At 67.2% G+C, this 57,421-nt stretch carries 54 protein-coding genes and 2 pseudogenes (1 of these 56 cut by a window edge); 31 read left to right on the forward strand and 25 right to left on the reverse strand.

Annotated features, from left to right (window positions below; genetic code table 11):
- Positions 1-126: 126 nt before the first annotated feature.
- Complete coding sequence (locus tag ACWDPV_RS20510; RefSeq protein WP_348806241.1) at positions 127-555, reverse strand: hypothetical protein; 429 nt, start codon at positions 553-555, stop codon at positions 127-129.
- A gap of 47 nt (positions 556-602) precedes the next feature.
- Positions 603-1,823 carry an NAD(P)/FAD-dependent oxidoreductase gene (locus ACWDPV_RS20515; protein ID WP_348806240.1) on the reverse strand — a complete coding sequence of 407 codons (1,221 nt, stop codon included), beginning with the start codon at positions 1,821-1,823 and terminating at the stop codon, positions 603-605.
- A 172-nt stretch (positions 1,824-1,995) separates the two neighbouring features.
- On the opposite strand from ACWDPV_RS20515, the gene ACWDPV_RS20520 reads away from it, so the two are divergent.
- Genes ACWDPV_RS20520 through ACWDPV_RS20540 form a run of 5 tightly spaced genes read left to right on the forward strand, consistent with a single transcriptional unit; the run spans position 1,996 to position 7,206 of the window.
- On the forward strand, positions 1,996-3,096 hold the full coding sequence (locus tag ACWDPV_RS20520) for a polyprenyl synthetase family protein (protein ID WP_449744443.1): 1,101 nt from the start codon (positions 1,996-1,998) through the stop codon (positions 3,094-3,096).
- Positions 3,093-3,788: a monooxygenase gene (locus ACWDPV_RS20525; RefSeq protein WP_449744444.1), complete on the forward strand. Its 696-nt coding sequence runs from the start codon at positions 3,093-3,095 to the stop codon at positions 3,786-3,788. The genes ACWDPV_RS20520 and ACWDPV_RS20525 overlap by 4 nt, the downstream gene beginning before the upstream one ends.
- Complete coding sequence (locus tag ACWDPV_RS20530; RefSeq protein ID WP_449744445.1) at positions 3,785-4,612, forward strand: carotenoid biosynthesis protein; 828 nt, start codon at positions 3,785-3,787, stop codon at positions 4,610-4,612. Before ACWDPV_RS20525 ends, ACWDPV_RS20530 begins: the two co-directional genes overlap by 4 nt.
- Positions 4,599-5,729, forward strand: coding sequence for a glycosyltransferase (locus ACWDPV_RS20535; protein ID WP_449744446.1), 1,131 nt, complete (start codon positions 4,599-4,601; stop codon positions 5,727-5,729). The genes ACWDPV_RS20530 and ACWDPV_RS20535 overlap by 14 nt, the downstream gene beginning before the upstream one ends.
- On the forward strand, positions 5,722-7,206 hold the full coding sequence (locus ACWDPV_RS20540) for a phytoene desaturase family protein (RefSeq protein ID WP_449744447.1): 1,485 nt from the start codon (positions 5,722-5,724) through the stop codon (positions 7,204-7,206). Before ACWDPV_RS20535 ends, ACWDPV_RS20540 begins: the two co-directional genes overlap by 8 nt.
- A gap of 59 nt (positions 7,207-7,265) precedes the next feature.
- Here the strand turns inward: ACWDPV_RS20540 and crtI are convergent, their stop codons facing one another.
- From crtI to ACWDPV_RS20560, 4 genes are all read right to left on the reverse strand, one after another.
- Positions 7,266-8,864, reverse strand: coding sequence for a phytoene desaturase family protein (gene crtI / locus ACWDPV_RS20545; RefSeq protein WP_449744448.1), 1,599 nt, complete (start codon positions 8,862-8,864; stop codon positions 7,266-7,268).
- A gap of 22 nt (positions 8,865-8,886) precedes the next feature.
- Entirely contained in the window at positions 8,887-9,786 is a 900-nt protein-coding gene (locus ACWDPV_RS20550; protein ID WP_449744449.1) for a phytoene/squalene synthase family protein, read from the reverse strand.
- Entirely contained in the window at positions 9,783-10,334 is a 552-nt protein-coding gene (gene idi, locus ACWDPV_RS20555) for an isopentenyl-diphosphate Delta-isomerase (RefSeq protein ID WP_449744450.1), read from the reverse strand. The genes ACWDPV_RS20550 and idi overlap by 4 nt, the downstream gene beginning before the upstream one ends.
- A 122-nt stretch (positions 10,335-10,456) precedes the next feature.
- On the reverse strand, positions 10,457-12,247 hold the full coding sequence (locus ACWDPV_RS20560) for an alpha/beta hydrolase (protein ID WP_449744451.1): 1,791 nt from the start codon (positions 12,245-12,247) through the stop codon (positions 10,457-10,459).
- A 116-nt stretch (positions 12,248-12,363) separates the two neighbouring features.
- On the opposite strand from ACWDPV_RS20560, the gene ACWDPV_RS20565 reads away from it, so the two are divergent.
- The gene (locus tag ACWDPV_RS20565; RefSeq protein ID WP_449744452.1) at positions 12,364-13,059 is read left to right on the forward strand and encodes a CPBP family intramembrane glutamic endopeptidase; all 696 of its coding nucleotides are present in this window, start codon (positions 12,364-12,366) and stop codon (positions 13,057-13,059) included.
- Between the two features lie 16 nt (positions 13,060-13,075).
- Here the strand turns inward: ACWDPV_RS20565 and ACWDPV_RS20570 are convergent, their stop codons facing one another.
- Positions 13,076-13,753, reverse strand: a complete 678-nt coding sequence (locus ACWDPV_RS20570) for a TetR/AcrR family transcriptional regulator (RefSeq protein ID WP_449744453.1) — start codon at positions 13,751-13,753, stop codon at positions 13,076-13,078.
- Between the two features lie 181 nt (positions 13,754-13,934).
- Here ACWDPV_RS20570 and ACWDPV_RS20575 point away from each other — a divergent pair, with 181 nt between their 5' ends.
- Positions 13,935-15,206, forward strand: coding sequence for a competence/damage-inducible protein A (locus tag ACWDPV_RS20575; RefSeq protein ID WP_449744454.1), 1,272 nt, complete (start codon positions 13,935-13,937; stop codon positions 15,204-15,206).
- A 27-nt stretch (positions 15,207-15,233) separates the two neighbouring features.
- Here the strand turns inward: ACWDPV_RS20575 and ACWDPV_RS20580 are convergent, their stop codons facing one another.
- From ACWDPV_RS20580 to ACWDPV_RS20590, 3 genes are read right to left on the reverse strand one after another with little or no spacing between them, the layout of a single operon-like run.
- Entirely contained in the window at positions 15,234-16,472 is a 1,239-nt protein-coding gene (locus ACWDPV_RS20580) for an MFS transporter (protein ID WP_449744455.1), read from the reverse strand.
- A complete protein-coding gene (locus ACWDPV_RS20585; protein WP_449744456.1) occupies positions 16,469-17,110 on the reverse strand; it encodes a GntR family transcriptional regulator in 642 nt (213 codons plus the stop codon). The genes ACWDPV_RS20580 and ACWDPV_RS20585 overlap by 4 nt, the downstream gene beginning before the upstream one ends.
- Before the next feature lie 53 nt (positions 17,111-17,163).
- On the reverse strand, positions 17,164-18,213 hold the full coding sequence (locus ACWDPV_RS20590) for an NAD(P)H-dependent flavin oxidoreductase (protein WP_449744457.1): 1,050 nt from the start codon (positions 18,211-18,213) through the stop codon (positions 17,164-17,166).
- 92 nt (positions 18,214-18,305) lie between these two features.
- Here ACWDPV_RS20590 and ACWDPV_RS20595 point away from each other — a divergent pair, with 92 nt between their 5' ends.
- Positions 18,306-19,178 carry a LysR family transcriptional regulator gene (locus ACWDPV_RS20595; protein WP_449744458.1) on the forward strand — a complete coding sequence of 291 codons (873 nt, stop codon included), beginning with the start codon at positions 18,306-18,308 and terminating at the stop codon, positions 19,176-19,178.
- On the opposite strand, the gene ACWDPV_RS20600 is transcribed toward ACWDPV_RS20595, so the two are convergent.
- Positions 19,139-20,101, reverse strand: a complete 963-nt coding sequence (locus ACWDPV_RS20600; RefSeq protein WP_449744459.1) for a GlxA family transcriptional regulator — start codon at positions 20,099-20,101, stop codon at positions 19,139-19,141. The two genes, ACWDPV_RS20595 and ACWDPV_RS20600, sit on opposite strands and share 40 nt — an antisense overlap.
- Before the next feature lie 82 nt (positions 20,102-20,183).
- Here ACWDPV_RS20600 and ACWDPV_RS20605 point away from each other — a divergent pair, with 82 nt between their 5' ends.
- The 8 genes and pseudogenes from ACWDPV_RS20605 (at position 20,184) to ACWDPV_RS20640 (ending at position 28,079) form a co-directional block, all read left to right on the forward strand.
- Positions 20,184-20,402: a hypothetical protein gene (locus ACWDPV_RS20605; protein WP_449744460.1), complete on the forward strand. Its 219-nt coding sequence runs from the start codon at positions 20,184-20,186 to the stop codon at positions 20,400-20,402.
- Between the two features lie 43 nt (positions 20,403-20,445).
- On the forward strand, positions 20,446-21,120 hold the full coding sequence (locus ACWDPV_RS20610; protein WP_449744461.1) for a FadR/GntR family transcriptional regulator: 675 nt from the start codon (positions 20,446-20,448) through the stop codon (positions 21,118-21,120).
- Positions 21,117-22,355, forward strand: a complete 1,239-nt coding sequence (locus tag ACWDPV_RS20615; RefSeq protein ID WP_449744462.1) for a CynX/NimT family MFS transporter — start codon at positions 21,117-21,119, stop codon at positions 22,353-22,355. Before ACWDPV_RS20610 ends, ACWDPV_RS20615 begins: the two co-directional genes overlap by 4 nt.
- A gap of 96 nt (positions 22,356-22,451) precedes the next feature.
- Positions 22,452-24,623, forward strand: a complete 2,172-nt coding sequence (gene helR, locus ACWDPV_RS20620; protein WP_449744463.1) for an RNA polymerase recycling motor ATPase HelR — start codon at positions 22,452-22,454, stop codon at positions 24,621-24,623.
- A gap of 100 nt (positions 24,624-24,723) precedes the next feature.
- A complete protein-coding gene (locus tag ACWDPV_RS20625) occupies positions 24,724-25,884 on the forward strand; it encodes an acyl-CoA dehydrogenase family protein (protein ID WP_449744464.1) in 1,161 nt (386 codons plus the stop codon).
- 72 nt (positions 25,885-25,956) lie between these two features.
- Positions 25,957-26,129 (forward strand): annotated as a pseudogene (locus ACWDPV_RS20630) (CoA transferase); the annotation flags it as partial.
- Positions 26,130-26,280: 151 nt separating this feature from the next.
- Entirely contained in the window at positions 26,281-27,141 is an 861-nt protein-coding gene (locus ACWDPV_RS20635) for an LLM class flavin-dependent oxidoreductase (protein WP_449744465.1), read from the forward strand.
- Positions 27,142-27,191: 50 nt separating this feature from the next.
- Positions 27,192-28,079, forward strand: coding sequence for an SDR family oxidoreductase (locus ACWDPV_RS20640; RefSeq protein ID WP_449744466.1), 888 nt, complete (start codon positions 27,192-27,194; stop codon positions 28,077-28,079).
- Between the two features lie 150 nt (positions 28,080-28,229).
- On the opposite strand, the gene ACWDPV_RS20645 is transcribed toward ACWDPV_RS20640, so the two are convergent.
- The 9 genes from ACWDPV_RS20645 to ACWDPV_RS20685 all read right to left on the reverse strand — a co-directional run bounded on the left by ACWDPV_RS20645 (position 28,230) and on the right by ACWDPV_RS20685 (position 38,978).
- Complete coding sequence (locus ACWDPV_RS20645) at positions 28,230-28,838, reverse strand: TetR/AcrR family transcriptional regulator (protein WP_449744467.1); 609 nt, start codon at positions 28,836-28,838, stop codon at positions 28,230-28,232.
- A 14-nt stretch (positions 28,839-28,852) separates the two neighbouring features.
- Entirely contained in the window at positions 28,853-31,021 is a 2,169-nt protein-coding gene (locus tag ACWDPV_RS20650) for a 3-hydroxyacyl-CoA dehydrogenase NAD-binding domain-containing protein (RefSeq protein WP_449744468.1), read from the reverse strand.
- Positions 31,022-31,037: 16 nt separating this feature from the next.
- On the reverse strand, positions 31,038-32,177 hold the full coding sequence (locus ACWDPV_RS20655; protein WP_348805981.1) for an acyl-CoA dehydrogenase family protein: 1,140 nt from the start codon (positions 32,175-32,177) through the stop codon (positions 31,038-31,040).
- Between the two features lie 105 nt (positions 32,178-32,282).
- Complete coding sequence (locus tag ACWDPV_RS20660) at positions 32,283-34,067, reverse strand: AMP-dependent synthetase/ligase (RefSeq protein ID WP_449744469.1); 1,785 nt, start codon at positions 34,065-34,067, stop codon at positions 32,283-32,285.
- A gap of 88 nt (positions 34,068-34,155) precedes the next feature.
- On the reverse strand, positions 34,156-34,635 hold the full coding sequence (locus tag ACWDPV_RS20665) for an SRPBCC family protein (protein ID WP_449744470.1): 480 nt from the start codon (positions 34,633-34,635) through the stop codon (positions 34,156-34,158).
- Positions 34,632-35,483, reverse strand: coding sequence for a short-chain dehydrogenase/reductase (locus ACWDPV_RS20670; protein WP_449744471.1), 852 nt, complete (start codon positions 35,481-35,483; stop codon positions 34,632-34,634). Before ACWDPV_RS20670 ends, ACWDPV_RS20665 begins: the two co-directional genes overlap by 4 nt.
- Entirely contained in the window at positions 35,480-37,003 is a 1,524-nt protein-coding gene (locus ACWDPV_RS20675; protein WP_449744472.1) for a flavin-containing monooxygenase, read from the reverse strand. The genes ACWDPV_RS20670 and ACWDPV_RS20675 overlap by 4 nt, the downstream gene beginning before the upstream one ends.
- An 8-nt stretch (positions 37,004-37,011) precedes the next feature.
- Complete coding sequence (locus ACWDPV_RS20680; RefSeq protein ID WP_449744473.1) at positions 37,012-38,064, reverse strand: PDR/VanB family oxidoreductase; 1,053 nt, start codon at positions 38,062-38,064, stop codon at positions 37,012-37,014.
- 17 nt (positions 38,065-38,081) lie between these two features.
- On the reverse strand, positions 38,082-38,978 hold the full coding sequence (locus ACWDPV_RS20685) for a metal-dependent hydrolase (protein WP_449744474.1): 897 nt from the start codon (positions 38,976-38,978) through the stop codon (positions 38,082-38,084).
- 120 nt (positions 38,979-39,098) lie between these two features.
- Between ACWDPV_RS20685 and ACWDPV_RS20690 the strand changes: the two genes are divergently transcribed.
- Positions 39,099-39,698, forward strand: a complete 600-nt coding sequence (locus ACWDPV_RS20690; RefSeq protein WP_348805988.1) for a TetR/AcrR family transcriptional regulator — start codon at positions 39,099-39,101, stop codon at positions 39,696-39,698.
- Between the two features lie 49 nt (positions 39,699-39,747).
- Positions 39,748-40,221, forward strand: a complete 474-nt coding sequence (locus ACWDPV_RS20695) for a DUF2231 domain-containing protein (protein WP_449744475.1) — start codon at positions 39,748-39,750, stop codon at positions 40,219-40,221.
- Between the two features lie 17 nt (positions 40,222-40,238).
- Here ACWDPV_RS20695 and ACWDPV_RS20700 read toward each other — a convergent pair whose 3' ends face one another.
- Positions 40,239-41,702 carry a cytochrome P450 gene (locus tag ACWDPV_RS20700; protein ID WP_449744476.1) on the reverse strand — a complete coding sequence of 488 codons (1,464 nt, stop codon included), beginning with the start codon at positions 41,700-41,702 and terminating at the stop codon, positions 40,239-40,241.
- Here ACWDPV_RS20700 and ACWDPV_RS20705 point away from each other — a divergent pair.
- On the forward strand, positions 41,641-42,312 hold the full coding sequence (locus tag ACWDPV_RS20705; protein WP_348806087.1) for a response regulator transcription factor: 672 nt from the start codon (positions 41,641-41,643) through the stop codon (positions 42,310-42,312). The two genes, ACWDPV_RS20700 and ACWDPV_RS20705, sit on opposite strands and share 62 nt — an antisense overlap.
- Here ACWDPV_RS20705 and ACWDPV_RS20710 read toward each other — a convergent pair.
- On the reverse strand, positions 42,229-43,794 hold the full coding sequence (locus ACWDPV_RS20710) for a sensor histidine kinase (protein ID WP_449744477.1): 1,566 nt from the start codon (positions 43,792-43,794) through the stop codon (positions 42,229-42,231). The genes ACWDPV_RS20705 and ACWDPV_RS20710 overlap by 84 nt on opposite strands.
- A gap of 147 nt (positions 43,795-43,941) precedes the next feature.
- On the opposite strand from ACWDPV_RS20710, the gene ACWDPV_RS20715 reads away from it, so the two are divergent.
- Genes ACWDPV_RS20715 through ACWDPV_RS20730 form a run of 4 tightly spaced genes read left to right on the forward strand, consistent with a single transcriptional unit; the run spans position 43,942 to position 48,387 of the window.
- Positions 43,942-45,648, forward strand: a complete 1,707-nt coding sequence (locus ACWDPV_RS20715) for a thiamine pyrophosphate-binding protein (RefSeq protein WP_449744478.1) — start codon at positions 43,942-43,944, stop codon at positions 45,646-45,648.
- Positions 45,648-46,313 carry an SRPBCC family protein gene (locus ACWDPV_RS20720; protein WP_348805993.1) on the forward strand — a complete coding sequence of 222 codons (666 nt, stop codon included), beginning with the start codon at positions 45,648-45,650 and terminating at the stop codon, positions 46,311-46,313. Before ACWDPV_RS20715 ends, ACWDPV_RS20720 begins: the two co-directional genes overlap by 1 nt.
- On the forward strand, positions 46,310-47,344 hold the full coding sequence (locus ACWDPV_RS20725) for a 3-oxoacyl-ACP synthase III family protein (protein ID WP_449744479.1): 1,035 nt from the start codon (positions 46,310-46,312) through the stop codon (positions 47,342-47,344). Before ACWDPV_RS20720 ends, ACWDPV_RS20725 begins: the two co-directional genes overlap by 4 nt.
- Complete coding sequence (locus ACWDPV_RS20730; protein WP_449744480.1) at positions 47,341-48,387, forward strand: pyridoxal phosphate-dependent aminotransferase; 1,047 nt, start codon at positions 47,341-47,343, stop codon at positions 48,385-48,387. The genes ACWDPV_RS20725 and ACWDPV_RS20730 overlap by 4 nt, the downstream gene beginning before the upstream one ends.
- Positions 48,388-48,541: 154 nt before the next feature.
- Here the strand turns inward: ACWDPV_RS20730 and ACWDPV_RS20735 are convergent, their stop codons facing one another.
- Both ACWDPV_RS20735 and ACWDPV_RS20740 read right to left on the reverse strand, forming a co-directional pair.
- A complete protein-coding gene (locus ACWDPV_RS20735) occupies positions 48,542-49,795 on the reverse strand; it encodes an APC family permease (RefSeq protein ID WP_449744481.1) in 1,254 nt (417 codons plus the stop codon).
- A gap of 37 nt (positions 49,796-49,832) precedes the next feature.
- Positions 49,833-50,138 carry an ArsR/SmtB family transcription factor gene (locus ACWDPV_RS20740; RefSeq protein ID WP_348805997.1) on the reverse strand — a complete coding sequence of 102 codons (306 nt, stop codon included), beginning with the start codon at positions 50,136-50,138 and terminating at the stop codon, positions 49,833-49,835.
- Between the two features lie 129 nt (positions 50,139-50,267).
- Between ACWDPV_RS20740 and ACWDPV_RS20745 the strand changes: the two genes are divergently transcribed.
- The 7 genes and pseudogenes from ACWDPV_RS20745 to ACWDPV_RS20775 all read left to right on the forward strand — a co-directional run bounded on the left by ACWDPV_RS20745 (position 50,268) and on the right by ACWDPV_RS20775 (position 56,750).
- Complete coding sequence (locus ACWDPV_RS20745) at positions 50,268-51,110, forward strand: NAD-dependent epimerase/dehydratase family protein (RefSeq protein WP_348805998.1); 843 nt, start codon at positions 50,268-50,270, stop codon at positions 51,108-51,110.
- A 75-nt stretch (positions 51,111-51,185) separates the two neighbouring features.
- The gene (locus tag ACWDPV_RS20750) at positions 51,186-51,938 is read left to right on the forward strand and encodes a hypothetical protein (RefSeq protein WP_348805999.1); all 753 of its coding nucleotides are present in this window, start codon (positions 51,186-51,188) and stop codon (positions 51,936-51,938) included.
- A gap of 119 nt (positions 51,939-52,057) precedes the next feature.
- A pseudogene (locus ACWDPV_RS20755) lies at positions 52,058-53,204 on the forward strand (acyl-CoA dehydrogenase family protein).
- A complete protein-coding gene (locus tag ACWDPV_RS20760; RefSeq protein ID WP_449744482.1) occupies positions 53,201-54,226 on the forward strand; it encodes an acyl-CoA dehydrogenase family protein in 1,026 nt (341 codons plus the stop codon). The pseudogene ACWDPV_RS20755 and the gene ACWDPV_RS20760 overlap by 4 nt, the downstream one beginning before the upstream one ends.
- A gap of 74 nt (positions 54,227-54,300) precedes the next feature.
- Entirely contained in the window at positions 54,301-55,077 is a 777-nt protein-coding gene (locus ACWDPV_RS20765; RefSeq protein ID WP_449744483.1) for a crotonase/enoyl-CoA hydratase family protein, read from the forward strand.
- A 147-nt stretch (positions 55,078-55,224) separates the two neighbouring features.
- Positions 55,225-56,202 (forward strand): AMP-binding protein, encoded by a 978-nt coding sequence (locus tag ACWDPV_RS20770; RefSeq protein WP_449744484.1) that lies wholly within the window; start codon positions 55,225-55,227, stop codon positions 56,200-56,202.
- A 98-nt stretch (positions 56,203-56,300) separates the two neighbouring features.
- Positions 56,301-56,750 (forward strand): AMP-binding enzyme, encoded by a 450-nt coding sequence (locus tag ACWDPV_RS20775; protein WP_449744485.1) that lies wholly within the window; start codon positions 56,301-56,303, stop codon positions 56,748-56,750.
- Between the two features lie 5 nt (positions 56,751-56,755).
- Here ACWDPV_RS20775 and ACWDPV_RS20780 read toward each other — a convergent pair whose 3' ends face one another.
- The gene (locus ACWDPV_RS20780; protein ID WP_449744486.1) at positions 56,756-57,202 is read right to left on the reverse strand and encodes a MarR family winged helix-turn-helix transcriptional regulator; all 447 of its coding nucleotides are present in this window, start codon (positions 57,200-57,202) and stop codon (positions 56,756-56,758) included.
- 105 nt (positions 57,203-57,307) lie between these two features.
- On the opposite strand from ACWDPV_RS20780, the gene ACWDPV_RS20785 reads away from it, so the two are divergent.
- Positions 57,308-57,421, forward strand: partial view of an SDR family oxidoreductase gene (locus ACWDPV_RS20785; RefSeq protein ID WP_449744487.1) — the beginning only. The gene runs 804 nt beyond the window's last position; only the first 114 of its 918 coding nucleotides appear in the window; it begins with the start codon at positions 57,308-57,310; its stop codon lies beyond the right edge, outside the window.

The following is a 57,421-nucleotide window of genomic DNA, read 5'->3' on the forward strand; positions in this document are numbered from 1 at the left end:
AGGCGGGCGAGCCGGGCATCTCCGAGCGGTTCTACGGCTTGTCCTACCCCCACACCCCCGGCCCGGCTCAGAACCAACCGTTCTGAGCCGCGCCGTTCAGAATCGCGCCGTTCAGAATCGCGCCGTTCAGAATTGGCCGACCGCGAAGCCGATCAGCAGCACCACCACACCACCGATCTCACCGACGATCAATGCGGTGGTGGATGCACGCAAACTCGTTGAGGCATGCGCGAATTGGTTGTCGGTGTCGCGGCGCCAGCCGTGCAGCATGTAGGTGATGATCGCCCCGACGAAGAACACGATCGGCACGCCGGCCGCGACGAGATTCACCCAGGTCGGCCAGGCACTGAACTCGACAAGCGCGGCGAGCAGCAACGTCGCGAACGCGTAGAGCAGCGCCGCCCGATGGGCGATGTCGACGTACGGGTGGGCGAGATGGGTGGGCGACGACAGCATCTCCCGGTACTTCCACACACCCAGGATCAGCGCCAGCACCAGGATCAGACCGGCCGCGAACACCACGATCGCGGTGTCGATGCCGATGTCGGGTGCCATGGCCGTCAGTCTGTCACGATGATTCCGTCAGGTCACCGGGGCAGTCCTCAGATCAGCTGACCCAGCGGGACCTCCGAATCGGCGAGCTTGTTCAGATCGAGCGTTGCTCCCGAGGCCACGAGCGCCTTGATGTCGTCGAGTTGATCCCAGATATTGCACTGCATCCCGGCGAGCAGGTGCGCATCGTCGTCGACCCACAGCGCGACGAACTCCCGCGCCCCGAGGTCGCCACGGATGATCACGCGATCGTCGGCGCCGGCGAGCCCGCTGTACTCCATGCCGAGGTCGTACTGGTCGGTGAAGAAGTACGGCAGGTTTTCGTACTCGGCGTCGCCGCCGAGGATGTTCGTCGCCGCCACCGCCGGCTGATTGAGTGCGTTGGCCCAGTGTTCCGTGCGGACCCGGCGCCCCAGGACCGGATGCATCTGGTTGGCGATGTCACCGACGACGAAGATGTCCGGATCACTGCTGCGCAGGCCGGCGTCGACGAGGACACCCCCACCATCGATCTCCACCCCGGCGCTCTGTGCCGGTCCCAGGTTCGGAACCGCACCCGCCGCGACCAGCACGGCGTCGGCATCGATGGTCGATCCGTCCTTCAGACGCAGCCCGGCAGCGGCACCGCCGTCGGTGAGGATCTCGGCCACCTGCACCTCGGTCCGCAGATCCACCCCGTGGCCGCGGTGCAGGTCGGCAAAGACGCGGGCCACCTCGTCGCCCAGGACTCGTTGCAGTGGTAAGGCCGCGGCCTCGGCGACCGCCACCTCGACACCGCGTCCGCGGGCCGTCGCCGCCACCTCGAGCCCGATCCACCCGCCACCGACGATCGCGAGTCTGCTGATGGAGTCCAGCGCCGAACTCACCGCCTGAGCGTCGTCGAGCGACCGCAGGTGATACACCCCGCTCGCATCCGCTCCGGGCAGGTCCAGGTGCCTCGACGACGACCCTGTCGCCAGCACCAACGAGTCATACGACAGTGTCGATCCGTCGGGCAGGGAGACCGTCTTCGCCGCCGCATCGACGGCGTCGACGGTGGTGCCGGGCCGGAAGTCGACCTTGTGGTCGAGGTACCAGTTGGTGTCGTGGACGGTGAACTCGTCGGGCTTCTGTTTCCCGGCGAGGAACTCCTTGGACAGCGGTGGCCGCTCGTATGGCAGGCGTTCCTCGGCACCCAGCAGCACGATGTCACCGCCGTAATCCTGATCTCGCAACGCCTCGGCGGTCTTTGCTCCCGCGAGGCCTCCTCCGACGATGATGATTCTCGACATGGCGATTCCTCTTCTCGGTGGACTCTCCGATCCACCGTACGCGGGCACGGCACACCGTCCGGGCGACTTGAGTCGACACCCATCCTTCCGCTGCGCAGCTCCGAATCCATCGCAGCACCGAATCCATCACAGTCCAGATCCGCAGCCAACCCGCGTCCCCGAGGAGCCGCACATGCGCACGAGGCCGCTGCCCACGGTCACGTCCGACGCCCCCGGCGATCCACCCGACGACGCCGCCCTCGTCGAGGGCATCGTGCGGGGGACCCTCGACACCCACGCCTCGGTCCTCGGTACCGTCGACCCCGACACCGCAGCGCTCACCGACGCGATCCGGCGTTCCGCGACCGGCGGCAAGCGATTACGCGCGGCGTTCTGCCTGTGGGGATCTCGCGGTGCGGGTGCCGATCTCGCGCCGGGCACCGCCGCTGCCGCAGCCGCCATCGAGTTGTTCCACCTCGCCGCGCTCGTCCACGACGACATCATGGACGACAGCGCCACCCGTCGCGGCCTTCCGACCGTGCACCGCGACTTCGCCGATCGGCATCGTCGAGACCGGTTGCGCGGCAACCCCGCCACCCACGGCACCTCGATGGCGATCCTCGCCGGCGACCTCTGCCTGACCTGGTCCGACGATCTGCTCGCCACCGCCCTCGACGACGCCCACCGCGACATCCGCCGTGCGGCGCGCGCGGTGTGGTCACAGATGCGCGACGAAGCGTTCGCCGGCCAGACCCTGGACATGCTGGCGCAGACCACATCCGGTATCACCCGTGCGCGAGCGCACACGATCCTGCGCTTCAAGAGCGCCAAATACACCATCTCCCAGCCACTTCGGCTCGGCGGAACCCTGGCACGAGCCGATGCCCGCCTGCTCGCCGATTATGACGACATCGGCATCCATGCCGGTGAGGCCTTTCAGCTGCGCGACGACGTCTTGGGAGTCTTCGGTGATCCGGCGGCGACCGGCAAATCCAACGTCGACGACATCCGGGAGGGCAAACGCACCCTGCTCGTGGCGATCACCGAGGAGCGCGCGAACCGGGTCGGCCGCCAACTGCTGTCCCGGGCACTGGGCAATCCGGCTGTGCGCGAACGGGATGTGGCCGCGCTGCGCGAGTTGATGGAGTCCACCGGCGCCCGACGCGGTGTGGAACGACGCATCGACGAGCTGACCGACGCGGCCCTGCGCACCGTCGACGGTCTCGACTCCGATGACCGCACCCGGGTGGCGCTGACCGATCTGATCCACCGGTGCGTGCGGCGGGAGTCATGAGCGACGCAGCATCTGTGCCGCCGGTGGTCGACCTGCACCTGTTCGGGGTCGATTCGGTGTTCGCCGCGCTGCAGCGCGTTGCACGTGCTCGACGATCGCGCAAAGATGTTCCCGGACTGCGCTTTGTCAAGGTCCTCGGTACCGGCTCCGGTGACACGTTCACCATGCGCGATGCCGATCTGTCCCACTGGGCCGTTCTGCTCGTCTGGGACGGGAGCGCCCCGGTGGAACTGTCCTACCTCGATCGGTGGGAGGCGATCAGCCGGGAGCACCTGCGGATCCGGATGCGGCCGCTCTCCGCTCGCGGCCGGTGGTCGCGGCGGGAACCGTTCGGTGTCAATGCCTCTCGCACACCGAGCCGAGAACCGGGTCCGGTCGCGGCGATCACCCGAGCGCGGCTGCGTCCGACCCGGATGGCGTCCTTCTGGCGTTCGGTACCACCGGTCGCAGCGGCCCTCAACGCGTCGTCGGGGGTGCGTCTGGCGGTGGGGATCGGTGAGGCTCCCATCGGCGTGCAGGGTACCTTCTCGCTGTGGGACGACGCGCGCGATCTGTCGGCCTTCGCCTATCGAAACCCCGAACACGTCTCCGCCATTCGGCGTACCACGCCCGAACGGTGGTATGCCGAAGAGCTTTTCGCCCGATTCAGCGTCGAGACCGTCGATGGGACATACCGGGGTGACACCCCGTGAGCGGCGTGTCAGGACGCACGGTCGAGCATGCCGGCGCGCACCTCGTCCCACGTCGCTTCCTGCCGATCGCCGCCTGGACGCTGTTGTGCGCCAACATCCTTCTCCAGATCGCCTTCCCGCTGACCGGCGGCGGCACTGCCGTGATGACCACGGGCAGCGCCCTGCTGTTGTCGGTGGCGATGCTCTGCGCCGCGGGTGCCACTCACGGTCTGCGTGGTGTCCTGACGCTGCTGATCGTCGCCGGTGGTGGCGGACTGCTGGCCGAAACCCTGGGCGTGCACACCGGAGTCCCGTTCGGCGAGTACTCCTACACCGGCGCGCTGCAACCGGAGCTGTTCGGAGTGCCCGTCGCGGTGCCCGCGGCGTGGATCATGATGAGCTGGCCGGCGTTCGTCGTCGCCACCCGACTCGCCGCTGACCGGATGTGGTTGATCATTCCGGTCGGTGCGTACGCACTGGCCGCGTGGGATGTCTTCCTCGATCCGCAGATGGTCGACAACGGCTATTGGCAGTGGGAGTCGACGACACCATCGCTGCCCGGAGTCGACGGCATCCCGCTGTCGAATTTCGCCGGCTGGCTGATGGTCTCGCTGATCATCATGACGGGTCTGAGCGTCGCAGTTGGCACCGGACGAGGCTCCGACGCCCCGGAGGGAGCGGTCCCGCTCGTCGCATACCTCTGGACGTACTTCTCGTCGATGATCGGCCACCTGGTCTTCTTCGGCCGGCCGATGGTCGCGGTGGTCGGCGGGGTGCTGATGGGGGTGATCGCGATTCCCCTCGCGATCTCGCTGGTCCGCGAGGTGCGTCGTGCGCGGCGGTGAGATCTGGCGTGCGCTGGTGGCGTGCGGAACAGCGATGGCCACCGGCTCGGCCGTGCTGACGATGGTGAACGCCGCCACCATCCGGGTGCCGAATGCACTCGCACCCAGTGGTGATGAACCATTGTCGGTGCTGTTGCCCATGCGCGACGAGGCCCGCCATGCCGGCGACTGCCTCCGCGCCGTCGCCGCTGCCGCCGATCGGTGGCGCGGCCCGGTTCGCATCGTCGTGCTCGACGACGACTCCTCCGACGGCACCGCCGACATCCTCGCCGACCTGGCCGAGCAGATCCCCGCACTCGAGATCGTCAGCGGCGCCGGCCCCATCGCCGGGTGGCTCGGCAAGGCGTGGGCGTGTGAACAGTTGTCGTGTCGCGCCGTCGAGCGGGGCGTTCTCGTCTTCGTCGACGCCGACGTGCGGGTGGCGCCAAACGGGTTCACCGCGAGCGTGGCCACGATGCGCACGGCCGGATTGGACATGTTCTGTCCCTACCCGCGTCAGGTCGCCGGCACCCCCGCCGAACGGCTGATACAACCGCTCCTGCAATGGAGTTGGATGTCGACGCTCCCGCTGCGACTTGCCGAACGGTCGGCGCGTCCGAGCCTGTCGGCGGCCAATGGTCAGTTCCTGATCGTCGACGCCACCACCTACCGCCGTGCCGGTGGTCACGGCGCGGTGCGCGACGAGGTGCTGGAGGACATCGCGCTGCTGCGTGCGGTGAAGGCGGTCGGTGGGCGCGGGGTCGTCGGTGACGGCAGCAGGGTGGCGTCGTGCCGAATGTATGTGGGGTGCAGAGAGATACGTGACGGATACCGCAAGTCGCTGTGGTCGGCCTTCGGCTCCCCGGCGGGCGCGGCGGCGGTGTCCGCCCTCCTGATGCTCACCCACGTCGTGCCCGCCGTCGCCGCACTCACCGGCTCACGGGTCGGCCTGTTCGGTTATCTGGCCGGGGTCGCCTCGCGGGTCGTCAGTGCCCGCCGAACCGGTGGACGTGCACTGCCCGACTCGCTGGCACATCCGATCTCGGTCGTCGCCTTCACCGGTATGACAGTCGATTCCGTGATCGCCCATCGTCGGGGACTGCTGCGCTGGAAGGGACGGGAGATCAACGGTGTCTGACATCGTGGTGATCGGCGCCGGTGTCGGCGGGCTCGCCGCCGCGATCCGGTTGCAGGCGGCGGGCCATCGGGTGACCGTTCTCGAGCAATCGGCGGACGTCGGCGGCAAACTCGGCGTCCTGCGCCATGACGGATTCGTCTTCGACACCGGGCCGTCGCTCCTCACCATGCCGCACGTGCTGGCCGAGCTGTTCGCCGACACCGGCGCGCCACTGGGGAATGTGCTGGACTTGCAACGACTTCCGGTCGCCGCGCGGTACCGCTTTCCCGACGGGACACTCCTCGACCTGCCCGGGGAGATGACCGACATCCCCGCCGCACTCGACGCCGCCCTGGGTTCGGGATGCGGCGCCCAGTGGCAGGGTCTGCTGCGGCGCTCCCAGCAGATCTGGGACGTCACGCGTGGACCCTTCCTCGAATCCCCGATCTCGCTGCGGCGCATGGCCTCTCTGGCTCGTTCGGTCTCCGACGTCCGTACCGTCGCCCCGTGGCACAGTCTGCGCGGTCTGGGCCTCCGGTACCTCGACGACGTCCGACTCCGAATGATGCTGGACCGCTACGCCACCTACACGGGTTCCGATCCGCGCCGCGCGCCGGGTGCGCTGTTATCGGTTCCGTGGGCCGAGCAGAGCGGCGGCTCGTGGTATGTGCGTGGCGGTCTCGGCCGCATCGCGATCGCCCTGCGCGAGCGGCTCCTCGAACTCGGTGGGATCTTGTGCACCGACACCGAGGTCGAGGCCATCACCACCTCGGGTGGGCGGGTCACCGGTGTGCGCACCGTCGACGGCCGCGTCGCCGACGCCGATCTCGTGGTGGCCAATGCCGATGCCGAGCAGGTGTATTCGCATCTCATCACCACACCGCCCGCTCGTCGGGCGCGTCGCCGGCTGCATCGATCCACCCCCTCGTTGTCGGGTTTCGTGATGCTGCTCGCCGTCGACAATCCACCGCCGATGACCCATCACACGGTGCTGTTCCCCTCCGACTACGACGCCGAGTTCGACGCGGTCTTCGGACGCCACGGCCGACCCCACCCGGTCGCCGACCCGACCATCTACATCACGGCGCCCGACGACCCGGCGGTGCGACCCGACGCCTCGACCGCGGCGTGGTTCGTCCTCGTGAACGCCCCACGGCACGACCCGGACCGCGGAATGGATTGGGATGCACCCGGTGTGGCGAGCCGGTACGCCGATCTCCTCGTCGACCTGATGTCGATGCGCGGCATCGACATCGCCGGACGCATTCGCCATCGATTCGTCATCTCACCGGCTGACCTGCAGCGGCGGACCCTCACTCCCGGCGGATCGATCTACGGGACGTCGTCGAATGGACCTCGGGCCGCGTTCCTGCGTCCCGCCAACTCTTCCCCGGTCCCTGGCCTGTACCTGGTCGGTGGATCGGCCCACCCCGGCGGCGGCGTGCCCCTGGTCCTGCTGTCCGCGAAAATCGTGGCGGGACTGATCGGCCCGGCCTGACCCCGTCGAGTGGGCGCCCTTTCCCGTCGAGTGGGCGCCGTTTCCCGTCGAGACGGAGACTACGACGCCGACGGTCCTGTCGTCGTGTCGCCACGCAATCTCTTGCGGATGAGTTCGGCGCTGATCAGGCACATCGGCAGACCGATGCCCGGTCGCGTGCTCCCGCCGGCGTAGTACAGTCCCGACACCTTGCGGGACCGGTTGGTCGCCCGCAGAAAGGCACTCTGCCGCAACGTGTGTGCCGGTCCGAGCGCGCCTCCGGACCAGGAGTTCAGGTCGTCGACGAAGTCCGCCGGACCGGTGGTGCGCCGCAGCACGATCCGATCGGCGAGGTCGGGGATGTCGGCCCACTTCGACACCAATTCGACGGCGCGGTCGGCGATCTGCTCGATCAGCGGGTCGCCGAGACCGTCGACGCCCCCGTGCCCCAGACCGGGATCGGCAGGCACCGGGACGAGGAAGAAGAGATTCTCGTCGCCCTCGGGTGCGACCGAATCGTCCGAGGCCGATGGGCGGCACACATACAGTGACGCGGGATCGGGTACGCGAGTGGGTTTTTCGAAGATCGCATCGAAGTTCGAGCCCCAGTCCTCGGTGAAGAACAGCGAGTGATGGGCCAGTTCGGGCAGCCGCCCACGTACCCCCAGGAACACCAGCACCGCACCGGGGCCCGATGTCCGACGATCCCACCACTTCTGGTCGAAGGTCCGCAGTCGGGCCGGCAACAGCTCGGTTTCCAGGTGATGCAGGTCGGTGGCACCGATCACCACGTCCGCGGCCAGCGATCGCTCGGTACCGTCGGCGTCCCGCACGCGAACGCCACTGACCTCCGCCGACCGCCGATCACGCAGGGAGCGTCCAGGATTCGGGCGAGTCGTGATCTCCACCACCGGGCTCGACGCGTGCAAGCGCGCACCCGCACCCTGCGCCACCTGGACCAGCGCATCGATGAATGTGGTGAATCCGCCGTCGGGATACCGCACGCCGTCGTCGAGGTCGAGCCAGCTCATCAGGTGATACATCGCCGGTGCCCGTTCCGGCGACGCACCGAGAAAGACCGCCGGGTACCCGAGGATCTGGCGGAGTCGCCGATCGGTGAAGTACCGCTTGGTGTATCCGTCCAGGTTTTCGCCGAGCAACCGCAGCAACCGCGGCAACCGCCGCATCAACTCGGTACCGGTGAAGGCGTGTACCGTGTCGAAGCTGGTGTACAGGAACCGCCTCACCGCGATGTCGTAGGTGTCGCGTGCCGACGCGAGGTACCGATCCAGCGCGGCACCGGCCCCCGGCTCGATCGACTCGAACATCGCCCGGTTGCGCGCCACGTCACCGGACACATCGAGGGCGTCGGCCTGCCCCTCGAAGAACACCCGATACCCGGGTTCCAGCGACGTCAGACTCACCTGTTCGGCCGTCGAGGTCCCCAGCAGGGCGAAGAAGTGGTCGAAGACCTCCGGCATCAGCCACCACGACGGTCCGGTGTCGAAGCGGAACCCGTCGCGCTCCCAGCTTCCGGCGCGACCACCGAACTCGGTGCCCTGCTCCACCACATCGACATCGTGGCCGTCGGCGGCCAACAGTGCGGAGGTTGCCAGACCGGCCACCCCACCGCCGATGATCACCACCCTCTTCGGTTGCGGCGCCGGCTTATTGATCATGCGACCACCTTCGACTCACCGATCATGCGGCCACCCGGGGCCGCCCACGACGCGCCATCGCGGTGGTCGCGATCCGGATCTTGCCGGGTGTCGACACCCGGATTCGTCGACGCGCCGCCTCGGCCGCGGGCACCCCGCGCAGACCGACGGCCAACTCCGCGAACAGATCATGGGCCGTACACACCGCGATGCGGCTGCCGATCGGGAGGTCGGGGATGATCGTCGCCGCGGCCGCGAGATCGGCGTCGACGTCGTCGAGCCACCGGTGCCAGGCGTCGTCGCTCGGGATGGCCGGGTCGAGCCCGGTGAGGTACGTCCGTCCCAGATCCCCGCTGTCGACACCGAAATCCCGGAGAAAGTTCACCTTCTGAAAGGCCGCACCGAGCCGACGCGCCCCCGGGGCCATCGCCTCGTACCGCGCGTACCGATCCCGCTCATCGGCCAAGAACGCTCGCAGGCACATCAATCCGACGACCTCGGCCGATCCGTAGATATAGGAGTCCAGCGACGACTCGTCGTGACTCGTGCAGTCCAGATCGGTACGCATCGACGCGAAAAATGGTGCGGTGAGCGATGATTCGATGCCGACCCGGCGGGCTGTGCGGGCGAAGGCGTGGACGACGAGGTTGGCGCTCGTCCCGGCGCTCATCGCCTCCTCGGTGTCGCTCTCGAGCTGGTCGAGGGCCACGCGGCGTTCGTCGATGCCCTGTCCCGGGCGTGGGGCGTCGACGATCTCGTCGGCCACCCGCACCAGCGCGTAGATGTTGTGGACGTCGCGACGCACCGGCCCCCGCAGCAATCGGGATGCCAGACCGAACGACGTCGAATACGACCGGATCACCAGCGACGCGCTCGCCTCGGCCACGGCGTCGTATCGAGCGTACGGTTGCGCCCGGTCGATGTTGGGCCGGCGCAGGCTCATGTTCCGGCCCCGACGATGCGGTACGGATCCGGACCGGTCCCCAGAGCGTGGACCTGGTCGACGAACCATGGGCTGAGCAACCACGGCGTCCGGGTGGCCGACGCCCAGACGTCGTCGACCTCGGCCCAGGCGACTTCCATCACCTCGTCGGGATTGGCGACGACCGGCCCCCGGGCGTGGGCGAGGAACACCGGGCACACCTCGTTCTCGACCACCCCGCTGGCGTCGACAGCGCGGTAACGGAAATCCGGGATGATCGCCCGCAGGTCATCGACATCGAAACCCAGCTCACGCTGCGCATAGCGGCGAATGGCATCGGTGACGTCCTCCCCGGGCCGGGGATGCCCACAGAACGAGTTCGTCCACACGCCCGGCCACGTCTTCTTGCTCAACGCGCGCCGCGTCATCAACAGTCGGCCGGCATCATCGACGACGTGGCAGGAAAACGCCAGGTGCAGCGGCGTGTGCGCGTCGTGCACCGACCCTCGATCCGCCGTGCCGCGCGGCGTGCCGTCGTCATCGACGAGTACCACCAGGTCCTCGGTCATCGGCGCTTCTCCTCGCTCCACTCGTCGCTGCAGTCGGTTGTGTCACCCCTAACCCACCAGCACTTCGACGCCGAAGCAAATCCGGATGGGCGGGTCCCGCCCATCCGGAGTAGCGGCTCCGATCAGTCGCGATGCAGCAGCGGCAGCAGCGCCTCGGTCTTCTCCGTGGTCCATCCGGGCGGTGAGAGGATGCGCGCCCACGAGTACGGAATCGCGCTCAGATAGTGGTGCCCGTGCCCGTCGGGTACGCCGGTCGACACCGCCATATCGGCGGAGACCTGCAGGAATGTGACCAGCGGGATCCAGCGCATCGCGTTGAGGACGTCACGTCCCCGGTCCTCGCTCAGCCAGTCCGGCTTGGACAGCACCAGCGCCGGCGACCACCACGCGATCGGGTCGGAGGCGTGCTGCAGATACACCACACGCGGCCCGGGCCAGGGCGCATCGGGGCGGTCGAGGTCCGGCGGGTCGGCGATGAATCTCACCTGTTCACCGTTGCCGTAGATCGGCTGCCACTGCGGCGAGCCGGCGTCACGCGCCGTCGTCGCATCGCTCCAGATGGTGTTGTTGAAGGTGGGACCGCTGAACAACGCACCGTCGGTGCGGGCGGCCACGGTCGGGACGGTGCCGAAGGCGGCCTCCGCGCCGAAGCTGCCCAGACTCTCCCCGAAGACCACGAGCTTGGGTCGCTGATCCTCCGGCAGTGCCCGGACCCGGGCGTCCACCGCCTCGAACAGGGCACTGCCCGCCTGCCGCGCGCGTTCCTTGTCCACCAGGAACGAGATCCAACTCGGGAGGTAGGAGTACTGCATCGATACCGTCGCGACGTCGCCGTTGTACATGTACTCCAGCGAGTCGATGGTGGCCTTGTTGAGCCAGCCGGAGCCGGTCGCCGATCCAATGGCGATCACCGCGCGGTCGAGACCACCGGCCCGCACGAGTTCGTCGGCGGCCAGCCGGGCGTTGGCGCGCAGGTCGTCGCCGGACCCGAGCCCGACGAACGCACGGATCGCTTCCATCGCCGGTGCGGCGTTGAACGCCGACAGTTCCTCGACGGACGGACCGCCGTCGACGATGCGGCGACCTTCGCGTCCCAGTGATGCCCAGCTGACCAGCGACCCCGGCCCACCGGACCGGAATCCGCTCGTCGGCGGCGCCGAATCCGGGTCGGTCTCGTTGTTGGCGGCGGCGAAACTCGCATTGAGCCACTGCATCGAATACTTGGCGACGACGCCGTTGAGGATGAACACGGTCAGCAAGACCACGATCACCGCACCTGCGACGGCCGAAACGCGGGGTGGCGCAATCCGGTTGAGCTGCCGAACCAGCCAGACGAGCAGTGACGCCCAGGCCTGACCGATGACCATCAGGATCACGAACACGATCACCGCGATCACGACCACCGTCGGGTACGCCGTCCAGGACAGCCTATCGACGCCCATCAGGTCACGGATATCGTTCTGCCACTTCGCAAACCAGTAGAACATCGACGCGGTACCGATCACGAAGGCCACCGCCAGCGCGATCCAGAACACTCGGCGCGGCGATGACCACCGCCGATCCCGGGACAGCATGAACCGCCCCAACCACGCCAGGAACGCCCCGAAGCAGTACCCGAGTGCGGCGCCCGCGCCACTGACGACCCCCTGGAAGAACGCACCACGCGGCAACAGCGACGGCGTGGCCGACAGCCACAGGAAGACGGTGCCCATCACCAGTCCGGTGAAACTGATGCGATGGGAGTACGCGACGACGCGCCGACGCAGCGCACTCACGCGGGACGCATCGTCGTTCGGTTGGTCACCACCGGCACCCGACGACGCGGTGGCCGATTCCTCTTCGACGACGTCCGCCGGGGTCGGCGGTGCACCGTCGGACGGTGTGGCCGCATGATCGTCGACGGGCTTCGCCATGATTGCTCCTGTCACCGCAACGGATCAATTATCGGGCACAATCACCCGGATACCGCCGAAACCCTATCCGCACATCATCCGCGGCAACCAGCCGTGCCCGGCAGCGAGGAACCACCATGTCACGGTTGCGCTGGTATCCGCCGCTGGTGGTGGCGTTGCTGATCGGTGTGCAGATCGTGGTGTTCACCTCCCCGCTGACCTACGCCGGATGGTTCATCCCGGCGGCTGCCGTCGTCATCACGATCCTCGGCCGTGTCGCCGGGCTGAGCTGGGGTGATCTGGGATTGTCTCCCGGCACGATGCCCACCGGGCTGCGGTATGCCGTCGTGATCGTCGCGATCGTCGCCGTTGTCGCCGCGGGGGCCGTCGCGCTGCCGTGGACGCGCGAGTTATTCCACAACGACAGCTACCCCGATGTCCCGGCGGCGGTCTACGCCGCGCTGGTCCTGATTCCGTTGCGGACGGTCCTGGCCGAGGAGGTGATCTTCCGGGGTGCATTGCTCGGGTCGCTGGCGCGGCTCACCTCAGCGCGCGCCGCCGTGGCCGGTCAGGCCGCACTGTTCGGCTGCTGGCATGTCGCATCGTCGTTGGGGCTTGCCGCGCACAACGACGGCATCGGCGACGTCGTCGGCACCGGACCCCTCGGCGTGGTGGCCGGGGTACTGCTCGCCGTGGTCGTCACGGGCATCGCCGGGCTCATCCTGGGGTGGCTGCGGATGCGCAGCGGCAGCCTCCTCGCTTCGATCGCACTGCACTGGTCGGTCAACGGGATCGGCGCGATCGCCGCGGCGATCGCCTGGCAGCTGAACTGACCGACCGGACGCCGCGCTACCCGGTCGTCGGCGGCGGGGCGTCGAGCATCGGGACCAGGTAGCGCCGGGCGACGTCGACGAGTTGATCGTCGTCGGAGAGGTCGATGATGTGGCTGGGGATGACGACGAACGACACGGATATCCGCGCCAGCATCTCGGCGGTCAGGTCGACGTCGAGGTCACCACGCAGGTTCCCGGCCTGCTGTTCCTCACGCAGTTGCGCGGCAACGAAGATCCGCACCGCGGTGAGCAGCCGACCGTCGTCACCGCCGATCAGGCCGGCCAGCACCGACGGTTCCACCTCGAGTAGCCCGATGATCAGCGGGTTCGTCGTCACCGCGCGATACGCGCTCAGGAACCCGGCCACCAGGCGATCGGCGGCGGTGCGGGCGGGCGCGACGTCGGCGAGGAACTGCACCAGGTACCGGCGGAACTCACGCAGCATCACCTCCTCGACGAGGATGTCCTTGTTGGTGAACTTGCGGTAGAGCGTCACCCGCGATGTTCCCGCGCGGCGCGCCACCTCCTCGAGCGAGGTGCGCTGGATACCCATCCGGCGGAACTGGTCGTAGGCCGCGTCGAGGAGACGAACCCGGATCGGGTCCTCCTCGACATCAGCCCCACCCCCGACCGCGGTGACATCGTCGAAGGCCCGTTGCAGCAACGATTTTCGCGGCGGCGTTGCTGAGTCCATACTTCTCCCACGGATCTGTTTCAGACGGCATCACCCGACCACGAACGACCCGACCCCCACCATGCTAAACCGAGCATGCCCGATCTCCGGGATTCACCATTCCCCGTTCACGGCGCCCCCCACCTCACTGACAGCGCCATCCATCGACCTCCGATCCGCGTCGCGCACTATGCTCGACGACGTGAATGCGCGCGCAGGAATCGTGGTCACCGGCACCGAGGTCCTGACGGGCCGCATCGCGGATCAGAACGGTCCGTGGGTGGCGCGGCAACTACTCGACATGGGTGTCGATGTCGCACACATCACCGTGTGCGGAGATCGCCCCGACGATCTGATCGCCCAACTACAGTTCCTCGCCGCGCAGGATGTATCGCTGATCGTCACCACCGGTGGACTCGGCCCCACCGCCGACGATCTGACCGTCGACACCGTGGCCCGCTTCACCGGCCGGCCACTGCACCTCGACACCGACCTCGAGGCACACATCGGTGGCATCATCCGACGATGGCAACAGCAACGCGGTGTCACCGACGACTCTGCCGCAACCCACGCGGGCACCCGCAAACAGGCCATGATTCCCGCAGGGGCACAACCTATCTCACCGGTCGGGACCGCTCCCGGAATCGCCATCCCGGGCGACGACGGCCCGGCGATCCTCATCCTGCCCGGACCGCCGCGTGAGCTCCAGGGCATGTGGCCCGCCGCCATCGCCACGGGCCCGGTCGAGCAGGCGATCGCCGGCCGAGGCGACTTCCGCGAACAGACGATCCGCGCGATGGGCCTGTCCGAATCCGATCTCGCCGCAACGCTGCGTGAGATCGGCCCGGGCATAGCAGGATTCGACGATCTCGAGGTCACCACATGTCTTCGTCGCGGCGAGGTGGAGATCGTCACCCGCTATCCGTCGACCGCCACCGCCTCCTACGACGCCCTCGCCGACGCATTGCTCGCACACCATGGTTCGCAAATCTTCTCCGTCGACGGCGCCACCATCGACGACCTGATCGCGGCAGCCCTGCACGGACGCACCATCGCGACCGCCGAATCATGCACCGGAGGACTTATCGCCGCGCGCCTCACCGACCGGCCGGGATCATCGGATTACGTTGCCGGAGGCGTGGTCTCGTACTCCAACGAGGCCAAGGCGGTACTCCTCGGGGTGCCGGCGCAGCTGATCGCCGAGCACGGTGCGGTGAGCGAACCGGTGGCCGCCGCCATGGCCGAGGGCGCCCTCGACCGATTCGGCGCCGACACCGCACTGTCGACCAGCGGAATCGCCGGACCCGGTGGTGGAACCACCGAAAAACCGGTGGGCACAGTCTGTTTCGGCGTCGCACTGGCCGGACGCCCCACCATCACACGCACCCTGCACCTGCCCGGCGATCGCGCCGCGGTCCGAGACCGCTCGACGACGATCTCGTTGCATCTGTTGCGGCGCGCACTCGCCGGATAGTCGGCATCACCACTCCTGCATGGAAAGTCAGGGCAGATGACGCCGATAGCCGCGCAGCACCAGCAGAATTGATGCCACGAGCAGGCCGATGAGAATCGACAGCAGGCCGACGGTGCTCAGCGGCGGCGTCAGCAACGCCAGGATCGTGGGCACCGCGAAACCCAGATAGGCTACGGCGTAGAAGATTCCGGTGAGTGTCGCCAGATCCTCGGCGGGGGCGATCCGCTGCACCTCGAGAAGTCCGGAAACCAGCCCGATCCCGAAACCCGCTCCGAAGACGAGACTTGCGACGATGCCGACCACCCAGCTCTGCGATACGACGGCGCCGATCATCGTGATCAGCCCGACAACGAGGGCGATGAGTGCGACCATGATCCCGCGGGCCCCCGACGGGGTGTCGATCCGTCGCGCAACAGGCTGGATGGCCGCACCGGAGACCAGCGCGATCACACTCAATGCCGTCGCATACGCGAGTCCGAGCCCACCCGTCGACCCGGAGAGCAACACCGGCTGGTAGCCGTAGGACAGTCCGCAGGCCGCGAAAAGCCAAGGGCCACAGACCAGGATCACACCCAGGAACCGTCGGTGTCGCACCGACGGCACCACCAGTCGATGACGCAAGGGCCGCGCGGCGGCGGGAAACACGGTCTCGGGTGCGCGACGCACGAGCAGGAGCATCGGCACCGTGACCGCGATGTGCAAAACGTAGGGCAGCACCTGGGGTATCGGCCCCCACTGGGCGATGCTGCCGGCCACCGCGGCACCGGCGGCCGAACCGAGCGTGAAGGCCAGTGACGCCCGGCGCGCGCCGGCACCGGCGTCGGCCCGGACGTCGTGCGGCGGCTGGGACAGTTCCTTGAGCCAACTGGTACCGACCGCCATCGCCGTACCCACCGACATGCCGGCGAAAAGCCGCCCGAGATAGATGGGAGCAGAACCGAATTCGCCGAGCGCGAGAAGTGCGCTGCCGATGAGACCGAAGGCCACCGCGTAGTACATCGGTGTGCGGCGGCCGATGTGGTCCGACACCGCGCCGGCGATCACCAACGCGGGGGCCAGGCCCGCGACGTAGATACCGAGGAACATCGTCACCGTGCCGGCCGAGTAGTGGCCCACACGCTCGTAGAGCAAGAGCATCGGACTGAACTGATTGCCCGACCATGCACAGGCGAAGACCGCGCCGAACACCGGAATCCAGCCACGGCGGGCGGCCGATCGCGGGTCGAGCGTCACCGCCGATCCGGCGATCGCGGTGCCCGAACTCATATCGCCCCGCGGTACCGGCCGAAATGGTCGGCGAGCATCTGATCGAAACCCGCCCGGTCGCCGGCGATCAGCCGCTCGGCGAGCACCCGATGATCGGCATAGGAGGCCGCGAGGTTGGCCACGTCGATGCGTAACAACAGGTTTCGCAGGCGCTGTTGCCGACTGCGCAGTCGGTCGTAGAAATCCGCAGCGATCGGGTTCCCCGACGCACTCACCATCGTGGCGTGGAACTCGTCGTCGGCCTCGACGAACCCGTCGACGTCGCCGTCGTCGACGAATCCCTGCTGACGACGCAGATTGTCGGCGAGGCGATCGGCGAGTTCCGGCGCGGGGCCGCCGGCGGTGAATACCTGACCGGCCGCCGCCGTCTCGACGCCGTGACGCATCGCGAGGACGTCGGCCGCCTCGGTCGGTGTCATCGGGCGCACGATGGCCCCCTTCCGGGACACCAGGGTGAGCAACTGTTCGGAGTCCAACCGCAAGAAGGCCTCGTGTACCGGGGTCCGGCTGATGCCCAGTTCGCCACCGATGACGCCCTCGCTGACGAGGTCACCGCCGGCGAGCGTGCCGGCGAGGATTCGTTCCTTGGTATAGGCGTAGGCGCGTTCGGCCGCCACCGGCCCGGTCGTGGACGTCATGAACGACGACCCTAGCTTGCATACAAGCTTGCGTGCAAGGACGGGTCCGGCCGTCAGCGCACCGATCGCCGGGACGCCGCCGCCGCGGTGTCGGCCCACAACCCCGCGATGATCTCGAGAGCCGATCCACCGCGCACGTCGCGATGGGCCGCCCCGGCCCACAGGTTCACCGCCGAGGAATCCCCGGCCGCGACGGCCGCCTTGCGGATCGGGCTGGTGAGGTGATGGACGGCCGGGTACTCCGCCGGCGCCTCCGCGTCGAGGTCGTCGATGAACCGGTTGCGTAGCGCCCGCGCCGGACGGCCGGAGAATGCCCTGGTCACCACGGTCGCGTCGAACGCCGGGTCCCGCAGCGCCGCGCGATGGACCGGATTGGTCCCGGCCTCATCGGCGTCGAGGAGTGCGGTGCCCACCTGCACCGCCACCGCACCGGCGGCGAGGCAGTCGTCGATCATCGGCCCATCACCGATCCCACCGGCGGCGATCAGCGGGACATCGGTCAATCCACCGATCTGTCCGAGCAGATCCAGGGTCGACGTGGTGTTCGGGACGGCGTCGATGTCGAGGGTGGCTCGATGCCCTCCCGCCTCGGCACCCTGGACGCACAGGGCGTCGACGCCGATGGACAGTGCCCGCGTCGCATCGGCCGGATCGGCCACCGACGCGATCACGAGAATGCCTGCCTCGTGCAATCGGTCGACCACCTCGCGCGAGGGAAAACCAAAGGTGAATGACACCAACGGAACCCGCCGCTCGATCATCAGATCGACCTTGGCGTCGAACCGGTCGTCATCGGCGTCGACGATGCCGGGAAGATCGACACCGAAGCGTGTGGCGAACGGGCCGAGGGCCTCGCGATAGCGTTCGACGGCGCGTCGGTCACCCAGGGGTCGTCCCGGGGCAAAGATGTTGACGCCGTATATGATTTGGGCGTCGACGACGGCATCGATCTCCGCACCGACGGCGTCGGTCGTCTTGTAGCCGGCCGCCAGGAAACCCAGCCCGCCCGCGCGCGCCGCGGCGACCACCAACTCCGGCGTACTCGGTCCACCCGCCATCGGCGCGGCGATGACAGGCACGGCCGGACTCGTCAGATCGAACATCTCGCACTCCTCTCAGTGGCGGTCAGGGCCAGCGTAATCACCACCGCGGTCGCCCGGAAATGCGTCGTGAGCATGCCCTATGCTCGAGAGTCATGGATCTGGAGCTGCGGCACCTACGGGCCGTGGTCGCCGTGGCCGATCGTGGGTCGTTCACCGAGGCCGCGCGTGACCTCGGCATCACCCAGCCGGCACTGTCGCGCACCATTGCCCAGGCCGAAAAAATCACCGCAGCAACACTTTTCGACCGAACCAGCCGATCGGCGCGACCCTCCGAGGCCGCGTATGCGTTCATCGAGTCGGCCCGCCGCATCCTCGACGACGTGACCGAGGCGGTGGCGGGGTTGTCCGCCGGGCAGACGGTGCGGTTGGGGTTCAGTTGGCTACTTCCCGATCCGTGGGCCGCCGCCGCGATCACCGCGTTCGAGGCCGCCACCGGCGCATCGGTGGAGGTCATCCGAGTCGACGATCCACTCGCCGGAATGCGTGAGGGCCGCATCGATGTCGCCGTCACACGTCGCCGCCCGTCGGGTCACGGCGTCCGCGCGCGCCTGATGTTTCGGGAACGACGTGTCGCCGCCGTCTCCACCCACTCACCGCTGGCCGTCCGTACCGATCTCACGTGGCCCGAACTGGGCGAACACCCCTTGGTCGTCAACACCCTGACCGGCACCACCACGGCGGCGTCCTGGCGCGATCCCGTCTCCCGCGCGGTCATCAAATGCGCGAACTTCGACGAATGGCTGGAGCTGATCGCCGCCGATCGTGGCGTGGGCGCCGTCCCAGAGCTCGCCGCGCGCCGGGTCACCCACTCGCGCGTCCGGTTTCTGCCACTCACCGACGCACCCTCGACCTCGGTGTACCTGGCGCGGGCCGCGTCGTCGCACCCGCTGTCGGATCAACTGATCGCGTGCGGGCTGACGGCCGCTCACTCCGATCCCGACGCACCGGCAAACCGTCGACGATAGACCAGCGGCGCCACCCCGACGGCCGAGGTGAAGTGGTGGCGCAGCAACGTCGCCGAGGCGAATCCCGAGCGCCGGGCCACCTCCTCGACGGCGAGATCGGTGGATTCGAGCAGGTTCTTCGAGTGCAGCACTCGTTGTTCGGTGAGCCAGCGTCGCGGCGACATTCCCACCTCGTCGACGAATCGGCGCGCAAATGTGCGCCCGGACATGTGCATTCGCATCGCGAGGTCGTCGACGGAGACGTCCTCGTCGAGATGGACGATCATCCAGTCGAGGAGTTCACCGAAGCCCCGGTCGGCGCAGGTGGGTACCGGTGCGTCGACGAACTGGCGTTGCCCGCCGTCGCGGTGCGGCGGGACCACCATGCGTCGCGCGATCGTGTTGGCCACCCGCGGACCCCATGACTCGCGGACCAGATGCAGCGACGCATCGATCCCGGCCGCGGTGCCGGCGCTGGTGGTGATCGGCCCGTCGTCGACGAAGAGGACATCGGTGTCGACGCGGGCCTCGGGGAACATTCGGGCCAGCTCGTCCCCGTACCGCCAGTGCGTGGTGCAGCGTCGTCCGTCGAGCAGACCCGCGGCACCCGCGGCAAAAGCGCCGGAGCAGACCGTGAGTACCCGACCGCCGTTGTCGACGACGGCGCGCAGCGTCTCGAGAACCTCCGCGGGATAGTCACCGGAGATGCTGCCACCGGGAACGGCGACGAGGTCGACGTCACGGCATTCGTCGAGCGAGTGCGGCGCGACCACCGACACCCCGTGGTCGACGCTCAGTGGGGCGCCGGGTGTCGGCGAGGCGACCCGGAAGTCGAAGGCGGGGACGCCGTCGTCGGTGCGGTCGAGGCCGAAGACCTCGTTGACGACGCCGAATTCGAAGAGCGCCACGCGCCCGTAGAGGAGTACACCGACGGATTTCAGCACCACCCCAGTGTGGCAGATTCTTTGTTTACGTTGTCAGTACTGCCACTGTTGGCAGGAAGCTTACGGGCGCATGCTTTCTGACATGACCGCCATCATCATCGCCTCCGCCCTCCTCGTGACCATCCCGATCGGCATCCTCACCTACCGCACGCACCGCAAAGTCGCTGGTTCGCAACGCTTTCCGCTGAGCCATCTCGTCGACGTCATCACCCGCGACCCGCTGCGTCCCTACGGCCCGGACTCCGACCGGATCGTCGACGAACTGAGCGTCCTGACTCGCTATCACCACGACGGGGCCTGAGCACTACGTGCGAATGTCAAACATGGGATGTTAGCCTGTTTGGGTGTCCCCGCTGATCACACCACCGCCCCGCACCAGCTCGTTGGTCGTCGACCGCATGCACGAACTGATCCGCAACGGACAGTGGCCCGTGGGTGCCCGCATCCCCGCCGAACCCGAACTCGTCGAGCAATTCGGCGTGGGCCGCAACACCATTCGCGAGGCGGTCCGGGCCCTCGAGCACTCCGGGCTGCTGATGCCCCGACGCGGCGACGGCACCTACGTGCGCAGCCGCAACGTCCTCGTCGGGGCCCTGGCCCGGTGCGTACCCGGTTCAGAGGCGGCCGACCTCCTCTCCACGCGGCGGGCCCTGGAAACCGAGGCGGCCGCACTCGCCGCCGATCACGCCACCGACGACCAGATCGCGCTCCTGCGTGACCAGCTGACCCGCGCCGTCGACGCCCTGGAATCCGGGCACCTCGACGACTACGCCCGCATCGACATCGACTTCCACGCGACTCTCGTCGCCGCGTCGGGCAACCGGCTGCTCATCGACCTCTACGACGGCATCGGCGAGGTGATGGCACGTAACCACGCCACCATCGCCGGGGCGTCCGGCCTCGACGCGCACCCCGCGGGCCACCACGACGTGGTCGACGCGATCGTCGCCCACGATCCGGTCGCGGCCCGGGCGGCCGTGCTCAACTACCTCGACGTCGCGTTCCGGGGTATCGCATGACGGCCGGCGGGGTGACCCGCGTCGAGACCTCGTCGACGACGTCGAGCGGTGGCCGGCCACTACTCACCATCGTGACCGCGGTCGGCATCATGCTGGTGGCCGCGAACCTGCGCCCGGTGGTGGTCGCCGTCGCACCGCTGATCGACGAGATCTCCGCCGACCAGGGATTCACCAGTGCCACAGCCGGTTTGCTCACCACCCTGCCGGTGCTGTTCTTCGGTCTCAGCGCACCCGTCGCCCCACGTCTCGCGGCTCGATTCGGCATCGAACGCACCATCTTCGTCGCACTGCTTGTGCTCATCGTCGGGACGTTGCTGCGCCTCATCCCGGGCGCGCCCGCCCTGTTCACGGGTTCGGCGGTGATCGGCGCCGCGATCGGCGCCTGCAACGTGGTGCTCCCCGCACTGATCAAACGCGACTTCGCTCATCGCTCGGGGTTGATGACCGGCCTCTACTCGATGACCCTCTCCGGTGGCGCCGCGGTGGCCGCCGCCATCACCGTGCCGGTGGACACCGCACTCGACGGGAACTGGCGGCTGACACTGGGGTCCTGGGCGGTGCTGACGCTGATCACCGTCGTGGTCTGGACACCTCAGGTCACCCGCCATCGTCCGGAGACCGCGGTGACGGTGGGATCGTTGCGCCGCAACCCAATTGCATGGGCGATCACCGCGTTCATGGGTGCGCAGTCGCTGGTGTTCTACACCTTCACCGCGTGGTTGCCCGCATTCCTGATGAGCGAGGGGTATTCCCGTGCCACCGCCGGAAACGTCCTGGCGGTTGGTCAGGTGGTCGCGTTGCTCGCCTCACTCATCATCCCGATCATCGCGGGCCGGTTCGCCGACCAGCGCGGCATCACCTTTCTGGTCATCACGGTCTGCGGAATCGGGCTCGTTGGTCTACTGACCGTCGATCACGCGGCCGCGCTGTGGGTTTCGCTGGTGATGTTCGGTCCCGGCGCATCGATCAGTCTCGCCCTGCTGTTCATGGTGCTGCGCAGTTCGTCGCCCGCACAGACCGGTCAGGTCTCCGGCATGGCGCAGTTCGTCGGCTACGTGCTGGCCGCCGTCGGCCCGATAGCGGTGGGTGCACTGCATGATTCGACGGGATCGTGGACGGTGGCGCTGTCCGTCCTCGCCGTTCCGCTCATCCTGCAGGCGACGTCGACGGCGCTCGCGGCACGAAACGTGAAGATGGACCGCGCGGATTCTCCGACACACGTCACGCGAGACTGATCGCGGAAAGGTGGGCCGGATTCTCTCTCCCACTTCACTGTATAGCGCAGATGGGGCCTTGCGGCAAGACCCCGTGGCGCCTTCACAATGGCGCACATGGATTTTCGCGTCTCCCCACCCCGTCGTGTCCCGAGCGCCTTTGCGCTGTCGAATCCGGACTCCGCCAAGGCCGAGTATCAGCTCCTCGCCGAGGACGAGACGCACCTGGCCGCCATCGCCACACACCTCGATCAGACGATCGGTATGCTCACCGACCGGATCGCGGCACTACGCCGCTCCGCCGGTGGCGGTGGCCGACGAGCGGTCGATCGCGATATGGAGATCCACGACGCCGAGTTCCGACTTCGCCGGCTGCGTCGATTCCGCGTCGACCTGTGCCTGGGACGAATGGTGCATTCCGACGGTTCGCTCACCTACATCGGGCGAATCGGCCTGACCGACAACGAGGGCACCCAACTCCTCGTCGACTGGCGCGCCCCGGCCGCCCGACCCTTCTTCGCCGCCACACTCGCCGAGCCGATGGGCGTGGCGAGCAGACGCCGATACCGTTGGGGGCGAGGCCACATCGTCGACTACTGGGATGAGGCTCTCGGTACCGACCCGGACCGGCGACCACTCGCACTGGACGCCGATTCATCGTTCATCGCAAGCCTCGAGGCCGGTCGCACGTCACGCGTGCGCGACGTACTGGGCACCATCGCCACCGACCAGGACACCATCATCCGGGCCGGCAGCCGTGGCGCGCTTGTCGTCGACGGCGGCCCGGGAACCGGGAAAACCGTTGTCGCCCTGCACCGTGCCGCATACCTGCTCTACTCGGATCCGCGACTGGGTGGCCATCGCGGCGGTCTCCTGGTCATCGGTCCGCACGATCCTTACCTGGGTTACGTCGCCGATGTACTGCCCGATCTCGGTGAGGAGGGGGTGCACACCTGCACTCTGCGCGATCTGGTGCCCGCCGGGTCCGAAACCGTGCCGGAAGCCGACCCCGACGTCCGGACACTGAAATCCTCGATCGACCCCATCCTCACCATCGACCGCGCCGTCCGGTTCTACGAGACGCCTCCCACCGACCCGGCCGAGATCGACACCCCCTGGGGTACAGCCATTCTCGGGCCGCGCGACTGGGCGGAGGCGTTCGACGCCCCCGATGCCGCGACTCCCCACAACGAAGCGCGGGAGGACATCTGGGAGGCGCTGGTCGCGATCATCCGGGACCTGCTGCCCGACGGCGGTGACATTCCGGACAACCACCTGCGCAATGCGTTGGCACACAACTACGATCTGAAGGCGGCCGTGACAACCGTGTGGCCGGTGATCGACGCCGCGACACTCGTCGGTGACCTCTGGTCGGTGCCGGCCTATCTGCGACTGGCAGCGCCGTCACTGAGCTCCGAGGAGATTGGCACGCTGCGGCGGGGCACCGTCGACCGCTGGACCATTTCCGATCTCCCCTTCCTCGACGCCGCCCGTCGGCGTCTCGGTGATCCGGAGTTCTCACGACGGCGCCGACGACGCGAAAGGACCCTGGCCGCCGATCGTGTGCAGATGGATCGGGTGGTCGATGATCTGCTGGCGGCACACAGCCTTGACGACGGCGAGGGATTGACCACCCAACTCCGCAATGACGATCTTCGCGACGCTCTCGTCGACGACCGCACCGTCGAGGCGGCGCAGGTCGACCCGTTGGCCGGGCCGTTCGCGCACATCATCGTCGACGAGGCTCAGGAACTCACCGATGCCGAATGGTCGATGTTGTTGTCTCGCTGCCCCTCTCGAAGCTTCACGATCGTCGGCGATCGGGCCCAGGCTCGGCGCGGGTTTATCGAGACGTGGACCGAAAGGCTGCAGCGGGTGGGGCTGATCGACGTCACCGTCGCCGGACTGACGGTCAACTACCGCACCCCGGAAGAGATCATGGAGGCGGCCGAACCGGTGATCCGTTCCGCGATCCCCGACGCCAACGTCCCGATCTCCATTCGGCGCAGCGGGATTCCGGTGCGGCTCGGCGCCCGCCGGGACCTCGACGAGATCCTGAGTTCCTGGTCGATGACACACCCGGAGGGCACCGCCTGCGTCATCGGCGATGACACCGCCACGGTCACCGGAGATCGCATTCGTGCCCTGCCTCCGGTCGACGTCAAGGGTCTCGAATTCGACCTGGTGATCCTCGTCGATTCGGAGAACCCCGGATCCGGTGTCACCGGTGCGGTGGACCGCTACGTGGCGATGACCCGCGCCACCTCGGAGCTGGTGATCCTGCGATGAGCTCGGCCCGGCGGATACACCGCTCGCAGCCTCCACCACGGGGGTTGCGCCCACTCGGGGCTCTCTATAGACTATTTTCTACAAACTGAAGGGGAGGCAGATGGCCATCACGTTGTCCGTCGAGGAAGAAGCCATCGTCAAGACCGTTCGCGACTTCGTGGACAAGCAGGTCCGCCCGGTCGCCCGAGATCTCGAGCATTCGAACACCTACCCCGAAGAGCTCATCGAGACGATGAAAGAGATGGGCATCTACGGGTTGGCCATCCCCGAGCCGTACGGAGTCGCCCAGGTCTCGATGCCCTGCTATGCCCAGGTCACCGAAGAACTCGCACGTGGCTGGATGAGTCTGGCCGGCGCGATGGGCGGGCACACCGTCGTCGCCAAGCTGCTGCTGGCCTTCGGCACCGAGAAGCAGAAGCAGAAGTACCTGCCCCGCATGGCTACCGGTGAACTCCGCGCAACGATGGCACTCACCGAGCCGGGCGGCGGCTCCGACCTGCAGAACATGCGCACCGTTGCCAAGAAGGACGGCGCCAACTACGTCATCAACGGTTCCAAGACCTGGATCTCCAACGCCCGCAAGTCCGGAATCGTCGCACTCCTGTGCAAGACCGATCCCGCCGCGGAACCCGCACACAAGGGTGTCTCCATCCTGCTGGTCGAGAAGGTCGACGGATTCACCGTCTCCAAGGACCTGCCGAAGCTCGGCTACAAGGGCGTGGAGAGCTGTGAGCTCAACTTCGACAACGCGACCGTCCCCACCGACGCGCTGCTCGGCGGCGTCGAGGGCAAGGGTTTCGCGCAGATGATGAAGGGACTGGAGACCGGCCGCATCCAGGTGGCGGCCCGCGCCACCGGTGTCGCGCGCGCCGCGTTCGACGACGCACTGCAGTACGCCCAGGACCGCGAAAGCTTCGGGCAACCGATCTGGAAGCATCAGGCCGTCGGCAACATGCTCGCCATGATGGGCACCAAACTCGCTGCCGCACGTGGCCTTCTGCTCGACGCCGCTGAACGGGTCGACACCGGCAAACGCTGCGACATGGAAGCCGGCATGGCCAAACTCTTCTGCTCGGAGACCGCGATGGAGATCGCGCTGGACGCCGTTCGCATCCACGGCGGGTACGGCTACTCCACCGAATACGACGTCGAACGCTACTTCCGCGACGCACCCCTGATGATCGTCGGCGAAGGCACCAACGAGATCCAGCAGAACGTCATCGCCAAACAACTGGTCAAACGGGGCGGCCTCGACATCTGATCTCGCCTCTGCCCCAAACACATTGCCGGCCGGCGGAGGTCACATCCATGTTCCCGCCTCGCGCAGTGACCGCTCTCACTCGGACACGCCGTCTCAGCATCATTCGCCACCCGACAACTCGCCGACCTCGGCACCCGGGTGATCAAGGTCGTACGGCCGGTTCGGGCGACTTCGCCCGGGCCTGCGACCAGTCGGTGAACGGGTTGCCGAGCTACTTCGTCCGGCTCGACCGGTCCAAGGAGTCGTCGAGATCGACGTGAGAACACCAGCTTTCGTCCTCAGACAAGTCGGCAGAGAAACAGCGCGGGTCCGCATCCGCGATGAGCAGCACACCACTGCGGCAATGGGATCCGTACCCACCCGGCCCCGGTGACAACGCACCCTAGACTGGGCCCCATGCGCGTGGGTATCTGCATTCTTGCCGACCTGACCTGGGCCGAGTCGCGACCGCTGTGGCTCCGCGCCGAAGAGATGGGTTTCGACCACGTCTGGACCTACGATCACCTGGTTTGGGGCGGACTCCCCGATTCCCGGTGGTTCTCCTGCGTGCCGATCCTCAGTGCGGCCGCCGCGATCACCACCCGGATCGACCTCGGTGCCTTCGTCGTCTCCCCCAACTTCCGGCACCCCGTGTCCTTCAGCCGTGAGGTTCAGACGCTCATCGACATCTCCGACGGCCGATTCCTCCTCGGCCTCGGTGCGGGCGGAACACCGGACGACACGATCCTCGGTGCCGACCGCCTACCGCCCCGTCAACGTGTCGACCGACTGCAGGAGTTCACCCGGCTCCTCGACCGCACTCTGGACGAGGACCATGTCTCCGCCGACGGCGAGTGTTACCAGGCCCGCGACATGCGCCTCGTCGGCGGTTCGGTCCGAAGTCGGGTGCCGCTACTGCTCGCCGGCAACGGCCCGCGCTCGGTACGGTTCGCCGCCCGCCACGGCGACGGCTGGGTGACCACCGGCGTCCCGTCGGACTCGCTCGATGACTGGTTCGCTGGAATCGCGAAATCCTGTGCCGTTCTCGAGGACACGCTGAGGGAGGCCGGACGCGTCGGTTTCCCCCGCTACCTCAGCCTCGACACCTCGCCCCGCGCCAGCCTGGAGAGCGTCGCGCTGTTCGACGACATGGTGGGACGCGCCCGAGAACTCGGCTTCACCGATGTCATCGCCCACTGGCCGCGCCCCGAGGCGCCCTACCGAGCGTCGCCGCACGTCCTCGAGGAACTCGCTGCCCGCGGATTCACCGACCGCTGACTGACCAACGTTCCTGTGTGCCTGTGTGCCTGTGTGCCAGACTGGCACCCATGGCATCCCCACGCTCGACGTCACTGTCCGGACAGGTCATCGCGGTGACCGGTGGTGCCGCGGGCATCGGGCGCGAGATCGCCCGGCAACTCGCCGAGGGCGGCGCACGTGTCGCCATCGGCGATCGCGATCTCGACGCGGCTCGCGCGGCCGAACGTGAGCTGGCCGGGAATGTCACGGCTTTCGAGCTCGACGTCACCGACACGCACTCCTTCGGGACGTTCCTGACCTCCGTCGAATCGGGGCTCGGGCCCATCGATGTTCTGGTGAACAATGCAGGCGTGATGTGGGTCGGTCCCTTCGACACCGAGACCGATACCGCCACCGACCGCATGCTCGCGGTCAACCTGCACGGCGTCATCCGGGGGATTCGACTCACCGCTCCGATGATGCGGGACCGCGGGCACGGACACATCGTCACCATCGCATCGGCGGCGTCCAAGCTGGCACCCCCCGGTGAGGCCACCTATGCCGCAACGAAACACGGCGTGCTTGGCTATCTCACCGCGGTCCGCGAAGAACTGCGGGGTACCGGCGTCACGCTGACGGCGATCATGCCGACCGTCGTCGACACCCCCTTGGCCGCCGGCACCGCGACGGGCTCGGCCGCGATGCTGCAACCGTCGGATGTGGCCGCGGCCGTCTGCTCGGCAATCGAGAAGCCCCGCTTCGAGGTGACCATCCCGTCCTACGTCGGTCCGGCCGTTCGAGCGGCCAGCCTACTGCCCCAACGGATTCGCGATGTGCTGATGCGCCGTATGGTTCCCGATCAGGTGGCCGCGGTCCGCGGATCGACGAGCCGCGCCGACTATGAGGACAGGGCCATCAGCCAGCCCGAACGCGCCGAGAAACCCGCGAACACCCACCACCCCGACGACCGCAAGTGACTTCCACTTTCATCCCCACGTCACCCCCCACTACGCCGCCCCGGCACGTGATCGGTTTGGCGTTACCGTGGCGACCGAGCCAGGGCAGCGACCTCGATCTGTCTGTCACGCTTGGTCGACGGCTGTCGGCTGGCCGGTAACGCAGCGCACTCACATCTCGTCTGCCAGCACCATTTCGGCGATCCGCACCAGGGTTCCGGTCAGTAGCACGCGGATCTGTTTGTCGTTCAATGACTTTCGATACAGCCACTCCCGCGCCGCGGCCTTCACCATGCCGCCGAATGCGCGGATCGCCGCCATCGCGGCCTCGTGGCGCGCACCCTTCGCGTCGAAGCCGATCGCATCCAGTGCCCGCTGTGCCGCCCGGTCGTCGGCCTCGTCGAGGATCGCGCGGATCTCTTCGTCGTCGCCCACACCGTCGGCGCCGACCGCCAGCCACGTGGCGCCGTGCCTGCCGAGCACCAGCATCAGCCAGTCCACCGACCCCGCAATACGGGCATCGAGGTCGCCGGTGGGCAGCCGCACATTCTCGAGTTCGGGAACGATCATCATCTCCCGGACCACCGCGAGATACAGGTCACGTTTGGTACCGAAGTAGTGATTCAGCAGACCACGCGCCACACCGGCGTCACGCGCCACTTCCGCCATCTGTACCGCAGCATAGGACTGCTTGCCGAAGGCGGCGATGGCGGACTCCAGGATGGCCTGACGTCGGTCATCGGGATCGAGTCGGCGCCAGCGGGGTTCGGATGCGGTCACAACCCCCGATGATCTCACACCACGTCGAGGCCCTCCGCGGCTCGGGCGCGCAGTGCATCGGGAACGACGAACCGATCGCCGTACCGTTCCCGCAGCTCGTCGGCGCGCGCCACGAATCCCGCAACGCCCCCGGCATACTGGTTGATGTACTGCACCGCGCCGCCCGTCCAGGCCGGGTATCCGATACCCATGATCGACCCGATGTTGGCCTCGGCCACCGTGCCGATCACACCTTCGTCGAGGCAGCGGAAGGCCTCGAGCGCTGCGGCGACCAGCATCCGTTCCTTGGCGTCGTCGAAGGGAATCTCGACATCCGGGCGGTGGTACTCCTGCGCCAGCCGGGGCCACAGACCCAAACGTGCCCCCGACGGGCCGTCATAGTCGTAGAAGCCACGCCCCTCCAGGCGGCCCGGCCGATCGAACTCCCCGAGCATCCGGTCGACCAGCGGATACGACGCACTCGGGACGAACTCGACGCCGCGCTCGGCGGCATCGGCGATGAAGCCCGCACGGATCTTGGCGATCGTCTTCATGTTGATCTCATCGAAGAGCGTGAGCGCACCGGCCGGGAACCCGGCCTGCAGCGCGGCCTGTTCAGCGGCGGCCGGCGCCATACCCTCGGCCACCAGCGACAGCGCCTCGTCGACGAACTTGGCGATCACCCGGTTGGCGTAGAACCCGTAGACATCCCGCACGACGATCGGGGTCTTGCGGATCTGGCGCGCGAAATCCAGTGCCCGCGCCAATGTCTCATCGGAGGTGTTCTCGCCGACCACGATCTCCACGAGCGGCATCTTGTCCACCGGGGAGAAGAAGTGCAGGCCGATCACGTCGGCCGGACGCGCCACCGCGGTGGCCATCTCGGCGATCGGGAGTGCGGAGGTGTTCGACGCCAACAGGGCATCGTCGGCGACGTGGCCGGCCACCTCGGCGAGCACCTTCTTCTTGAGTTCCACATCCTCGAAGACGGCCTCGACGACGAGGTCGGCGCCGGCCACATCGGCGATGTCCGCGGTCGCCAGGATTCGGCCGAGCACGGCGTCGCGGCGCGCCTCGTCGATGCGTCCCTTGGCCAGCGCCGTGTCGAGGAGACGTCGGGAGTAGTCCTTGCCGCGTTCGGCGGCCTCGATCGTGACGTCGCGGAGAACGACGTCGACACCGGCTTGTGCTGTGACGTAGGCGATTGCGGCACCCATCATCCCGGCGCCGAGCACCGCGACCCGCTGCGCATTCCGTCGCGGATACCCGGCCGGACGTGACGCACCCTTGTTGACCGCGTTGAGATCGAAGAACATCGCCTTGATCATGTTGGTCGACACCTGAACGCAGATGAGGTTGGCGCAGTATCGGGTTTCGATGACGAACGCGGTATCGATGTCCACCGATGCACCCTCCACCGCAGTGGCGAGCACGGCGATCGGCGCGGGCATCGGTGCACCCTTGGTCTGCTTACGCAGGGTGGCGGCGAAGGCGGGAAGCTGTGCGGCCAGGGCGGGCGAGGACGGGGTGCCGCCAGGAATGTGGTAGCCCTTGCGATCCCAGGGTTGCACGGCATCCGGATTGGACAGAATCCAGTCACGCGCACCGGCGAGCATGTCCTCGCGGGTGTCGACGACGGAGTCGATCACGCCCGCCGCCAACGCCTTTGCCGGGGACATGCGCTGCCCCTGACCGACCACGTTCATCAGGGCGTTGACCACGCCCAGCATGCGCACGACACGGGTGACACCACCGGCACCGGGCAGCACACCGAGGGTGACCTCGGGAAGTCCGAGCAGTGATCCTCTGCTGTTCAACGCGATCCGATGGTGGGCCGCCAGTGCGACCTCGAAACCTCCGCCGAGGGCGGTGCCGTTGATGGCCGCGACGACCGGCCGCCCGAGGGTTTCCAACCGCCGGAACGACTCCTTGAAATGGTCGAGGCCGGACGAGATCTCGACGACGTCGTCGGGTCCCGCCGACATCAGTTTGTTCAGGTCGCCACCGGCGAAGAAGGTGTCCTTGCCCGAGGTGACGATCACGCCGGTGATCGAATCCTTCTCCCGTTCCAGGCGTTCCACGGTGCTGCGCAACTGTGTGGCCATGTCGTCGGTCATGGTGTTGGTGGGCTGCGACGGGTCGTCGATGGTCAGCGTGACGATGCCGTCGGCGTCGGCGGACCAGCCGAAGATATCTGTGCTCATGGCGGTGTCCCCCTTGTCAGAGATTGCGTGCGATGAGGTCTTTCATGACCTCGTTGGCTCCGGCGTAGATCTTGGCGATACGCCCGTCGACGAACAACTGCGCGATCGGGTACTCCTCCATGTAGCCGTATCCGCCGTGCAGTTGCAGGCAGCGGTCGACCACCTGCGTCTGCTGCTCCGAGCACCACAGCTTGATCATCGCCGCCCGCTTCACATCGAGTTCGCCGCGCACGTGCCGAGCGATCGCGTCGTCGACGAAGGCACGCATCACCTCGAGTGTCGTTGCCACATCGGCGAGTTCGAACTTGGTGTTCTGCAGGGCGAACAACGGCTTGCCGAATGCCTCACGTTCCCGGACGTAGGCCAGGGTGTGCTCGTAGGCGGCCTCGACCACCCCGAGGGCGGCGACTCCGACGATGAGGCGTTCCTGCGGCAACTGCTGCATCAGCTGGACGAAGCCGGCTCCTTCGACGCCACCGAGCAGGTTCGCCGCGGGCACCCGCAGGCCGTCGAAGAACAGTTCGGTGGTGTCCTGCCCCTTCTGCCCGATCTTCTTGAGTTTGCGTCCGCGTTCGAAACCGGCAGGGCCGTCGGCAACCTCGGCGACGAGCAGCGACACCCCCGCGGCCCCCTTGGTGGGGTCGGTCTTGGCGGCGATGATGATGAGGTCACAGGTGGCGCCGTTGGAGATGAAGGTCTTGGCGCCGGTGATGACGTACTCGTCGCCGTCGCGGATCGCGCGGGTGGCGATGGATTGCAGATCCGATCCGGTGCCCGGCTCGGTCATCGCGATGGCACCGATCCACTCACCCGATGCCAACTTCGGCAGCCACCGCTGCTTCTGCTCCTCTGTGGCATACGAATTCAGGTAATGCGGCACGATGCCCGAGTGCACCCCGAGTTGCATCGACAGGTCGCCACATCGGCCCTGCTCCCGGAAGACCACCGACTCGTGTGCGAAAGTTCCACCGCCACCGCCGTATTGCTCCGGGATCGAGATGCTCAGCAACCCCAGTTCGCCGGCGCGGCGGTAGAGTGCACGGTCGGGTTCGCCCGCGGCGGCGAACTCCTCACGTCGCGGCGCCACCTCCTTGGTGAAGAACTCGCGTGCGAGCGCGGTGAGATCTCCGAGTTCGGTGGTCAGATCGTCGGTCATGGAGGCTCTTTCGGGTGGTTGGGGGTGGACTGGTCGGTGGAACGACGCGGGCGCTGGGCACTGAGTGTTGAGTGCTGAGTGCTGAATTACCGCATTCGCCGGTCCCTACCGCTGGTAGAGATCTTCGATCTGCTCGGCGTACTTCTTGGCGATCGGCGACCGCTTGAGTTTCATCGTCGGGGTCAGTTCGTCGCCGCCGGGAATCCAGTAGGTGGGCAGCACCCGCCACGAACGGATGCTCTCCACGCGTGACAGACGGGTGTTGGCCTGATCGACGGCGTCGGAGATCGCCTCGACGAGATCGGGGTGAACCGAGAGGGATTCGGGATCGACGTCGACCCCGCGTTGCGCCGCGAACACCGCGGCGGCATCCGGGTCGAGGGTGATCAGCGCCGAGACGAACGGACGGTTGTCACCGATTGCCGCGACCGAACCGACGAGCGGGCTCACCGCCTTCAGTGCACCCTCGATGTTGCTGGGCGACATATTCTTTCCGCCGGAGTTGATGATCAGCTCCTTCTTGCGGTCGATGATCTTCAGGTAGCCCCGATCATCAAGGGTCCCGATGTCTCCGGTGTGGATCCAGCCGTCGGCATCGAGGGTGTCGGCGGTCCGCGTCGGGTCGTTGCGGTAGCCGCGCATCACACCACCGCCCCGAACCAGGACTTCGCCGTCGGCGGCGAGGATGACCTCGGTGCCGGGGATCGCGCGACCCACCGAGCCGTAGATGGGAGCGGTGATCGGATTCACCGTGGTGACGGCCGAGGTCTCCGACATCCCCCACGCCTCCATCACCGGAACACCGAGTGCCAGCATGAATTCCAGTGCACCCACATCGATCGGTGCTGCCCCCGACACTGCGGCGGTCAGGTCATTCATGCCCAACTTCGCCCGCAGCTTCGACAGCACCAATCGATCGGCGACCTCAGCGGCCACCGTGTCCACCGGATTCAGTTTCGTGCCGGCGACGATGGCGGCGGCCTTCTTCCTGCCCGCCGCCAGCGCCCAGCGCGCCAACGATCCCTTGACACCGGATTCACCGGCAATGGTGACCTCGACGTTGCCCTTGATCTTGTACCAGAGCATCGGCACCGCCACGAAAAAGGTGGGGCGCACCTGACCGAGGGTCTCCACCAACGCCTTCGGGTTGTCCAGATCGGTCACCGTGATGCCGAAATACATCGGCGCGTACTGACAGATCCAGCGATTGATCAGGTGGGCATCCGGCAGGTAGGAGATCACCCGGCCGTTGGTGAGGTCCCCGATCACGTCGGTGATCACCTCGAGCTGATAAAGCAGATTCGCGTGGGTGAGCTCGACTCCCTTGGGGTTTCCCGTTGTGCCGCTGGTGTAGATGAGTGTCAGTACGTCGTCGCGGGTGCCGACGCGCCACTTCGAGTCGAAGTCGAAGTCGGCGTCCCCGCGCGCGATCAGGTCGGCGAGGGCGATCAGTCCGGGACCACCGTCGGTGGCGTCCGCACCGTCGGTCCCGTCGACGACGACGACCGTCTGCACCGATGTGCCGCGCGCGGCCTCGAGGACCCGTGGCAGGAACTGGGTTTCGGTGATGACGACATGCGGCTCGGCGTTGTTGAACAGGTAGGCGATCTGGGGTGCGGCGTTGGTGTTGTACACCGAGAAGGTCACCGCGCCGAGGTGCATCGCGGCCGCGTCGACGATATGGAACTCGATCCGGTTGGTGAGCATGATGCCCACCACGTCACCGCGGGTCACCCCCTGCGCCGCGAGTCCCGCCGCAACCTCACGGACACGACGTCCGTACTGCGCCCACGTCACGGACTGCGTGCCGTCCGCATTGCGGATGGCCACCTGGTTCGGCACCTCGGTCACCCGACGCTGGAAATGCGAGCAGAGGGTCTCGGTCGTCATCACTGTCCTCCTCGTGGCGCACTGTTGGCGTGCTGCCAATTATTCAGACGTTGTGTTGTCTGGCTGTCAATAAGCGGGTGCCGGCGGGCTACCCAACCACTTTGTGGTGCAATCCTTTTGCCAGTTGTCGCACCGCGGCGCCGAGTCCCGCACTCACGGGACGTCCCGCGGCACGTAGCGGCGCCGGCACGTCGATCGCCACCGTCCAGTCGAGGCGGGTGGAGCCGACCTGCTCGGTCAGCACATAGTCCTCGGCGAACGCCTTGATGCCGGGGCCGGTGGTGCGGGTCGCGGCAAAGGTCATGCGGGAGTTCTCATCCCAGCGGTAGAACCGCTCCTGCACCGACAGCGCCTTGGCGATGGTGACGGTTCGGACCGCCCCCACGCCACGCTCCCCGGCCCAGCTCGCGGCGGTCACCAACGGACTCCACGACACCACGGCGTCGTCGGCGGCGAGCACCTCCCACACCTGCTCCGGTGTGGCGTCGATGTCGAGCGTCACCGTGGTGCACACGGGTGCACTGGCGAAGAACGGGTCACCGACGATGTTGAGTTCCCGCCACTTCATGGCCGGTCCGCCGATTCGAGCGTGGTGATGATCGAGTGAATGGACTTGTCCCGCACCAACTGTGCGTCGAGAACCGGATTGATCAGGCCGCGCAGCAGCGAGTAGGCGGTCCACTGACGCGGCGCGATCGTGCGCGCCTTACGCTCTGCGGAGGCGGTGACGATGACCTCTGCGGCCTGCTCGACGCTGATCCGCTTGTTCAGCGGCCACGGCAGCTGCGCGCCGATCTCCTTGCCGAGCGGATCGTCGTCGAGTGTTGCCCGGGTCATTCCGGTCTCGACGATGCCGAAGTACGCCAGCCCGGCCGACGCACCGTGCGGTGCCAGCTCGATGCGCAGTGCGCGGCCGAGTTGTTCGACCGCGGATTTGCTGATCATGTAGGCCGATCCGCCCATCCCCGGCGCGAAGGCCGCGCAGGAGGCGACGAGTTCGATGTGGCCGCGGCGCTGCGTGATCGGTTCGATGGTGGCCTTGATGGTGTTGAAGGCGCCGATCAGATTGATGTCGATGACGCGCCGGAAGTCCTCGGGTGCGATGTCGCGCAGCGTTGCCGGCGGCGGGGTGACGCCGGCGTTGGCCACCGCGATGTCCAGGTGCCCGAAGCGGCCGATGCCCTTCTCGACGGCGATCTGCAGTGAATCGAGTTCTCGCACATCGGCATGCACCGCGAGGGCGTGCTCATTGTCGAGCTTGTCGACGGCCGCGGACAGCCCGGCCGCGTCGACGTCGGTGAGCACCACGTCGGCACCGGCGGCGACGAAGCGCCTCGCTGTCGCGAGTCCGATACCCGCGGCGGCCCCGGTGATCAGGGCGACCGACCCCGGAAGGGCCAGAGGTGAGGCGCTCATCCGATCAACTCCTGTTCGTGCGCGACGGGTTCCACCAGTCGCAACCCGTCGATCCTGCGAACGGTGAAGTCCGCCAACCGGATGTGCTTCATCCGGCGCCGGAAGCCGACGACGAATCCGGGCCAGAAGGTGTAGTTGCGACCGGAGGGGCTGAGGTAGTAGCTCGAGCATCCGCCGGTGTTCCAGACCGAGTGCGCCAGCCCTTCGTCGACCTCGCGAACGAACCGTTCCTGCGCCTCCGGCAGCACGTCGATGCTGCGGATGCCTTGGTCTCTCATCTGCTTCAGTGCGTCGACGAGGTAGTCGACCTGTGCCTCGATGGTGACCACCTGAGACGTGTAGACCACCGAGTTCGGTCCCAGGATCTGAAAGAAGTTCGGGAAGCCCGCGACGCTGGTCCCCATGTAGGCGACCATCTCACCGCCCTCCCAGGTCGCAGAAAGGCTACGGTCGTCGGCGCCGTGGATGCGCCGGAACCCCTCGTTGCCGGCGAGTTTGAAGCCGGTGCCCAGCACGATCGTGTCCACCTCGTGCAGGACGCCGTCGGCGGTCTCGATGCCCGTCGGGGTGACCCGGACGATGCCGTCGGTGATGACCTCGGCGTTGGCGGCGGCCAGGGCCGGATAGAACGTGTTGGAGAAGGTGGGACGTTTGCATCCGAAGGCGTATCGCGGCGTCAGCTTGGCGCGCAGTTCCGGGTCGGCGACCTGACGCCGCAGGTGCAGGCGGGCGACCGCGGCCATCGGCGCCAGCAAGCCGGGACGCTTGACGAGTCCGGGCACCATCATCTCCTGCGCCAGGCCGCAACTCTCGCGCAGTGCGCGCATGGTGACCGGGTGGCGCCGGAACATGGTGCGCACCCCCTGACTCACCGGCCGGTCGGGGTGCGGCATGATCCAGGTGGGCGTCCGTTGAAAGAGGCTCAGCTGCTTGACCTTCGGCTGCAACTGCGGCACGAACTGGACCGCCGAGGCACCCGTCCCGATGACGGCGACCCGCTTGCCCTCCGGCGACCAGGAGTGGTCCCACTGCGCCGAATGGAACACCTCACCGGCGAAATCGTCGAGTCCGCCGATGGCGGGTACCGACGGTTCGCTGAACGGACCGGTGGCGCCGACCAGCACGTCGGCCGTGAATTCCTGCCCGGCCGCGGTCAGGCGCCACACCTGCGCGAGGTCATCCCAGCCGGCGTGGGTGACGTCATGGCCGAAACGAATGCGTGAGGTGATCCCGAAGTCGTCGGCGCAGCGCGCGATGTAGGCCTGGATCTCCTCCTGCAGCGGATACAGGCGCGTCCAGTCCGGGTTCGGGGCGAAGGAGAACGAGTACAACGCCGACGGGATGTCGCACTGGGCACCGGGATAGGTGTTGGCCTGCCAGGTGCCGCCGACCTCGTCGGCACGTTCGAACAGCAGGAAGTCGTCAAAACCCTCCTGGGTCAGGCGAATTGCGGCACCGATACCACCGAAGCCGGTACCGATGATCGCGACATGGACGTGGTGTGGGGCTGTGTCTGCCACGGTTCCTCCTAGAGATCGACGACCACGTGGTCGTCGGCTGCGCGTGACACGCAGATCATCATCGAGTCGTCTCGTTCGTCGCCGATCAGCACGCGATCGTGGTGGGCGACGGCGCCGTCGAGCACCTTGACGCGGCATGCACCGCAGAATCCCTGCTGGCACGAGTACCGCACGTCAGGTTTGACCCGCCGGATCGCCGCGAGTGCGGTCTCGTCGGCGGCCACCTCGACCGATCCGCCGGAGGCGAAGTCGATCCGGAAGGCGGTGCCGTCGACGACCGGGGGCGGGGCGAATCGTTCACTGTGCAGTTCGCGGCCGGGGGCCTCGGTCACGATGAGCCGGCGGGCGCTCTCGAGCATCGCCGACGGACCGCACAGGTAGATGGGGGCGGCGGGGCCGTCGATGTCGAGGATCTCGCGCATGTCCGGCACACCGTGCTCGTCGTCGGTGCGGATCTGCACGCGGGCGGCGTCGAGGGCCAGCAGTTCGTCGATGAACGGCATGCTGTCCCGGTTGCGCCCGGTGTAGATGAGCGTCCAGTCGAGTCCCTTGGCGTGGGCCTCGCGGAGCATCGGCAGGATCGGGGTGATGCCGATGCCGCCGGCGACGAACCGGCACCCACGCTGTGCGGCGAAGTTGAAGGCGTTGCGCGGGCCGCGGATGTGCAGGGTGTCCCCGGTTCGCAGCAGATGCATCTCGGCGGAGCCGAGTCCATCGGGGATGCGGCGCACCGCAATTCGGTAGGTGGCGGTGTCGGCAAGATCACCGGTCAACGAGTAGTGCCGTTGGCGGCCGGACGCGGTGAAGACGTCGATGTGGGCGCCCGGCGTCCACCGGGGCAGTGCGGTGCGATCGGGCCGGGCGAGGGTGATCAGCCGCACCCCGTCGGCTGCTCTCCGACTGTCGATGACGTCGAGCCGCAGGTCGAATCCGACGTGACGGGTGGGATTGGGTGGTGAAAGACGCTCGGCGTACGCACTTTCGGCGAACAGACGTGAGTAGCCGCGGGCGAGCCCACCGATGGCGGCGAGGATCCGGGTCGGATTCTCGACATCGGTCATGGGGGGCGGGAGGTAGTTCACTGTTCTGCCGCCCGCGCCGCCGGGGAGATCGCGAGATACCGCACGGCCTTGTCGATGTCGCCCATCGAGGAGGGATGGAAACCCGGCTGCAGGTAGTAGTAGATCTGCTCGAACAGGAAGCTGATGCCCGGAATGAGTTGGGCCCGTGCGGCCTTCGCGAAGGCGATCGGCCACGGACGGCGGCGCTTGACGGTGGTGTCGTTGCGGTACAGGTAGGCCGCCGTCGAGAACCACAGTGCGGCAAGGCCGGTGCAGGCGATCAGTGCGGTGCGGGCTCGGCGCAGGTAGCCGCCGTCGACGTACTGGAATGCGTCGAAGGCGACATTGCGGTGTTCGAGTTCCTCCGCACCATGCCAGCGGAGGAGGTCAAGCATGGTGGGATCGACTCCGACACGGTCGAATTCGGCGTTGTCGAGCAACCATTCGCCGACGACCGCGGTGAAGTGTTCGGCGGCGGCGTAGACGCCGAGGCGTTCGGACAGCCACGCCCGTTTGGCGCGCTTGTTGGTGATGCCGTGATCGCCGAAGATCTTGGCCACCGCGTACTCGATCCGGCGCATCACCGGGGTGATCTCGACGTCGTTGGCGCGCAGGTAGTTTCGGAATCCCTCGTGCGATGCGGCGTGGGTGGCCTCCTGCCCGACGAAGCCGACGACCTCCTCACGGAGACGTTCGTCGTCGATCAGCGGCAGTGCCTGCGCGAACACGTCGGCCATGGCCCGCTCCCCCTCGGGCAGCACGAGATGCATGACGTTCCAGAAGTGCGTGGCATAGGGCTCGCCGGGGATGTACTCCAGCGGCACTCCGGTCCAGTCGAACGAGACCGGTCGGGCGTTGATCGCCAGTGCCTCCTCGCCGTACTCCCGGGTCTGTGCGCCCTGCGCGTGTGCCATGAGCGTTCTCCTGTTCGTCACGTCCGTACCGGTGTCGGGGTGGTCCACGTCACCTCGTTGAAATGAAGATACGTTTTGCCGCTCATTGTTTCAACCCCCGAGGTCGACTAGACTTCCGACATGTCTGTTTCCGGCCTCTTCACCGCGTCGCCGGGCGCCACCGAGGCCGATCCGATCCTCGACGCGGCGCTGGCGGTCTTCGCCGACATCGGCATCCGACGCGCCACCATCGACGACATCGCCAAGCGCGCAAAGGTCGGACGGGTGACCGTGTACCGCAAGGTCGGCGGCAAGAACGAGATCCTCGTCGCAGTGATGATCCGCGAATCCGGCCGGCTGTTCGACCAGGTCAGAGCCGCAGCCGAGCGGGCCGACAGCTACGCCGACCGCGTCGTCAACGCGTTCGCGACAACGGTGACGGCCATCCGCGAGAACCCGGTCTGGAATCGGATCCTCGAACTCGAACCCGGCAACGTGCTCGACCAACTGACTCTCAACGGCTCGTTCCTCCTCGCCGGTGCGGTCGAGGCCACCGCCGACGTGCTGCGCTCACCGGACGCCGAACTCGACGACGAGGAGGTCCTGGCCCGCGCCGAGATCCTGGTGCGGATCACCCACTCGATCCTGCTGACGCCGAACGTCCGGCTGCCGTTGTCGACCTATGCCGAGGTCGAGGAGTTCGCGCGGAAGCACCTGCTGACCATCGCGCAACCGCGGTAGCCGAGCGCTTCTCAGCGTCCGTTCAGCTCGGTCCGGCGACACTTCCGGGGTGGACACCATCTCCGGCCTGCCGCTGCATCCTCTTCTGGTACATCTCGCCGTCGTCGCGATCCCACTTGCGGCCCTCCTGGGCATCATCGGCGCAGCGTGGCCGTCCGCTCGCCGCGTGCTCGGCGTCGTGCCCCCGCTCGTCGCACTCGTCGCCGTCATCATCACGCCCCTCACCACATCGGCCGGCGAAGCGTTGGAGAAGCGGGTACCGGAATCGGCCGAACTGCACCGACACACCGACCTCGGCGGGGAGATGATCGCGTGGGTCGCACCCTTGTTCGTCGCGGTCGTCCTGCTGTGGGCCCTGCACTCCGATGCCATCATGCGGCTACTACCGATAACTCTGTCGCCCAATGTATTCCGCGTGATCGACATCGTCCTGCGTGTGGCGGTGATCGTCACCGCGATCGGCTCGATCGTGATGGTCTACCTGGTCGGGGACTCCGGCGCACGGGCGGTGTGGCTCAACTGAGAATCACCCGGCACGGGTCACCGCGGCCGCACGTCGGCGAGGAAGCCGACGTTCTCCGTCAGCGCCACGTCATCGCGCTCGTAGGCATCCGACGAGACAGTCCAGTCATAGGCCTCGAGCAGGTGATGCACCACAATCGCCGACTCGAGGTAGGCGAAGTGCATGCCCATACAGTTATGCCGACCGCCCCCGAACGGCATCCAGGCCATGGGGTGGTCTCGTCGATCCTGCTCTCCGATGAACCGCCCTGGGTCGAAATGTGCCGGATCAGGCCAGATATCGGGCCGGCGATGATTGGCCCCGATGGGAACGATCACGAAAGCCCCTGCGGGGATGAGGTGTCCGCACAGCTCTGTGTCCTTGATCGCGGCACGGGGCACAACCGGGACCGGTGGCCGCAGGCGCACCGACTCGCGAAACACCGCGTCCGTGGCCACCGCAGACCGCAGCTCACCGAGACCCGGACGAGTGCCCAGGCCGATCGCCTCGTCGCGAAGCTCGTCGCGCCACCGCCGATGACGGCCGAGCCGATAGACCATTGATGTCATCGCGATCGTCGCCGTGTCATGGGCGGCGAAGAGCATGAATCGCATATGGTCGACGATCTCGGCATCCGAGAGACGTCCGGCACCGTCGATGTCGGCGCTGCACAACGCCGACATCAGGTCCGCCCCGGGCCGGCGGCGCCGATCGGACACCACATCCGCCATGTAGTCGTCGAGGACGGTCTTCGCCTTCTGGGCGCGGTGCCAGCGCGTGCCCGGTATCGGGAGCCGCACCAATGCGCCGGCCGCCTCGATCAACTCGACGAACGCCCGGTTCATCCGATCGGCGTCGGCGCGTGGCAAACGTGCACCCAGGAATATCTCCAGCGCGAGATCAAGCGCGATCGCTTTGAGGGGGATGCGCATGTCCACGCCATCTCCCGTGGGAAAGTTCGCCATCGCCGACGACACGAGGGGGTGCAGTCGCTGCGCGTAACCGTCGAGCCGAGTCCGGGTGAAGGCGGTCTGTAGGATTCGGCGATGCCGGCGATGCTCGTCGGCGTCCATCAGCAGGATTCCCCGCTCGAACAGCGAACCCAGCGCGAAGCCGTAGACCGGCTCGTTCGCGAAGGCTTCATCGCGGTCTCCGACGAGTTCGGCGGCGGCGGCCGGACCCTGAGCTACGACGACATCACGACCGAGCACGGTGACAAACGCGATGTCGCCGTGTGCGCGGCGGAGGTCCTGGGCCAGGCCCGTCGGATCCGAGCGCAGGCGCAACGCACCGAACAGGGGCACAGCGCGTGGGCCGGTGACCGCGCGTAGGGTCGACTGAGGGTCTGGGGATGCGAGAATACGGTGGTGCATGAAGTCCTTCCGGCCGCATGCGACGTCCCACGCGAGGATGCGGTCATGATGGGAGGTGAGCGGGTACGTGCGGGTTTTGGTTGTCGACGACGACACACACGCGGCAGAGACGATCAAGCGCGTGCTCATCAGTGACGGCTGGAGCGTCGTGATCGCCCACGACGGACTCGAGGGATATCGTCGTGCTTCGGACGAGGATTTCGATGCCGTTGTTCTCGACATCATGCTGCCCGGACGGAACGGGTATGAGGTGGTGCGTGACCTGCGTGCGGCCGGGAATTGGGTTCCGGTGGTGATGTTATCGGCCAAGGACGGTGAATACGATCAGGCCGAGGCCCTTGATTTCGGAGCTGATGACTACCTGGTCAAACCATTCTCCGTGGTCGTGCTCAAGGCCCATCTGCGGGCGGTGATGCGTCGTGGCCGCAAGGAACGTCCGGCCATCCTGCGGGCCGGGGGGCTCGCACTCGATCCGGCCGAACGCCGCGTCACGCGGGACGGCACCGACATCGCGCTGACCCCCCGCGAGTACGCGGTTCTGGAGCTACTGATCCGCAACGCGGACACGGTGATATCCAAACAGACCATCCTCCAATCGATCTGGGATGAGAACTACGACGGCGACCACAACATCGTCGAGGTCTACATCGGTTACCTACGAAAACGAATCGATACTCCTTTCGGTGTCGGTTCCATCGAGACCGTTCGAGGGGCCGGGTACTGTCTGCGCAGCGTCTGACGACCCGGCCGCCGCCCGATCCGTGGTCGGGTGTTCACGAGCGCCGTCGTCGTCGTCGCCCGCCGGCGCACGGCGGAACCGCAGTTCGATCGCGGCACCGGTGATGACACCCACCGAGCCGGCATCACCGAGCGCCGACACGTCGGCGTCGTCGAGCACCGACACGCTGCCGCCGTGGGCGACCATGATCTCCTGCACGATCGCCAGGCCCAGACCTGTCCCGGACCCCGAACGACGATCGGTGCCGAGCCGGGCGAAGCGTTCGAACACCCGCCGACGGTCGTCGCCGTCGATTCCCGGGCCGTCGTCGCCCACGACGATGCGTGCCACCTCGTCGTCGGCGAACATCAGGATCCACAGTGTCGACCGCGCATACCGGATCGCGTTGTCGACGAGGTTGCGCAACGCCCTGGCGACCATGACCGGATCACCGAGGACGCGAGCGGCAATGACGCGGGTGCGGACGTCGACAGACCCCATCGCGCGGACGCGCTGCGCTTCGGACAGGACTGCGTCGTCGAGATCGACATCGACCCGCGTGACGGTGAGACCGTTCTCGTCGGCTCGGGCGAGCAACAGCAGGTCGGAGACAATGCGCTGCATCTGGCGGGCTTCGGGCAACAGGATCGTGCGGACCGTCTCCGGATCCAGGGCTGTCCCGGTCTCGTCGGCCAGGTCGAGCAGTCCGAGCACCGTGGTCAACGGACTGCGCAGCTCATGGGAGGCATCCCCGACGAACCGCAGTTGTGCGCCACGATTGACCTGCAACCGCGCGAGCATGCTGTTCATGGTCGTTGCCAGGGTGCGGATCTCGTCGTCGGCGTCCGGTACCGGCACTCGGCGGTCGAGGCGGCTGGCGTTGATCGCGTTGACCTGCCTGGTGATTCGGGACACCGGTCGCAGAGTGCGGCCGACCAGCAGATAGACCGCCAGCGCCGCCAGCGCCACGATGATCGGCAGCTCTACGCCGATGATCGCGGCGGTGATCCACTCGCTGCGCCGCACGTTGTTGGTGCGGTCGACCGCGATCACCGCGTAGTATCGGCCCCCGAACTCGGCACCGAGAGCCGTCGCGCAATACTCTCCGTCGAATCCCCTGATCGACAGGTCGTCGCGGTAGGAATAGATGCCGTCGTCGAGGAGGAAGTCGGCGACCGGAATATCCGGCGCTCCTGGCGACGCCCGCAACACCCGGCCCTCGCGGTCGACCACCTGCACGAAGTCGACCCCGGCACCGGGGGCCAGATCGTCCGGATCGACCCCGTCCACGCCGGTCCTGGCCACCGCGGTGGCCACCTGATAGGCCTGTCGGCTCGTCGCTCGGTACATCGCCTCGGTGTTGGCGCGATGCAGCATCAGAAGCGACACCACTCCCGCGATGCCCAGCGCCACCGTCACCACGACGGCTGCGGCGACCGTCGAACGCGCTCGAACCCCTCGCCGCGAGCCGAGTCCGTAACGCCGACGACTCTTCTCGCCCACGGACCTCACCTGCCTAGGACGGTGTCATCCCCGCCGAGACGTGACAAGCGCGGACCGCCATGGCACCCATCGTATGGCGCGAGGCCCCGAGCCGACCACCGTCGGGTTTCAGTGGCCCTTCAGGTGCAGGGGAGGACAGTGGTGTACATGGACACCTCCACCATGTCCGTCGCTCATCGGATTCTGCAGGATGCTCGTCAGCGAGGTACTCGGCTGGCCTTCGGAGTGCACGGCGCCAACATCGAGGACATCTACGCCGCCGCCGCGGACATCGACCTGCCGACCGTGGTGGCCAAGCACGAATTCGCCGCAGGTGCGATGGCCGACGGGCTCACACGCGTCACCGGAGTTCCCGGCCTGGTGCTGACCACGTCCGGAGGTGGCGCCATGAACGTGATCGGGGCGCTGGCCGAATGCTATGACAGCCGGGTTCCGATTCTTGCCGTGATTGGCAGTGCACCAACGGCATTGGTGTCCCGAGGTGCGTTTCAGGACATGCTCTCACCACCGGACACGATCGATCTGGAGCGGCTCGTGGGCGCCGTCACCGGCCACTGCAGCGTCATCGATTCCGCCGCAGCGCTGCAACCGGCGCTGAACGCGGCCGCGGCATGTCTGGCCGCAGACCTCCCGGCCGCTCTGGTGATCCCCAAAGACGTTCAGCAACAACCGCTGCCATCGCCCTCGCCTCGTCACACCGACAGTATCGTCACCATCGCCCCGACAACGACTGCCAGATCCGAACACGCCATGCTCGCCGAGTTCGCTGCCGAACTCGCGGACACGGTGCGCCGTGGTGATCGCGTCGTCATCTGGGTTGGCGAGGAGGCCTCCCGTCGCCAGGTCGGCCATCTCGTCCGCACCCTCGCCGACCGACTCGGAGCGAACGTCCTCGCCGCGCCGGGCGGTATGGACGCGACCGGCACCGACGGTACACACGGCCCCGGCATCACCGGGGTCATGGGACACCCGTCCGCGGTGACCGCGCTGGCCGGCGCGGCGAGGTGCGTGGCCATCGGGTGCCGGATGAGCATCACCGATCGCGTCGGCCTGGACGACGTACTTGCTCGTATTCCGGTGACACACCTGGGCTCTCACCCTCCTCGTCTGCCGGGATGCACCCATCTCGGTGTCGCGTCGCTACCGGCGGCCCTTCGGACACTGGAGGTCGAGCTGGCCGATCTCGGTGTTGCGGCAACCGCCCCCGCCGCAACCGGCCGTGAGTTCCTCGAGGTCCCGAATCCACCCGCGCCCGACCATGACCGAGCGTCGATGTCGCTGCGTGATGTGGTGGCCTCGGCGTCGGGCGAACTGCCCGACGATGCGCTGATCTTCGCCGACGCCGGCAACATCGGCGCCACCGTCGTCCACCACCTCACACTGCGGGCGCAGCAGCGTTTCGGTGTCGCACTCGGCATGGGTGGCATGGGTCATGCGATCGCCGCCGCCATCGGCGTCGCCGTCGCCGAGGCGGCGGGTTCGCGACGACGCTGCGTCGCGTTCGCCGGTGATGGGGCGTTCTTCATGCACGGCATGGAGTTTCATACCGCCGTCGAACACGGTGCACCGGTGACATTGATCGTCGCCAACAACGACGCACACGGTATGTGCGTCACCCGAGAGGGATTGTTTTTCCCGAACACCATCAGCAGCAATAGATTTCGTCACACCGACATCGGCTCCGGCCTCGCCGCGATGTTCAACGGAATCGATGTCCGATGCCCCACCGACCCCGGCGAGCTGCGAGTGGACTGTAAGCAACTGTTCGCCGCCGATGGGCCCAACTGCCTTGTTGTCGAGACCGATTGCGATGAGGTACCTCCGTTTCTCCCCTTCCTCCCGAAAGGTCCGTGATGACCGCAACCCTTCCCGCCCTGTCCGATCTGGGCGCACGAGCCACCGACCTGGACGGCCTCACCCGAATCGAATCCCACCCACGCGAGGTGGCCACCCCTGTCATCCTCGAGCGACTGCGGTCGGTGTACCCGCACGACACGGTCTACGGGCAGTTCTGTCCCGTTCAGGGTTACGTCGACGCTCCACCACGCGAACTCTACGAATGGCTCGCCGACACCCGATCCCTGGAGGAATGGACATACAGCCTGCGTGGCTTCGCCGAGACCGACGAGCCCGGGCTATGGGTCGCCCAGGATCGCCTCGGAGACGCCACCGACATCTACACGCGCACCGTTGCCAATCCCGACGCGATGACCGTCGACTATCACTGCGCCTGGGATCAAGGGACGCACCTGTGGATGATCTACCTCATGCGGGTCGTCGACGCTCAGGTCGTGCTCAACCGTCCCGGATCGGTGGTGCTGTGGAACAACTGCCACCACCCGTTCTATGACGAGAACCCTTATCCGGAAACAGCTCCCGCGTCACGACCGGTCTGGGTGGGCGACTTCTGGGACATGTTCTCTGCCGGCCATCAGCTCGAACTCGACAACCTCACCGCCATCGCCGAATACCGGCACAACCACGGACTGCCCCTCACCCCCGATTGGATGCGATCATGATGCCGACCTCCATCTCGTCCGTTGTCATGCTGAACGATGTGGCCGGGTACTTGCCCGAGAACCGGGTGCCGGCAAAGTATTTCGCCGAGTTCGCCGAAGACGACTCCCTCGCCCACAACGTGATGTTCGCCGCGCCCGCGTTCCGCCATCACGCCGCCCGGGATGAGACATCTGCGGATATGATGCTCTCCGCAGCACGCGTTCTCACCGATCGCCACGGGGCCGATCACCTCGACGACGTCACCATCGTCCTGACCCACAGTCAACTCCCCGAGGTCCCCGTCCGTGGCTGCGGTGGCGAAGTGGCCCACCGTCTGGGCATTCGCCCGCATACCGTCCTCGATGTGCACAATGGCGGTTGTGCGGCCTTCGTGCACATGCTCGACCTCGCCGGCGCACTGTTGACGGCGGCAGGAGGCGGAAAAGCGTTGCTGGCGTTGGCACAGAACAGCGCATCGCAGATATTCACCCAGGAGCAGGTGCGCGGTACCGCGCAGGCTGCCATCCCGGGTGACGGCGCGGCAGCCGCAGTGGTCTCACTCGACGGCGGTGGTTCACCGGTACTCGCCACCATGTGCCATTCGTATGGCGCCTACGCGGGTGACATGACCTCGGTCGCCCACCCCGAGCGCAAGTACTGGGAGGCCGGTGAAGGCCAGATACACATCGGATTCACCGAGGCCAAGATCGCCAAGGTGCTCGCCCGCGGAAACCGGATGGTGCCGGAGGTGGCGATCGAGGTGGCCGACCTGATCGGTATCGATCCGCCGCAGCTGGATTGGCTGATCACCAATCAGCCGAACCGGATCTTCCTGCGCAATTGGCGTGAGGCGATGGAGCTTCCGGCGCAGCGACACCCCGATACCTTTGACGAGTGCGGGAATCTCTTCGCGGTGGGAATCCCGATCACCCTGGACACCGCGATCACCGACGGCCGGATCCGTGACGGTGATGTGGTGATGATGTCGGCCTTCGCCCACGCCGGCGACTTCGCCGGTGCGGCGGCCATCCGATTCGGGGGCCGGCCATGACCGCGGCCGAACTCCCGGCGCCGGTATCCCGTCGAGCGCGCCCGCCCGCGGGCCTGGACCTGAACGAGTCGTGCTATCCCCCGCTTCCGGCCGTTGCCGCGGTGCTGCGGGACGAGTGCGCCATCGCACATCGCTACCCGGAGTTCTTTCCGGATTCGACTAGGCGGCAGGTCGCCGGTCACCTGGCGGTGCGTCCCGAGCAGGTGGTCATAGGCGCCGGCGCTACCGGCGTCGTCGGCATGTGTTTCGCCTTGGCGCGCGCAGCGATCGATCAACCTGGGCCGCAACCCGTGTCGGTGGTGTCGGCATCACCCACGTTCGACGGCTATCCCATCGTCGCCGAGATGTCCGGGCTGCGGTTCGTCGGGGTCGCGCTTCGGCGCGGCGCCGTCGACCTGGAATCGATGGCTCACGCGGTGGGGCCGGACACCGGTGTCGTGGTGGTGTGTTCGCCGCATAATCCCACCGGTTCGGTGCTCGACGTATCCGCGATCACCGAATTCGTGGCGGCCCTCCCGCCACATGTGATCGCGATCCTGGACGAGGCCTACATCGAATTCAGTGAGCATCCGACCGATCCGGCATACCTGGTCGGCCGGCATCCGAACCTGGTGGTGATACGTACCTTCTCCAAGGCCTACGGACTGGCCGGGCTCCGTGTGGGTTACGGGGTGGCGCAGGCCGATCTGGCCCGCCGGCTGCGCGCATTCGAGGTACCGTTCGGCATCTGCGCTCCCGCGATCGCTGCAGTGCCGGTGGCCCTTGCCGCGCAACGGGAACTGATGCAACGGGTTTGGGCCATGCGCACCGAACGCCAGATCCTCGCACGACGTCTGCGTCGATACGGCGCCCGACCACTGCACAGCGACGCGAACTTCCTTTTCGTCCCCGGCCGAGAGGGTGTGGCGTTGGGTTCGCTTCTGATCACCAGCGGCATACCGGTCAAGGTGTGCGGCGCTCACGGCGTACGCATCACTGTCGGCAGTCGCGCCGACACCGACAGGATCGTCGCAGCACTTCGAGGACTCACCGATGCGGTCTGATGCAGCGCATCGCACAAGCCGACCAGCCCGCATCACGACCATCGATCCCACCGACATCTCCTGCGGTTGAGAACAGTGCCGAACCACCTGTGACGTGGTCACGGGCGGATCCCCTAGCCCTCGGTTTCGCAAAGTCGTTGTCCTGCTACGGTTTTTATTCGCGCCGTCGCAGCAGGTAGGCCATCCCTCCGACCACAGCGACGGCCGCGCCGCCGATCACGGAATCAATCGGCAACACAACCGCCAACATGATGCATCCGATGAACCCCACGCCCGGGACGATCCTCGGTGGCCGATTCTCCGACCGCGAGAGCGTCCACGCCGACGCATTGGCGAGGGCATAATAGAGCAACACGCCGAATGACGAAAAACCAATGGCGGTACGAACATCGGCGGCCGCCGCGACCACCGCGACCACCGCACCCACCACGATCTCGGCACGATGCGGAATGTGTCGCCGCGTATGCACCGCGGCCAGGGCCCGGGGTAGGTGGCCGTTGCGCGCCATGGCCAGAACGGTTCGCGAAATCCCCAGGATCATCGCCACCAACGCGCCGATCGCGGCCACCGCGGCGGCGACTCGCACCACCGGTTCCATCCAGGCCATTCCCGCCGTGCGGACGAGGGCCACCAGCGGTGCTGACTCGTGCGCCAATGTCTGCGGACCGAGCACCGCGACAGCGGTCACCGCCACGGCGGCGTAGACGGCGAGGGTGATGCCGAGAGCGCCGAGGATCGCACGCGGAATGGCCCGGGTAGGGTTACGCACCTCCTCCCCGAGAGTGGCGATCCGCGCATATCCCGCGAACGCGAAGAACAGAATCGCGGCCGCCTGCAACACCCCGAGCACTCCGACGTCCGAGCCGATCGCCAGGCTGCCGGGGTCCGCCGATCCCGAACCCACAGACGTGACGATGACGAGGGTGAGCACGGCCAGGGTGAACGCGACGATCAGCCGGCTCACCCACGCCGACTTCTGCACTCCCAGATAGTTGAGGGCGGTGATGGCAACGACGGTGGCGGCCGCGACCGCATGGGCCTGCCCGGGCCAGAGGTAGACCCCGACCGTCAGGGCCATCGCCGCACCCGAGGCGGTCTTGCCCACCACGAACATCCATCCGGCCTGGTATCCCCAGAAGTCGCCGAGCCGCTCCCGGCCGTACACATAGGTCCCGCCCGATGTCGGGTGGCGGGCCGCGAGCCGCGCCGACGAGGTGGCGTTGCAGTAGGCGACGAGCGCGGCGACCACCAGTCCGATGAGCAGACCCGACCCTGCCGCGGCGGCCGCCGGCGCGAGGGCGACGAAGATCCCGGCGCCGATCATCGAACCGAGGCCGATGACGATTGCGTCCCCGACGCCGAGTTCTCGGCGAAGGCGGGCGGGAGGAGTCGGCGGGGGTGACGACACAGCCGTCATCCTAGATCGACGGCACGGGGACGACCGTTCAGTCCTCCGCCGCGAGAATCGCGTCGAGAAGTCCGGGTATCCGCTCGTCGATCACGTCGCGTCGCAGGCTACTCATGATCGAGGTGCCCTGGTACTCCTGGCTGATGATCCCGGCTTCCCTCAGCACCCGGAAGTGATGGGTCTGGGTGGACTTGCCCACCGGTAACGCAAAGCAACTGCAACTCTGTGCATCGCGGTTGGTCATCAACTGCCGCACGATCTTTCGGCGGACCGGATCGGCCAGCGCACGGAGCACGTCGTCGATGGTGACGTCGGCGGCGTCCGGGTGGTCGAGAACCCTCACCCACTTCCCCTTTCCGGCACTGTTCGTGGCGCTTCGCCGTACTCTACTACGCCACCCCTGGTAATACGACGAATACCGTAGTACGTTGTTTATCGTAGTACGACACCCATCAAATCTCGGAGGTATGCGATGAAGGTTCTCCTCACCGGCGCCAGTGGCTACATCGGCTCCGCGGTCCTCAACGAACTGATCGCCGACGGGCACGACGTGCTCGCCCCGGTCCGCAGCGAACGGTCGTCCGACGTGGTGGCGACCGCCGGCGGCGAACCGGTCATCGGCGACGTCACCGACACCACCTGGCTCGCCGAACAACTGTCGGCGTCCGACGCCGCCATCCACACCGCCGCGCCCGGCGATGCCACCAGCGCCGCATTCGACGGGGCGATCACCGACGCGGTGATCGCCGCCTTCTCCGGCACCGCCAAGCCGTACCTGCACACCTCCGGCGTGTGGATCCACGGAAATGGTGACGCGCTCACCGAAACCAGTCCCCTCGACCCGCCGACACTGGTTTCGTGGCGTCCCGCAGTGGAGTCACGCCTACTGAGTTCGGCTGTGGCGGTGTCCCTCCCGGCACCGGCAGTTGTCGTCGGCCAGGGCAAGGGCATCACCGGCCTGCTTCGTCCGCAACCCGGCGAGCGTGAGGTGAGGCTGATCGGCGACGGGACCCAGCACTGGACCCTGGTGCACGTCGAGGATCTGGCCCGGCTCTACATCACCCTGCTGGCGCTTGATTCTCCGGCGGGCCACGTCCTCGGGGTATCCGGAACCAACCCCACCGTTCGTGACATCGCAACCGTGCAGAGCGCCGGGGCCGAACTGGTACCCGAAGGTGCCGACGACACCGCCGGACGCCTCGGCGGGCTGTTCGCCGAGGCACTGCTGCTCGATCAACAGGCCGACGGCGAGAAGGCGCGGTCGCTCGGATGGACACCCAAGAACACCTCGCTGGAGGATCTCGTTCTCGGCTGATCAGCGGACGCCGTTCCCAGGAACCCGACATCGTGATGCCAGTGTGCGCCCAGCGGTCGCTCGCATCCTGAGTACATGCGACTGGTCATGGGAATTGCACTGCACGACGATCACCTCGTCGTCGCCGCCGGCACTGCCGCGGACATCGCAGGGGCGAACCCCCGGCCGCCGCACCTGACCACCCGCCCCGCGCAACTGTGGTGGCCCGCGGGCGCGACACCGCGACTGCCGCGGACGACGGACCATCCAGGCGATCTCTTCGGCCACTATCTCGATCGCCTCACCGAGGTCACACCGATCCGTACCGCCGCCCGGCAGAACCGTCCGGCCCATCAACTGGTGGTCGCCACCGTGGCCCTGACGATCGAGCAGGCCGAACGCGCCGGTGGCGGGCATGTGGGTGCGGTGACGATCGCCCATCCCGCATCCTGGTCGCCCGAACAGATCGGTACGTTGCGTCGGGCGGTCGGGATCAGCCGGTTGTCGCGAACCCGCAGCATCACCGTCGTCTCCGAACGCCTGGCCATCTCGCGGTGCATCCGCTGGTCGGGGCATATGGGCATCACGGGTTCGGTGGCCGACCACCCCGTCTTCGTGAGCGCGTGGGGTGCGGCGATGCTGGCCGCCACCACCGTCTGCCGATTGCCGGCACCACGCCCGTCGGCGGCGAGAACCTTGCCACGCGCCCCGCATCGCGGACGCACCACCACTCACCCGATTCCCCGCACCCTCGCGAGCGCGACGTCCTCGCGCGCGGCGGTGTCGGCGACAGCACCACGACCGCATGTGGGCACCCGGGATCGCTGGAAGTCCCAATGCCAACACTGATCTGCGGCTCGGCCTGACGTGCCGCTCGGCGCCGATCTGCAACTCGGCGACGTCACACCGACATCGGTGTTGGCGGGATCGCTGTAGCGTCCGGTCCAGGTATGACAGAGTGGATCGCGATGGCCACCCCACGACTCGTTCCGCCGATCACCGCCGACTCCGCGGACCTGACGTCATTGCGCTCGGAGGTGCGGGAGTTCCTCTCGCACAACCGAACCGGTGATGCTCCCACGAGTGTGGACAGTTGGCTCACCGGCTGGGATGAGGATTTCACCCGGCGCCTGGCCGAACGCGGATGGCTCGGGATGACGGTGCCCGTCTCCTACGGCGGTCACGGGCGTGGACATCTCGAACGCTTTGTCGTGACCGAGGAGTTACTGGCCGCGGGTGCACCGGTCGCCGCGCACTGGATCGCTGATCGACAGATCGTGCCGTCGTTGCTCAAGTACGGTACCGAGGACCAGAAGCGACACTTCCTGCCACGCATCGCGGCCGGACAGTGCTTCTTCGGGATCGGGATGAGTGAACCGGATTCCGGATCGGACCTCGCGAGTGTCCGGACATCGGCGACCCGCGTCGACGGCGGATGGTCGGTGACCGGGACCAAGGTCTGGACGTCGGGAGCGCACCGTGCCGATGCGTTCATCTGCCTGGCCCGCACCGCACCTGTCGACCCGGCCGACCGGCATGCGGGCCTGTCGCAGTTCATCGTCGATCTGCGCGCCGACGGCGTCGAGATCCGCCCCATCCGGTCGATGACCGGCGCGCACCACTTCAACGAGGTCCACCTCGACTCCGTGATCATTCCCGACGCGATGGTGTTCGGGACGATCGGCGCGGGCTGGACACAGGTGACCTCCGAGTTGGCCTTCGAACGCAGTGGCCCCGAACGATTCCTGTCGACGTTCCCAACTCCTGTCCGAATGCACCGACGCCATGGGCACCGGCGAGTTACCCGCCGACGCCGAGGTCGGTCGGTACGTCGCGCGAGTGACCGCGCTGCATCTGATGTCGAGTGCCGTGGCCGATGCACTCACTCGCGGTGAACCCGCCGACACCGCGGCTGCCGTGGTGAAGGTTCTCGGCACCACCACCGAGGGCGACATCGCCGACTTCGCCGATGTGTCGACCGGCGACGATGACCCGCCCGATCACCTCCACGCACTCATCGACGCGGCCGTTGCCCAGCGCCCGGGGTTCACGTTGCGCGGTGGCACCAACGAAATCCTGCGGGGCGTCATCGCACGCGGCCTGGGCCTGCGATGACCGCCCCGGGAACCGTCGACGCCGCCCTGGCCGAGATGATGTCGGCGGTGTTCGCCGACCACGCGCAGCGGCGCGGTGCCACCGCCGACGTGGGCTGGGACAGTGCGTTGTGGCGTCGACTCGATGAACTCGGTCTGGCACGGCTGACCGGGAGCGACGACTCCGGTGGCAGCGGCGCAGGCTGGGCCGAGGCCGCAGAACTGTTGAGAAGCGCAGCGCGGCATGCTGTTTCGGTACCGCTGGTTGAGCACGACCTGCTCGCCGGGTGGGTGTTGGAAACGGCCGGACTCGACGTCGGGGCGCACCGTCGGACAGCGTGCGTCGTCGACGCATGCGGCGTGGCCCACGGTGTCGGATGGGCAGGCGAGGCGCAACGCATCGTTGTCATCTGGCAGTCCGCCGACGGGCTGCGGGCGGCCGACATTCCCACCGAATCGGCACGGATCACCCCCGGCCGCAACGTCGCCGGCGAGCCCCGCGACACCGTGCAGGTCGACCTCGGCACCCTCTCCGGTGCCGTCGTCGACGACGGCCTGCTTCAGACGTTCCGGCTCCGCGGCGCGCTCGCCCGGTCGGTGCAGATCTGCGCCGCCACCGAACGCATCCTCGAGTTGTCCATCGACCACGTCTCGACGCGAAGCCAGTTCGGTCGTCCGCTGGCACGGTTTCAGGCCGTTGCGCACCTCGTCGCAAACATCGCGATCCAGGTATCGGCCGCGCGGGCGGCCACCGAGGCAGCGCTGAGGGTCGCGGCGGACGACGCCTGGACCGATCCCCGATCGGAATTCCTTGTCGCCGTGTCCCGTTCGTGTGTGAGTCAGGCCGTCTCGGTGGTCGTCCGCAATGCGCATCAGGTGCACGGCGCCATCGGCACCACCGCAGAGCATCCGCTGCACAGGTACTCGTTACCCGCCATGGCCTGGCGGTCGGAGTTCGGTTCACCCCGCTTCTGGGATCAGGTGGTCACCGATCACGCCCTGCGAGCCGGCCGTACGGGCCTGTGGCCCTTGATCACCGGCTGAGCCGGGAGCCCTTGCCGTGTGCATGTGATCGTCGTGTGCATGTGGTATTCCCACCGAGAGAAAGGCACCCAGTCATGGGACCCCAACTGAACATCGAGATCTCTGACGCGATCGCGACCTGGACGATCGACAAGCCCGAGGTGGGCAACGCGATCACCGACATCGAGTTCGTCGAGGCCTTCGAGTCGGCCGTGGACGCCGCCAACGCCGACCTGGACGTCCGCGCCATCATCCTGACCGGGGCGGGCAAGATTTTCTCCGCCGGCGGCAACGTGAAGGAGATGGCCGATCGGACCGGGATGTTCGGTGTGGACGAGCGTGAGCAGCGTCGCGCCTACGTCGCCGGTATCCAACGCCTGCCGCGAGCGTTGGCACGCCTGGAAGTGCCGATCATCGCCGCCGTCAACGGGGCTGCGGTCGGCGCCGGATGCGACCTGGCGATGATGTGCGACATCCGGATAGCGTCCGAACGCGCCTCCTTCGCCGAGAGTTTCGTGCAGGTCGGCCTCATCCCCGGCGACGGTGGCACCTGGTTCCTGCCGCGGGCGATCGGCTACGAGCGTGCCGCCGAGATGACCTTCACCGGCGATCGGGTCGACGCCGCGACGGCCGCCGACTGGGGCATGGTCAGTCGGGTCGTGGGCCACGACGCGCTGCTCGAGGAGGCGCGCGCCCTCGCCGCCCGCATCACCAAGAATCCGCCCGAGGCCTTGCGGATGGCCAAGCGGCTGCTCCAGGAATCACGCACCAGCCCACTGGAATCCGTACTCGGCATGGCCGCGGCGATGCAGCCGCTGGCACATCTGTCGCCGGAGCACGCCGAGCGCGTCGCACGATGGAAGACCACCTGATCACGCTCGGAACGCCCTGATCGACACGCCCCGATGAGTCAGACAGTACCCTTGCGCCGAGTAACCATTGACATTATCAATCATTGTCTTTTATGGTGATGTACGCAACACTCGGTCTTCGAGAGGGAAACGATGCACAACCAGGGCGTGGGCACATGGCCACAGCGGACGGCACGGCAGTCACCGGACAGCGTCGCCATCGTCTTCCGTGATCGGGAGACCAGCTACGCCGACCTCGACGAGCGGATCACCCGCCTCGCCCATGCGTTGGAAGACCTCGGGGTCCGACGAGGTGACCGTGTCGCACTGCTGTCGGCCAACCATCCGTCCTACCTCGAGGCGTTGTTCGCAACCGGGCTGCTCGGCGCGATCCTCGTACCCCTCAACGCGCGCCTGACGACTCCCGAGGTGTCCTACGCACTCACCGACTCCGGCGTCCGCGTGCTCATCCACTCCGCCGCACTCGCCGACTTCGCGATCCCCGCGTCGAGGGAGTCTGGAACCGACACCCGGATGGTGGTCGACGGCGAACCCGATGGCGGCGCAATCGGTTACGAGTCGGCGATCTCCGCTGCGAGTGACGCGCGCATCGACCGTGCCGTCGCCCACGAGGATCCGTGCTTCATCATGTACACCTCGGGAACGACCGGGAAGCCCAAGGGTGTGGTCCTCACGCATGGTTCGGTGACCTTCGCGGCGATGAACCCGATCATCGATCTCGATCTGCGTAACGACGAGGTCTCCCTGGTGGTCGCACCCCTCTTCCACACTGCCGCACTGAATTTCATCTCACTGCCGACAGTCCTCAAGGGTGGCACCGTGGTGATCGAGGAGGGATTCGAACCCGGTCGGGTGCTGCGGGTGATCGCCGAGCGCAAGGTCACCTACTGCTTCGGCGTGCCGACCATGCTCGATGCGATGAGCGCACATCCGGGCTTCGCCGCCGCCGAGTTGGGTTCCATCCGTCGCTGGATCGTGGCCGCCGCACCCGTGCCGCCGCGCACCCTGAACACCTACACCGCACGGGGCGTCGCCCTGTGCCAGGCGTACGGACTCACCGAGACAGGTCCGGGGGCACTCGTCCTGACGCCGTCGAACACCGCTCGCAAGCTCGGAAGTGCCTGACTTCCACACTTTTTCACCGATGTGCGGGTCGTCGACGCCAACGACGAGGAGACCGCCCCGGCGAGCGCGGCGAGATCCAGATCCACGGGCCCAATGTGATGGCCGGCTACTGGAACCGACCGGACGCGTCCGCCGCTTCCTTCACCGACGACGGCTGGTTCCGATCCGGTGACGTCGGCATCCGCGACGACGAGGGATTCATCACGATCGTCGACCGACTCAAGGACATGATCATCTCCGGCGGAGAGAACATCTATCCGGCCGAGATCGAGGCCGTCATTCTCTCGATGCCCGGCGTCGCGGCCTGCGGGGTGTTCGGGGTCCCACACGAGAAGTGGGGCGAGGTCGGCTGCGCCGCAATCACTCTGGAGGACGGATACGCGCTCACCTATGAGCGGCTTGAGGCCTACCTGATCGAGCGACTGGCTCGCGACAAGATCCCCAAGTCGATGGTGCTGCTCGACGAGATCCCCCGCAACGCCACCGGGAAGATCCGCAAGGATCGCCTACGTGCCCGGTACGCCAGCCCAGATGTCGTGCATCCGTGAGACCCTCATCGCCGGATGGCACTCTCGTCGAAGGTGACGCGGCGCAATACCATTCGGACCGTCTCGAGCGTGTCCGGGTCGACGTCGCCGAGGTGCTCGGCCACCACATCCGCACCGCGCTCACGCGCCTGTGCACACAGCGCCACCCCGGCGTCGGTGGCGACGATGAGCTTGTTGCGCCGGTCGGTCGGGTCGGTCGTGCGCTGTACCAGCTCACGGCCCTCGAGTTCGTCGACGAGGGCCACGATCTGGCTCGGATCGAGCCCGACGTCGTTGGCCAGCCGTCGCTGGGCAATGCCCCCGGGCTGGTCGCAGACCGCGGCCAGGACGCTGTAGGCCCGCACCTTCAGGCCGAGCGGGGCGAGAACACGATTGGTCGCCTTGGTCAGTACCGCGTTCGCGCGGGCGACCAGAAACCCGAGGTCGTCGTCGAGTCGTCGTGGTGATGTCATCGGCCCTCCTCCTGGAGGCACCCTATCACTCACGCAATCATTGACTATCTAAATGATTGACGCTTCAATACACTTACTTGGTTCTGACGCCTGAGGAGGCATCACATGGATCTCACCGGAAAAGTCGCCGTCGTCACCGGCAGCGGACAGGGACTCGGCCTCGCCTACGCCCGCGAACTCGCCCGTCGCGGCGCCGCGGTCGTCGTCAACGACGTCTCC

It is taken from the genome of Gordonia sp. NPDC003504, from assembly GCF_053587995.1.

Bases quoted from the DNA above. Each gene is read 5' to 3' on its own strand.
- ACWDPV_RS20510 (WP_348806241.1), bottom strand. From the start codon at position 555: ATGGCACCCGACATCGGCATCGACACCGCGATCGTGGTGTTCGCGGCC.
- ACWDPV_RS20515 (WP_348806240.1), bottom strand. From the start codon at position 1,823: ATGTCGAGAATCATCATCGTCGGAGGAGGCCTCGCGGGAGCAAAGACC.
- ACWDPV_RS20520 (WP_449744443.1), top strand. From the start codon at position 1,996: ATGCGCACGAGGCCGCTGCCCACGGTCACGTCCGACGCCCCCGGCGAT.
- ACWDPV_RS20525 (WP_449744444.1), top strand. From the start codon at position 3,093: ATGAGCGACGCAGCATCTGTGCCGCCGGTGGTCGACCTGCACCTGTTC.
- crtI (WP_449744448.1), bottom strand. From the start codon at position 8,864: ATGATCAATAAGCCGGCGCCGCAACCGAAGAGGGTGGTGATCATCGGC.
- ACWDPV_RS20550 (WP_449744449.1), bottom strand. From the start codon at position 9,786: ATGAGCCTGCGCCGGCCCAACATCGACCGGGCGCAACCGTACGCTCGA.
- idi (WP_449744450.1), bottom strand. From the start codon at position 10,334: ATGACCGAGGACCTGGTGGTACTCGTCGATGACGACGGCACGCCGCGC.
- ACWDPV_RS20560 (WP_449744451.1), bottom strand. From the start codon at position 12,247: ATGGCGAAGCCCGTCGACGATCATGCGGCCACACCGTCCGACGGTGCA.
- ACWDPV_RS20565 (WP_449744452.1), top strand. From the start codon at position 12,364: ATGTCACGGTTGCGCTGGTATCCGCCGCTGGTGGTGGCGTTGCTGATC.
- ACWDPV_RS20570 (WP_449744453.1), bottom strand. From the start codon at position 13,753: ATGGACTCAGCAACGCCGCCGCGAAAATCGTTGCTGCAACGGGCCTTC.
- ACWDPV_RS20580 (WP_449744455.1), bottom strand. From the start codon at position 16,472: ATGAGTTCGGGCACCGCGATCGCCGGATCGGCGGTGACGCTCGACCCG.
- ACWDPV_RS20585 (WP_449744456.1), bottom strand. From the start codon at position 17,110: ATGACGTCCACGACCGGGCCGGTGGCGGCCGAACGCGCCTACGCCTAT.
- ACWDPV_RS20590 (WP_449744457.1), bottom strand. From the start codon at position 18,213: ATGTTCGATCTGACGAGTCCGGCCGTGCCTGTCATCGCCGCGCCGATG.
- ACWDPV_RS20595 (WP_449744458.1), top strand. From the start codon at position 18,306: ATGGATCTGGAGCTGCGGCACCTACGGGCCGTGGTCGCCGTGGCCGAT.
- ACWDPV_RS20605 (WP_449744460.1), top strand. From the start codon at position 20,184: ATGACCGCCATCATCATCGCCTCCGCCCTCCTCGTGACCATCCCGATC.
- ACWDPV_RS20615 (WP_449744462.1), top strand. From the start codon at position 21,117: ATGACGGCCGGCGGGGTGACCCGCGTCGAGACCTCGTCGACGACGTCG.
- helR (WP_449744463.1), top strand. From the start codon at position 22,452: ATGGATTTTCGCGTCTCCCCACCCCGTCGTGTCCCGAGCGCCTTTGCG.
- ACWDPV_RS20625 (WP_449744464.1), top strand. From the start codon at position 24,724: ATGGCCATCACGTTGTCCGTCGAGGAAGAAGCCATCGTCAAGACCGTT.
- ACWDPV_RS20635 (WP_449744465.1), top strand. From the start codon at position 26,281: ATGCGCGTGGGTATCTGCATTCTTGCCGACCTGACCTGGGCCGAGTCG.
- ACWDPV_RS20640 (WP_449744466.1), top strand. From the start codon at position 27,192: ATGGCATCCCCACGCTCGACGTCACTGTCCGGACAGGTCATCGCGGTG.
- ACWDPV_RS20650 (WP_449744468.1), bottom strand. From the start codon at position 31,021: ATGAGCACAGATATCTTCGGCTGGTCCGCCGACGCCGACGGCATCGTC.
- ACWDPV_RS20655 (WP_348805981.1), bottom strand. From the start codon at position 32,177: ATGACCGACGATCTGACCACCGAACTCGGAGATCTCACCGCGCTCGCA.
- ACWDPV_RS20660 (WP_449744469.1), bottom strand. From the start codon at position 34,067: ATGACGACCGAGACCCTCTGCTCGCATTTCCAGCGTCGGGTGACCGAG.
- ACWDPV_RS20665 (WP_449744470.1), bottom strand. From the start codon at position 34,635: ATGAAGTGGCGGGAACTCAACATCGTCGGTGACCCGTTCTTCGCCAGT.
- ACWDPV_RS20670 (WP_449744471.1), bottom strand. From the start codon at position 35,483: ATGAGCGCCTCACCTCTGGCCCTTCCGGGGTCGGTCGCCCTGATCACC.
- ACWDPV_RS20680 (WP_449744473.1), bottom strand. From the start codon at position 38,064: ATGACCGATGTCGAGAATCCGACCCGGATCCTCGCCGCCATCGGTGGG.
- ACWDPV_RS20685 (WP_449744474.1), bottom strand. From the start codon at position 38,978: ATGGCACACGCGCAGGGCGCACAGACCCGGGAGTACGGCGAGGAGGCA.
- ACWDPV_RS20690 (WP_348805988.1), top strand. From the start codon at position 39,099: ATGTCTGTTTCCGGCCTCTTCACCGCGTCGCCGGGCGCCACCGAGGCC.
- ACWDPV_RS20700 (WP_449744476.1), bottom strand. From the start codon at position 41,702: ATGAGCACGCGCTTGATCGTCTCTGCCGCGTGTGTGTCGTCGTCGACA.
- ACWDPV_RS20715 (WP_449744478.1), top strand. From the start codon at position 43,942: ATGGACACCTCCACCATGTCCGTCGCTCATCGGATTCTGCAGGATGCT.
- ACWDPV_RS20720 (WP_348805993.1), top strand. From the start codon at position 45,648: ATGACCGCAACCCTTCCCGCCCTGTCCGATCTGGGCGCACGAGCCACC.
- ACWDPV_RS20725 (WP_449744479.1), top strand. From the start codon at position 46,310: ATGATGCCGACCTCCATCTCGTCCGTTGTCATGCTGAACGATGTGGCC.
- ACWDPV_RS20730 (WP_449744480.1), top strand. From the start codon at position 47,341: ATGACCGCGGCCGAACTCCCGGCGCCGGTATCCCGTCGAGCGCGCCCG.
- ACWDPV_RS20745 (WP_348805998.1), top strand. From the start codon at position 50,268: ATGAAGGTTCTCCTCACCGGCGCCAGTGGCTACATCGGCTCCGCGGTC.
- ACWDPV_RS20750 (WP_348805999.1), top strand. From the start codon at position 51,186: ATGCGACTGGTCATGGGAATTGCACTGCACGACGATCACCTCGTCGTC.
- ACWDPV_RS20760 (WP_449744482.1), top strand. From the start codon at position 53,201: ATGACCGCCCCGGGAACCGTCGACGCCGCCCTGGCCGAGATGATGTCG.
- ACWDPV_RS20765 (WP_449744483.1), top strand. From the start codon at position 54,301: ATGGGACCCCAACTGAACATCGAGATCTCTGACGCGATCGCGACCTGG.
- ACWDPV_RS20775 (WP_449744485.1), top strand. From the start codon at position 56,301: ATGGCCGGCTACTGGAACCGACCGGACGCGTCCGCCGCTTCCTTCACC.
- ACWDPV_RS20780 (WP_449744486.1), bottom strand. From the start codon at position 57,202: ATGACATCACCACGACGACTCGACGACGACCTCGGGTTTCTGGTCGCC.